Annotated in this window: 50 protein-coding genes and 2 pseudogenes (1 of these 52 only partly in view); 19 read left to right on the top strand and 33 right to left on the bottom strand. The window is 73.2% G+C overall.

What is annotated here, in order from left to right; genetic code table 11:
* The 15 genes from LPA54_RS27275 to LPA54_RS27205 form a co-directional block, all read right to left on the bottom strand.
* A protein-coding gene (locus LPA54_RS27275) for an ATP-binding protein (protein ID WP_228982477.1) crosses the window boundary here: on the bottom strand, positions 1-1,129 show its 5' portion. 347 nt of this gene lie to the left of the window's left edge; the window shows 1,129 of its 1,476 coding nt (coding positions 1-1,129); its start codon is at positions 1,127-1,129; the stop codon falls past the left edge of the window.
* Between the two features lie 3 nt (positions 1,130-1,132).
* Positions 1,133-1,981, bottom strand: coding sequence for a bifunctional DNA primase/polymerase (locus tag LPA54_RS27270; RefSeq protein WP_228982475.1), 849 nt, complete (start codon positions 1,979-1,981; stop codon positions 1,133-1,135).
* Positions 1,978-2,703 carry a DNA methylase gene (locus LPA54_RS27265; RefSeq protein ID WP_228982472.1) on the bottom strand — a complete coding sequence of 242 codons (726 nt, stop codon included), beginning with the start codon at positions 2,701-2,703 and terminating at the stop codon, positions 1,978-1,980. Before LPA54_RS27265 ends, LPA54_RS27270 begins: the two co-directional genes overlap by 4 nt.
* Positions 2,704-2,802: 99 nt before the next feature.
* A complete protein-coding gene (locus LPA54_RS27260; RefSeq protein WP_228982469.1) occupies positions 2,803-2,991 on the bottom strand; it encodes a hypothetical protein in 189 nt (62 codons plus the stop codon).
* 162 nt (positions 2,992-3,153) lie between these two features.
* Complete coding sequence (locus tag LPA54_RS27255) at positions 3,154-3,396, bottom strand: hypothetical protein (RefSeq protein WP_228982468.1); 243 nt, start codon at positions 3,394-3,396, stop codon at positions 3,154-3,156.
* A 150-nt stretch (positions 3,397-3,546) separates the two neighbouring features.
* Entirely contained in the window at positions 3,547-5,640 is a 2,094-nt protein-coding gene (locus LPA54_RS27250) for a cell division protein FtsK (RefSeq protein WP_228982466.1), read from the bottom strand.
* 91 nt (positions 5,641-5,731) lie between these two features.
* Positions 5,732-5,923: a hypothetical protein gene (locus LPA54_RS27245; RefSeq protein ID WP_228982464.1), complete on the bottom strand. Its 192-nt coding sequence runs from the start codon at positions 5,921-5,923 to the stop codon at positions 5,732-5,734.
* A gap of 82 nt (positions 5,924-6,005) precedes the next feature.
* The gene (locus tag LPA54_RS27240; RefSeq protein ID WP_228982463.1) at positions 6,006-6,197 is read right to left on the bottom strand and encodes a hypothetical protein; all 192 of its coding nucleotides are present in this window, start codon (positions 6,195-6,197) and stop codon (positions 6,006-6,008) included.
* A gap of 1 nt (position 6,198) precedes the next feature.
* Positions 6,199-6,537 (bottom strand): DUF6251 family protein, encoded by a 339-nt coding sequence (locus LPA54_RS27235; RefSeq protein ID WP_228982461.1) that lies wholly within the window; start codon positions 6,535-6,537, stop codon positions 6,199-6,201.
* Positions 6,538-6,560: 23 nt separating this feature from the next.
* Positions 6,561-6,770, bottom strand: coding sequence for a hypothetical protein (locus tag LPA54_RS27230; RefSeq protein ID WP_228982459.1), 210 nt, complete (start codon positions 6,768-6,770; stop codon positions 6,561-6,563).
* Positions 6,771-6,774: 4 nt separating this feature from the next.
* The gene (locus LPA54_RS27225) at positions 6,775-7,113 is read right to left on the bottom strand and encodes an RRQRL motif-containing zinc-binding protein (protein WP_228982457.1); all 339 of its coding nucleotides are present in this window, start codon (positions 7,111-7,113) and stop codon (positions 6,775-6,777) included.
* Complete coding sequence (locus tag LPA54_RS27220) at positions 7,110-8,225, bottom strand: conjugal transfer protein (protein ID WP_228982454.1); 1,116 nt, start codon at positions 8,223-8,225, stop codon at positions 7,110-7,112. The genes LPA54_RS27225 and LPA54_RS27220 overlap by 4 nt, the downstream gene beginning before the upstream one ends.
* On the bottom strand, positions 8,222-8,503 hold the full coding sequence (locus LPA54_RS27215) for a DUF6303 family protein (protein ID WP_228982453.1): 282 nt from the start codon (positions 8,501-8,503) through the stop codon (positions 8,222-8,224). The genes LPA54_RS27220 and LPA54_RS27215 overlap by 4 nt, the downstream gene beginning before the upstream one ends.
* Positions 8,500-8,766 (bottom strand): DUF6284 family protein, encoded by a 267-nt coding sequence (locus tag LPA54_RS27210; RefSeq protein WP_228982452.1) that lies wholly within the window; start codon positions 8,764-8,766, stop codon positions 8,500-8,502. The genes LPA54_RS27215 and LPA54_RS27210 overlap by 4 nt, the downstream gene beginning before the upstream one ends.
* Before the next feature lie 107 nt (positions 8,767-8,873).
* Positions 8,874-9,053, bottom strand: a complete 180-nt coding sequence (locus tag LPA54_RS27205; RefSeq protein WP_228982450.1) for a hypothetical protein — start codon at positions 9,051-9,053, stop codon at positions 8,874-8,876.
* 526 nt (positions 9,054-9,579) lie between these two features.
* On the opposite strand from LPA54_RS27205, the gene LPA54_RS27200 reads away from it, so the two are divergent.
* Together LPA54_RS27200 and LPA54_RS27195 are read left to right on the top strand one after the other, a co-directional pair.
* Positions 9,580-10,338, top strand: a complete 759-nt coding sequence (locus LPA54_RS27200; protein ID WP_228982448.1) for an XRE family transcriptional regulator — start codon at positions 9,580-9,582, stop codon at positions 10,336-10,338.
* A gap of 2 nt (positions 10,339-10,340) precedes the next feature.
* Positions 10,341-10,814 (top strand): NUDIX domain-containing protein, encoded by a 474-nt coding sequence (locus LPA54_RS27195; protein WP_228982447.1) that lies wholly within the window; start codon positions 10,341-10,343, stop codon positions 10,812-10,814.
* Here the strand turns inward: LPA54_RS27195 and LPA54_RS27190 are convergent.
* The 6 genes from LPA54_RS27190 to LPA54_RS27165 all read right to left on the bottom strand — a co-directional run bounded on the left by LPA54_RS27190 (position 10,802) and on the right by LPA54_RS27165 (position 17,389).
* Positions 10,802-11,374 (bottom strand): HD domain-containing protein, encoded by a 573-nt coding sequence (locus tag LPA54_RS27190; RefSeq protein ID WP_228982444.1) that lies wholly within the window; start codon positions 11,372-11,374, stop codon positions 10,802-10,804. The genes LPA54_RS27195 and LPA54_RS27190 overlap by 13 nt on opposite strands.
* Before the next feature lies 1 nt (position 11,375).
* Positions 11,376-11,834, bottom strand: a complete 459-nt coding sequence (locus LPA54_RS27185; RefSeq protein ID WP_228982441.1) for a GntR family transcriptional regulator — start codon at positions 11,832-11,834, stop codon at positions 11,376-11,378.
* Between the two features lie 686 nt (positions 11,835-12,520).
* Entirely contained in the window at positions 12,521-13,681 is a 1,161-nt protein-coding gene (locus LPA54_RS27180) for a hypothetical protein (protein WP_228982439.1), read from the bottom strand.
* Complete coding sequence (locus tag LPA54_RS27175; RefSeq protein WP_228982437.1) at positions 13,681-14,208, bottom strand: DUF4365 domain-containing protein; 528 nt, start codon at positions 14,206-14,208, stop codon at positions 13,681-13,683. Before LPA54_RS27175 ends, LPA54_RS27180 begins: the two co-directional genes overlap by 1 nt.
* A gap of 731 nt (positions 14,209-14,939) precedes the next feature.
* The gene (locus LPA54_RS27170; RefSeq protein ID WP_228982432.1) at positions 14,940-15,371 is read right to left on the bottom strand and encodes a VOC family protein; all 432 of its coding nucleotides are present in this window, start codon (positions 15,369-15,371) and stop codon (positions 14,940-14,942) included.
* On the bottom strand, positions 15,368-17,389 hold the full coding sequence (locus LPA54_RS27165; protein WP_228982430.1) for a PIG-L family deacetylase: 2,022 nt from the start codon (positions 17,387-17,389) through the stop codon (positions 15,368-15,370). The genes LPA54_RS27170 and LPA54_RS27165 overlap by 4 nt, the downstream gene beginning before the upstream one ends.
* Before the next feature lie 247 nt (positions 17,390-17,636).
* Between LPA54_RS27165 and LPA54_RS27160 the strand changes: the two genes are divergently transcribed.
* Positions 17,637-20,624 carry a bifunctional [glutamine synthetase] adenylyltransferase/[glutamine synthetase]-adenylyl-L-tyrosine phosphorylase gene (locus LPA54_RS27160; protein WP_228982427.1) on the top strand — a complete coding sequence of 996 codons (2,988 nt, stop codon included), beginning with the start codon at positions 17,637-17,639 and terminating at the stop codon, positions 20,622-20,624.
* On the opposite strand, the gene LPA54_RS27155 is transcribed toward LPA54_RS27160, so the two are convergent.
* The 3 genes from LPA54_RS27155 to LPA54_RS27145 are packed head-to-tail and all read right to left on the bottom strand — an operon-like array spanning position 20,612 to position 24,506.
* Positions 20,612-21,619, bottom strand: a complete 1,008-nt coding sequence (locus LPA54_RS27155; RefSeq protein ID WP_228982425.1) for a phosphatase PAP2 family protein — start codon at positions 21,617-21,619, stop codon at positions 20,612-20,614. The genes LPA54_RS27160 and LPA54_RS27155 overlap by 13 nt on opposite strands.
* A 60-nt stretch (positions 21,620-21,679) precedes the next feature.
* Entirely contained in the window at positions 21,680-22,750 is a 1,071-nt protein-coding gene (locus tag LPA54_RS27150; protein WP_228982423.1) for a LacI family DNA-binding transcriptional regulator, read from the bottom strand.
* A 25-nt stretch (positions 22,751-22,775) separates the two neighbouring features.
* Positions 22,776-24,506 carry a glycoside hydrolase family 13 protein gene (locus LPA54_RS27145; RefSeq protein ID WP_228982421.1) on the bottom strand — a complete coding sequence of 577 codons (1,731 nt, stop codon included), beginning with the start codon at positions 24,504-24,506 and terminating at the stop codon, positions 22,776-22,778.
* A 379-nt stretch (positions 24,507-24,885) separates the two neighbouring features.
* Between LPA54_RS27145 and LPA54_RS27140 the strand changes: the two genes are divergently transcribed.
* The 8 genes from LPA54_RS27140 to LPA54_RS27105 all read left to right on the top strand — a co-directional run bounded on the left by LPA54_RS27140 (position 24,886) and on the right by LPA54_RS27105 (position 39,204).
* On the top strand, positions 24,886-26,163 hold the full coding sequence (locus tag LPA54_RS27140; RefSeq protein ID WP_228982418.1) for an extracellular solute-binding protein: 1,278 nt from the start codon (positions 24,886-24,888) through the stop codon (positions 26,161-26,163).
* A 78-nt stretch (positions 26,164-26,241) separates the two neighbouring features.
* Complete coding sequence (locus tag LPA54_RS27135) at positions 26,242-27,228, top strand: carbohydrate ABC transporter permease (RefSeq protein WP_228982416.1); 987 nt, start codon at positions 26,242-26,244, stop codon at positions 27,226-27,228.
* The gene (locus tag LPA54_RS27130) at positions 27,225-28,166 is read left to right on the top strand and encodes a sugar ABC transporter permease (RefSeq protein ID WP_228982415.1); all 942 of its coding nucleotides are present in this window, start codon (positions 27,225-27,227) and stop codon (positions 28,164-28,166) included. Before LPA54_RS27135 ends, LPA54_RS27130 begins: the two co-directional genes overlap by 4 nt.
* A gap of 111 nt (positions 28,167-28,277) precedes the next feature.
* A complete protein-coding gene (locus tag LPA54_RS27125) occupies positions 28,278-29,930 on the top strand; it encodes a glycoside hydrolase family 13 protein (protein ID WP_228982413.1) in 1,653 nt (550 codons plus the stop codon).
* Entirely contained in the window at positions 29,918-30,988 is a 1,071-nt protein-coding gene (locus tag LPA54_RS27120; RefSeq protein ID WP_228982412.1) for a LacI family DNA-binding transcriptional regulator, read from the top strand. Before LPA54_RS27125 ends, LPA54_RS27120 begins: the two co-directional genes overlap by 13 nt.
* 475 nt (positions 30,989-31,463) lie before the next feature.
* Complete coding sequence (locus LPA54_RS27115; RefSeq protein ID WP_228982410.1) at positions 31,464-33,161, top strand: carbohydrate-binding module family 20 domain-containing protein; 1,698 nt, start codon at positions 31,464-31,466, stop codon at positions 33,159-33,161.
* A 163-nt stretch (positions 33,162-33,324) separates the two neighbouring features.
* Positions 33,325-38,706 (top strand): pullulanase-type alpha-1,6-glucosidase, encoded by a 5,382-nt coding sequence (pulA, locus tag LPA54_RS27110; protein ID WP_228982515.1) that lies wholly within the window; start codon positions 33,325-33,327, stop codon positions 38,704-38,706.
* 147 nt (positions 38,707-38,853) lie between these two features.
* Positions 38,854-39,204: a 5-carboxymethyl-2-hydroxymuconate Delta-isomerase gene (locus tag LPA54_RS27105; RefSeq protein ID WP_228982409.1), complete on the top strand. Its 351-nt coding sequence runs from the start codon at positions 38,854-38,856 to the stop codon at positions 39,202-39,204.
* Here the strand turns inward: LPA54_RS27105 and LPA54_RS27100 are convergent.
* Positions 39,189-40,037: a TetR/AcrR family transcriptional regulator gene (locus LPA54_RS27100; RefSeq protein ID WP_228982406.1), complete on the bottom strand. Its 849-nt coding sequence runs from the start codon at positions 40,035-40,037 to the stop codon at positions 39,189-39,191. The genes LPA54_RS27105 and LPA54_RS27100 overlap by 16 nt on opposite strands.
* A 62-nt stretch (positions 40,038-40,099) precedes the next feature.
* Between LPA54_RS27100 and LPA54_RS27095 the strand changes: the two genes are divergently transcribed.
* Positions 40,100-40,489 (top strand): hypothetical protein, encoded by a 390-nt coding sequence (locus LPA54_RS27095; protein WP_228982404.1) that lies wholly within the window; start codon positions 40,100-40,102, stop codon positions 40,487-40,489.
* Between the two features lie 15 nt (positions 40,490-40,504).
* Here LPA54_RS27095 and LPA54_RS27090 read toward each other — a convergent pair.
* Together LPA54_RS27090 and LPA54_RS27085 are read right to left on the bottom strand one after the other, a co-directional pair.
* Positions 40,505-40,972, bottom strand: a pseudogene (locus LPA54_RS27090) (flavin reductase family protein); the annotation flags it as partial.
* A 99-nt stretch (positions 40,973-41,071) separates the two neighbouring features.
* Positions 41,072-42,985 (bottom strand): hypothetical protein, encoded by a 1,914-nt coding sequence (locus LPA54_RS27085; RefSeq protein WP_228982513.1) that lies wholly within the window; start codon positions 42,983-42,985, stop codon positions 41,072-41,074.
* A gap of 274 nt (positions 42,986-43,259) precedes the next feature.
* Here LPA54_RS27085 and LPA54_RS27080 point away from each other — a divergent pair, with 274 nt between their 5' ends.
* Complete coding sequence (locus LPA54_RS27080) at positions 43,260-43,700, top strand: hypothetical protein (RefSeq protein ID WP_228982401.1); 441 nt, start codon at positions 43,260-43,262, stop codon at positions 43,698-43,700.
* Positions 43,701-43,789: 89 nt separating this feature from the next.
* Here the strand turns inward: LPA54_RS27080 and LPA54_RS27075 are convergent, their stop codons facing one another.
* Both LPA54_RS27075 and LPA54_RS27070 read right to left on the bottom strand, forming a co-directional pair.
* On the bottom strand, positions 43,790-45,313 hold the full coding sequence (locus LPA54_RS27075; protein WP_228982399.1) for a DUF1996 domain-containing protein: 1,524 nt from the start codon (positions 45,311-45,313) through the stop codon (positions 43,790-43,792).
* Between the two features lie 110 nt (positions 45,314-45,423).
* Positions 45,424-46,425, bottom strand: a complete 1,002-nt coding sequence (locus LPA54_RS27070) for an NAD-dependent epimerase/dehydratase family protein (RefSeq protein WP_228982397.1) — start codon at positions 46,423-46,425, stop codon at positions 45,424-45,426.
* A 104-nt stretch (positions 46,426-46,529) separates the two neighbouring features.
* Between LPA54_RS27070 and LPA54_RS27065 the strand changes: the two genes are divergently transcribed.
* Together LPA54_RS27065 and LPA54_RS27060 are read left to right on the top strand one after the other, a co-directional pair.
* A complete protein-coding gene (locus LPA54_RS27065) occupies positions 46,530-47,135 on the top strand; it encodes a hypothetical protein (protein WP_228982396.1) in 606 nt (201 codons plus the stop codon).
* A gap of 62 nt (positions 47,136-47,197) precedes the next feature.
* Positions 47,198-48,718, top strand: a complete 1,521-nt coding sequence (locus LPA54_RS27060; RefSeq protein WP_228982394.1) for a PepSY domain-containing protein — start codon at positions 47,198-47,200, stop codon at positions 48,716-48,718.
* 104 nt (positions 48,719-48,822) lie between these two features.
* Here the strand turns inward: LPA54_RS27060 and glnII are convergent, their stop codons facing one another.
* A complete protein-coding gene (gene glnII, locus LPA54_RS27055) occupies positions 48,823-49,860 on the bottom strand; it encodes a glutamine synthetase (RefSeq protein WP_228982392.1) in 1,038 nt (345 codons plus the stop codon).
* Positions 49,861-50,082: 222 nt separating this feature from the next.
* Here glnII and LPA54_RS27050 point away from each other — a divergent pair, with 222 nt between their 5' ends.
* A complete protein-coding gene (locus tag LPA54_RS27050) occupies positions 50,083-50,997 on the top strand; it encodes a Gfo/Idh/MocA family protein (RefSeq protein ID WP_228982390.1) in 915 nt (304 codons plus the stop codon).
* Here the strand turns inward: LPA54_RS27050 and LPA54_RS27045 are convergent.
* Together LPA54_RS27045 and LPA54_RS27040 are read right to left on the bottom strand one after the other, a co-directional pair.
* Positions 50,994-51,668: a septal ring lytic transglycosylase RlpA family protein gene (locus LPA54_RS27045; RefSeq protein WP_228982388.1), complete on the bottom strand. Its 675-nt coding sequence runs from the start codon at positions 51,666-51,668 to the stop codon at positions 50,994-50,996. The genes LPA54_RS27050 and LPA54_RS27045 overlap by 4 nt on opposite strands.
* Before the next feature lie 198 nt (positions 51,669-51,866).
* Entirely contained in the window at positions 51,867-52,229 is a 363-nt protein-coding gene (locus tag LPA54_RS27040) for an arsenate reductase family protein (RefSeq protein ID WP_228982386.1), read from the bottom strand.
* A 133-nt stretch (positions 52,230-52,362) separates the two neighbouring features.
* Between LPA54_RS27040 and LPA54_RS27035 the strand changes: the two genes are divergently transcribed.
* On the top strand, positions 52,363-52,638 hold the full coding sequence (locus tag LPA54_RS27035; RefSeq protein WP_228982384.1) for a hypothetical protein: 276 nt from the start codon (positions 52,363-52,365) through the stop codon (positions 52,636-52,638).
* 237 nt (positions 52,639-52,875) lie between these two features.
* The gene (locus LPA54_RS27030) at positions 52,876-54,153 is read left to right on the top strand and encodes a winged helix DNA-binding domain-containing protein (protein ID WP_228982381.1); all 1,278 of its coding nucleotides are present in this window, start codon (positions 52,876-52,878) and stop codon (positions 54,151-54,153) included.
* A gap of 140 nt (positions 54,154-54,293) precedes the next feature.
* On the opposite strand, the gene glnA is transcribed toward LPA54_RS27030, so the two are convergent.
* A complete protein-coding gene (gene glnA, locus LPA54_RS27025; protein ID WP_228982379.1) occupies positions 54,294-55,703 on the bottom strand; it encodes a type I glutamate--ammonia ligase in 1,410 nt (469 codons plus the stop codon).
* 233 nt (positions 55,704-55,936) lie between these two features.
* On the opposite strand from glnA, the pseudogene LPA54_RS27020 reads away from it, so the two are divergent.
* A pseudogene (locus LPA54_RS27020) lies at positions 55,937-56,365 on the top strand (RDD family protein); the annotation flags it as partial.
* Positions 56,366-56,481: the final 116 nt, after the last annotated feature.

Raw genomic sequence — 56,481 nt, 5'->3', positions numbered from 1 at the left:
AGGCGCTCAGCGAGCCGAAGCCGGTCGCGGCGTCGAGCCGTGCGCACAGGTGCGCGAAGTCGGCCATCCGCAGATCGGTCGGGATGTCCGCCTCGGCGGCCCGCACCTTCACCGTGAGGTCCAGGAGCGAACCGAGGATGATCGGTAGCACCTGCTCGTACTCCGCCCACAGCTCCTCTTCGGAGCGCCGCACTCGGGGGCGTTCCAGGTGGAGGGGGAGGAGTCGTTCAGCGAGGTCGGGGCGGATGACGCCGACGTCGATGCCAGTGAGCAGCAGGGGTTTGCGGTAGCGGGAGCGGACCACGTCGCCGTCGGTGAACAGGGCCCGCTTGACGGTCTCGGCGCCGGTGACGATGCAGCACATGAGGTCGGAGAGGTCCGGCGCCATGTGGGAGAGGTTGTCCAGGGCGGTGACCCATCCCGCGGCGACGGCCGCGATCAGGTTCTCCTCGTCCTTCGGGGAGCGGCGCAGGTCGCTGCTCATGCCCTCGATGATCCGCAGGAGCATCCGCGCGCCGGTGGACTTTCCCGCCCCCTGCGGGCCGGTGAGGAAGGGGGCGGGGACGGGGACGGATGGGCCGAGGCAGCCGACGAGCCAGGCGAGGGCCAGGCTTTCGGTCTCGGCGTTGGCGAAGTTGGTCAGCCGCAACAGCAGGTCGATGCCCTTGCCGTCGGTGTCCTTGACGGGTAGGGGGAGTTCCCCGGTGAGCTGGGTCCTGCGCCAGCACACCTCCCGCGGGTCCGGTACGAGGATGTCCCACCCGGTGGGGTGGATGCGGACCGACTTGCCGTCGTCGCGCCCGAGGTCGAGCCAGGTGGCGCCGTCGAAGCCGGGCGCGACGCGGATGTGCACCGGCTGCACCTCCTCGGTGAGCGCCAGCGCCTCGATGAGGTCGAGGGCTTCCTTCAGCGCGGTGCCGTTGAACACCCCGATGCCGTCGCGGTAGAGGCCGACCATGAGTTCCTGCCGGTGGCTGCCGGTCGTGCCCTGGGAGCGGATCGGCCGGGCCACCGGGTGGCCGTTCTTCTGCGCGTACACGGTGCCGTCGGCGGTGCGGAAGTACCGGAAGTGCGCCGCCGCGTAGTCGGTGATGATCTCGCGGGCCGGGGTCTTCTCGTCCTCAGCCACGGCTCACATCCCCAAGGCCGTGCGGGCGTTCGTCCACGCGTCCGTGCAGTGCCGCAGGCTCTCGCCCTTGGCCTGTGCAGCGGCGAACAGCCGCCCGACGTGCGCGTCGGTGAGGCAGCCACACCCCCCGTGGGCGGAGAGCACCGCCAGGAACGTCCGGTACACGGTCGCGTGGATCGCGCTGTGGGCCGCGGTGATGCGCTGCTCCGCCATGGCGATGCCCCGCTCCAGGTAGACGGGCGTGCGGTGGCGGCACTCCCCGCCCCCGACCGACACGGGCACGGCGACGGGCCGCGGGGCCGACCGGACCGCGGGGGGCGCCTTCTCGACCAGCGTGCGTACGGCCGCCGGCAGGGCGGTCGTGGTGCCGGTGCCGGGGCCGAGGTAGCGGGCGTAGGACATGGCGGACTTGATGTCGACGCCGGGCCGGACGCCGTTGGCGGAGGGCATCACGCCCCGGTAGATCCAGTGTTCCCCGCGCGTCGTCGGCACGGTCCGGGTGGCGGGCAGGTGCTCACGGGCCCAGGCGATGGCCGCCGGGTCGTCCAGGTCGACCACGGTCACACCGGCGCCGCCGGGGTGGTAGGCGACCGCCACCGCCCGCCGCCACACGGCGCCCCAGGCGGGGGAGGTGAGGATGGCGCGGTCGGCGGTGGCGGCGGCCCAGGCGTGGCACACCCGCGGGCAGGCGCAGGGGCCGGGGCGCTTCATGTTCGGGCGCCCGCCGCAGGCGTTGTCGGCGCAGGTGCGGCAGTTGCCGAACGGGACCTTCCCCGCCCGCAGGGGCAGGACCGGCACGCCGGACGCCGCAAGGCTCACGGCCGTGTGCAGGGGAGAGGACATCGCGCTCATGCCGCCACCGCCGGCGTCCGGGTGGCGAGGAAGGCGGAGCCGATCCACTGGGTGTAGGCCGGGGGGATCGCCTCGGTCAGCTCCTCGCGCACATCGGTCCACGTGATGCCCATCGCACTCTGAAGCTCGCGGACGCTCGGCTTGCCGCCGCCGTTGCCGTACGGGGCGACGTAGGGGCCGTCGTGGTACTCCCCGTGCCGCCACCCGCGCACCCGGCCCCTGTGCTTGGGGTGCGCCGGCTGGGCGGTGGTCCAGCCGCCGAGTTCGAAGTTGCGGTGACGCAGGACGTCGAGGGAGAACATCTCCCCGCACAGCCACACGTCCCGGCGGATCTCCGCCTGGCCGTTGGGCTGCTCGATGACGTAGGGCAGACCGGACGCCTCCAGCAGCACCCGCGTCGGGGCCACGAGGTCGACGTGGGTGCCACCCCAACCGCGGGAGGCGTTGGTGCCCACGGAGAGGTTGCACTTCGCCTGGCACGGCGGGGAGGAGTGGACGAACGCGTACCGCTCGATCTCCCCCGAGCCGATGAGCGCGGCCAGCACGTCCAGGGCGTTGCCCTGAACGAGCCGGAAGGGGTAGTTCGGGCGGGGGGCGATGTCCACGCCGGTGACGTCGAATCCGGCGCGGTGATAGCCCATGGCGGCGCCGCCGGCGCACGCGTACAGGTCTAGCAAACGCGGCCGGTGGCCGTCTCGCCGGACGAGGGTCGGATGGGTCATGCTGGATGTCCTCCACTGTTGAGTTGGTGGATGAGGGCGGCCCCGGACTTTGGCGAGACGGGGGCCGCCCTCCGTGCTTGTCGGTGTGTGGTCCAGGGCCTACAGGTTCGGGAGGGCCTGGACGATGGCGGTGGTGAGCTGGTTGATGGGGCCAGCGGCGCCGGTGGAGGCGAGGAAGAAGCCGAACCCGGCGGCGGTGAACGCCGAGCCGTAGCTCAGGCTGTTGGAGCGCAGGAGGAAGAACAGGGCGAGGCCGAAGAGCGCGACCAGGGAGACGGTCACGACCATGGTGGGAACTCCTTTGACGGCTGGTCGGGGTGGCTGGATAGGCTGCGGGCACCTTGGGTGCTGACAAGCTCGGGGGATGGCCGACGGCTGCGTCCGCCTAGCTCCTGCAAGGAGCGGGGTACGTCTCATGACGGGCGCCGTCGGCCGCCTTGTGCCCGGGGGTCAGCGGGTGCCGGTGCGATGGGTGACGCGGGCGGTGGTGAACAGGCGGCGGCCGGTGCGCAGGCGCTTGCCGTGGCCCTTGCAGCGGCGGCAGCGCTTCCCGCGCTGGGGGCGGCCCTTGCGGTCGGTGTGGGTGGCGAAGCCGAAGCCGCGGCACTTGCGGCACGTGCCGAACGGCGCGGCCGAGCACAACAGTGCGTAACCGGCGAGGATCAACAGGATCGTGAGGCTAGCGAGAGCCACCGGGGCTCACATCCCTTCACAGGGCGAGTTTCGTGGGTTTGCGCAGGTGGGCCGCTAGTCGCTAGTTCGCTGGTCAGCGGCCCTGTGGGGCGCTAGTGGGGCTGCTAGACCTAGCGGGCGCGGGTGCTAGGTCTAGCAGCGTTGCTCGGGTCAGGCGGCGGCCCGATCGGCGTTACGGCGCGTGATGGCGGCGGCCACGTCGGCGCGCTTGATGCCGCGCCGGTTCGCGCCCTCGCCGTCGTCGGTCTGCCCCCACACCTGGCCCGGCTTGATGGCCCAGGGCTTGAGTGCGGCGGTGACGTTCTCGCCCTGCCACCCCGCATACGTCTGGGGGTGTGCGGCGGTGAGGCGGGCGGCGATCCGCTCGCACCACACGGCCTTCTCGCCGTCCGCGATCACATCGAGGACGTCGGCGAGGATGTCCGACCCGTTGGTCTTCTCGGGGCCCTTGCCGATGGCGTGGCCGGTGACGTTGCCGTACTCCTCGCGCACCTGGCGGGCTCGGGCCACGACCTGCTGTGCGGCGAGGGCGTCGACGAACGCGGAGGCGACGATGCGGGGGTCGTCGCCCTCGCCGGCCATCCAGCAGATGCCGCGATCGGAGCGGGAGAACATCGTCGCCCGGTACCCCGACTTGTACATCGACGTGCCCAGCACCATGTCGTTGGCGGGCTGACCCATGACCTTCAGGCAGAACCGCAAAACGGCGTTCGCGCTGATCCCGGTCGGCAGAGACTTGGCGTCGGGGCGCTGGGTGCCGAAGAGCGCGACGATGCCGAGCGCGGGACCGCGCTTGACCAGGTCAGTGCAGATCGCTTCGATCTCCCCGCCGTGCTCGGAGTGCTCGAAGGGCACCTGGCACTCATCGAACCCGACCACGATCGGATGCAACCCCAAGCTCTTGTCACTGGCCAGCTCGGGGGTGACCTTCGACTCCGGGCAGCGGCTTGCCGGCAGTCCCTTGATGACCTTCGCGCGGCGCCGCAACTCCTCCTTCAGCTCCCGCAGCGCGTCCAGCACGTATCCGATGTCGTTGTCTTCTTCCCCGGCGCGGTAGCGGTGGCAGACGGGCTCCAGGGCGCCGAAGTCGCCGGTGCCCTTGAAGTCGAAGGCGTGGATCTCCGCGCGCGGGTCGAGGGCGGCGATGAGCAGCAGCAGACGCATGAGGAAGGTCTTGCCCATGCGGGGGATGGACCCGACGACGACGGAGGCGAACATGAGCGTCACGCTCACGTCGCGCATGCGCTGGTCGTTGCCGAACACGACCGGCTTGAACAGGTCGACCGTGCCCGACTTCAGCAGCGGCCACGCCGGTTTCGTGGTCTCGTTCATCGGCTTGTCCCCCACCCAGAGCACCAACCGTCCCTCGTGCTCGGTGGGGTCGGGGGAGGGCCACACGCAGCCGACCTTGCGGCGCAGACCGGAGGCGAGCGGCTTGCGGGCCTCCATGATGTCCTCCGGCGTCACGCCGTAGGGGAGGTCCAGGTCGGCGCGGTAGCCGGGCCCGTCGCGCACGATCTCCGAGACGAACCGCAGCCCGTTCATGTCGCCGCCCTTCTTGATGGCGGCGGAGACCTTCGCGTTTCCGATCGAGTCCAGGCCGCGCAGCACAATCGACCCGGTGAGCTTCTGGACTTCGGTCTTGAGGACCGCCGGGCCGACCACCGGCGCGTCGGGCTGCTGCCCCGCGAACCCGAGCAGCAGCACCCCTCCCGCGGCGAACGCGTACAGGTAGGCAGGCGCCAGCACATACAGCCACAGGGCGAAGCCGACCCCGAACACGGCCGCGACCAGGGACACCAGGCCGCGCAGGCGGACGCGTCCGGCGCGGAGCTTGGCCAGCCGCATGTACTCCTCCACGTCCTGCCGGACCACCGCGTGCGCCCGCAGCGGGGCCGCTTCGCGGTCCCACACCCAGCGGTGGGTGGAGGCGACGAACCGGCACGCACCGCGCGGCGCCATCACGGACAGCCGTCCGGCGTACACGGGGATGCGGACGCCGTGGTAGAGGGCGGCGTAGCCGATGTTGGCGGCCGTGTGGCGGGCGGTGGCGGTGAAGTCGCGGCGGTTGGTCAGCCACCCGGCCAGCACCGGTTTGCGCTTCTCGCTCACCACGCCGGGCTTGGGCAGGGTGGGGTTGTCGACCGGCGGCGGTCCGGTCGGGGTCTCGTCGGGGTCGGGGGTGTCGGCGGCCGGGGTGGGCACGGGCCGCAGGTGTGTCGGCGGACTGGTGGTGTCCGTCATGCTGGGGGTCTCCTGTCTGCTGAACAGGCGGATGAGGGGGCCCGGGGCGGCCGACGTTCCTTGGCCGGGTGACGGCCGCCCCGGGGCATGGTCAGCGAGTGCGGCGGGCGCGGTCGTAGTCGGCCCGGGTGCACCCGGCGTTCTCGGCGGCGGTCAGTGCGCGGTCGGCGAGCTGGGCGGCCTGTCGGGCGGCGCCCGACTCGATGCCGTGCTCGGTGCCGATGCGGACCATGTCCTTGCTGGCGGCGACGGCGAGGGCGGCGAGGTGTTCCTTGCGGTTCATGCGGGGCCCCTTGTCTGGGCCGGGTCTGTCCCGGCTCCCTCCCGCCGCCCGCCGGGGGTGGACGGGCGGCGAGGGGCAGCCGTCAGGCGGGCCGCAGTTCGTGCGTGTGACACAGGACGGGGGCGATGAGCCAACTGATCCCGTTGACGGTCCACCGGCCGCCCGTGAGGGGGCCGGGCGGGACCTCGTCCACGATCCGGCCCGTCCGGCCGACCGTGCGCGGGTCGTCCTCACAGGCCACGATCCGGACCTTGTCGCCGGCGTTGAACGGCATGTCAGTCCCTCCCCGGGCGGCTGCCGACGGCCTTGACGACCGTGACGACGCCCCAGGCACACACCGCGGCGAGCAGCGCGAGGATGGCCAGGTTGGCGGCGATGGCGGTGAGCACGCCGACCAGCAGCGGGCCGAAGTAGACCCCGGCCGCCACCGCCCCGGCGCCGACACCGGTGCCGAGCGCCAGGCGCTGGATGGTGTGGTCGGGCGGGGCGTGGTGGATGTGCTGCACCACCGGCCCCGGCGCCGCCGTGGGCGTCGGGAGGTCGGCGGGGTGGACGTAGGTGTAGGTGCCGTCGGGGAGCTGTATCACCCGGGCGGGTTCGGGCAGGTTTGCCATGGATGGTCCTCCTGGCCGGGGTTTCAGCGGCGCGGGTAGCCGTGGCCGGTGGGCGGGTAGGTTTCGGCGGCCTTGTCGGTCATCAGGCCCTCCATGACGACCGACTGGAAGTCGGCGTCCAGGCCGGTCGTCGGCTCACACTCGAAGGCGTCGTCAGCCCGGTCCAAAAGCCGACGGGTGCGGGCGTCGTCGGTGGCGGGCGTCTCGCTACTGCTGCGGCGGAACAAACCCATGGGGTCACTCCTCGTACCGCTGGTTGGGGTAGGCGCAGGGCACGCACATGCCGAGTGACGGCGGGATGCAGTACCCGGCATCACGTCGGCAGCTCGGGCAGGTGCGCCGCGCGGCCATGGCGCGCTGGAGCGCGGCGGCCCGGCCCGGCGTCATCGGCCGGACCGGTTTGGCAAGGTCGAGTCGGTAGAGGTAGGCGACCAGCGGGCCGCGTCGGCGGCGCGGGCGTTCGAGTTGCGCGGCGACCGGCTGACCGCCGGGCCGAAGCCCCCGCGAGCGGAGTTGCCGGCGGGTGGCGAGCCCGTCGGGGGCGAGACGCCATCGGTAGACGGGGACGGCGCTCACGCGAGGGCCCTACCGCGTTCGGCGCGCAGGGTCTCGCGCAGCCACCGGCCCTTTTCCGGTGACGTGCGCACCGCGCGGCGAATCCGGTCGGCGGTCAAGTCCTCAACCGCCCACCCCTCGGTAAGCTGCCGTGCCTCAGCCAGCAACTCGTCCCTCGTGCGGCGGGGCTGGGTCGACTTCGCGGCGGCCGGTACTCGACCGGTCGCCCGACGGCGGGGCGGTACTTCGGCGGCCACCGCCCGGGTCACAGCCCGACCGGTCGGCTCCGCCGAGGCGTGCGGGGCGGGCGTCTCTGCCTCGATCGGGTCGGGCAGTACCGGCACCGGCTCCAGGGCCGGTACAGGCAGGTCAGAGGTAGACCGTTTCGCGATACTCTGTTCCGATTCATCCGCATTCTCGGCGGGGACCCCCGTGGTGGATCGGTCTACTTCCAGCTCCACCACCGGGGCGACCGGTTCGGGGTCGATCGGCGGCGTGCCGAACATGGCTGCCAGGGCGGCGTCGGCGCCGTCGGTGACCCGTCGGCGCTGCACATCCAACAGCCGAGCCCCAAGCGCGCCGTCGCCGGTGCCGACCTTCCGGGCGAGCTTCCAAGTCTTCAGCTCCGACTTGGCGCGGACCTCCTCATCCGGGTGGTGGGCGGCCCGCGCCCGGTGGTAGGCCAGCGCCTGGACCACCGCGGCGGCGCGGTGCTCGGCTTCGGCATCCCGCCCGTCGCGGTGGACGACGATCCGCCGCGCGAGGAACGCGGCCCCCTCGGCGGCCGCGGTCATGCCCATGGGGGTCAGGGCGTAGATGATGACCTCGCCCGGTGTCGTGGCGGCGGTGGCGGCCATCACGGAGGCGGCGGCGGGCAGGGCCCACAGGCCGACCCGGATCGCGAGCGGCGAGGACTGGCCCAGCATCGTCAGCCCGAGCAGCAGCAGCGCCAGTACCGCGGTCGCGCCCTCGCCGGCCGCGACCGCACCCACCGCCGTGCCCTGCCCGTAAGCGGCCGTGATGTTGCTGTAGGTGCCGTACCCGCCCGCCACACCCGTGGCGACCATCGGCACGAACGCCGCACCCAACACGATCGTCTGGGCGCGGGTCAGCTCCCTGCCCGTCGCGCTCACGACGCGCCACCGCTCTTGGCGGGGCGGACGGTGAGCGTGCCGAACAGGCGGGCCCACTCGGTGGTGGCGTAGGGCAGCTCGTCCCACTCCCACTCGGCCCCCTTGACCGGCTCGAAGCCGAGCACCGCGAGCGCCTCGATGCGCTCGCCGAGCGTCGGGATCGGGGCGGTGCGGTGGAAGTCATGCGTGGGCCAGGTCTTGGAGTGGGTCCCGTCGGTGACGACGTACAGCTCCCACTCGCCCTGGCAGGTGTTGCTCAGTCGGGCCCGGTGGCTCATGCGGCACCACCCGTCAGCGCGATGCCGGCGCGGTTGGTCAGGTCCCGGCGGGCCGCCAGTACCCGGCGGCGGGCCCGTCGGATGCGCTGGGCGTCCAGCTCCGTCACGAAGCGGTCCAGGGTCATGATGTGCGCGTCGAGCAGGTCGACCTCCGCCAGGATCAGCGGCAGTTCCTCCTCGATCGCGTCCAGCTCAGCGGCGGTCGGCTCCATCCACGGAGCGAACGCGGTAACAGCGTCCTGAACAGTGACGATGTGGTCCATGGGTCGTGGTCTCCCTAGCAGGTGAAACGGCCCGAACAGAGCCCCCGGAGTTGCACCTCCGGGGGCTCGCGCCGTTCATCGGGTGTAGGTGGGGCAGGCAGGTATGCCTACTTCTGGGTGATCGTGATGTTGCCGATCGGCTCGTATCCCCTGCTGCGCAAGCTGCGCTCGACCGCCTTCTTGGCGGCCTGCGGCGAGGATGCGCTCAGCGTGCCGCTCGCGCTCGTGCTCTCCCCAGGGGTCAGGGTGTCGGCGAGTTCGTCGGCGGTGAAGCGGTACTTCGGCACGAGGTTCTCCCCTCGGTTTCGGGTCCGGCCCGTTCCGGCTCCCCTCGGCCCCGCCCGTACGGCACCCCCGCGAAAGGGGCCCGGACGGGCGGGGGAGGCAACCGGCCGCAGCGGCAAACCGCTGCGGAGAGGTTGAGCGCGCGGGCCTATGCCGCGCCGACCGCCTTCTTGCGCTGAGGACAGGCGGTGAATCCTCGGTCCACTGTTCAGTTCTCAAGCACCGGACGCTTCCTTCGAGCTGATCCCGATCGCGGGGGCCCTCCGGGCGACGGGAACAGCCGCATGGGCAACTCCCACCGATCGACGCTGGCCCCGAAGGACCCCGCGTCGAGCGGTACCTCTATTACAGGTACTGCATTGCTCGTCGTCAAGCGCAGCAACGAAAGGTCTTGGTTCTGCGCCAGGAAGTCCCTGGCGCACACTCAGAATCGCCCCAGGCCAGGGGCCTTGTGCACCCCGTTCGTGGACAGCTCCAGAGCATCTGGCTACCTTCAAGAGGTCCCAAGACGTCCCATGGGGGGTGGAGATGTCCAACGAGCGTTTGCGCTCAGCCCTGCTTGCCCGAGGTGCCACAGCTCTGGAACTGGCAGAAGCGATCCAGGTCAACCCGAAGACGGTGGAGCGCTGGATCACGCAGGGCAAGGTGCCGTACCGCCGCCACCAGTACGCCACGGCCGCGTTCCTGAAAGTCGATGTGACGACGCTCTGGGACGACTCACGGGCGGTGGAGACGGCAACCGACCTCAGCAAAGCCGAGATCGTCACCGTCTATCCGCACCGGCACATGGTGCCTGCCGGGCTCTGGCGCGAGATGTACGCGCGGGCGGAGAGGCAGCTCGATGTACTCGTGTACGCGGGCCTGTGGCTCTCCGAAGACCCGGCCTTCCTTGGCATCCTGAGGGCCAAGTCAGAAGCGCGCATCCGAGTTCGCATCCTGCTTGGAGATCCGGACTGCCCGGCCGTGAGGCAGCGCGGAATTGACGAGGGCCACCGCATTATGGACGGGAAGATCCGAAACGCGCTGGTCAACTACCAGCCGCTCTTCAAGAGCCACCCCGACATCGGCTTCAGGCTGCATGACGCGACGCTCTACAACTCCCTCTACCGGTCTGACGACGAGATGCTGGTGAACACCCACGTCTACGGCATCGGCGCCTACATGGCACCCGTCCTTCATCTGCGCAGACTTCCGGGAGGTGGGCTCTTCGACACGTACGCGAATAGCATCGAGCAGACCTGGGGAGGCGCGCGCCAGGTAACAGCGCAGGACATCATCGGAGGCTGAGCATGGGACGCATCGACTACCTGCACGACCTGGACGCCCCGCCGGCCAACTCCGTGGTGCCGTCCGTTGTGGCGTTCGTCCAGGACGAAGAGGGCCGGGTGCTGATGATCCAGCGGTCCGACAACGGCAGGTGGGCTCTGCCCGGCGGCGGCCACGACGTTGGCGAGTCGATCAGCGACACCGTGGTCCGGGAGGTCTGGGAGGAGACCGGCATCAAGGCCGAGGTCATCGACATGTCCGGGATCTACACCGACCCCGGACACGTGATGCTGTACGACGACGGCGAGGCGCGGCAGCAGTTCTCCATCTGCTTCCGGGCCCGGCCCGTCGGCGGTGAGGTGCGGACGAGCAACGAGACGACGCAGGTCCGCTGGGTCACCCCGGCGGACCTGGCCGAACTCGACATCCACCCCACCATGCGGCTCCGGATCGAGCATGCACTGGACCGGACGCGCACGGCGCCCTACATCGGCTGACGCTTCACTGCGGCGACGCGTTCGAGGACGCGTGCGGTGCAGGCGAGGATCTCCGGTTCGGCGCGGCGGATGAATGTCCCGATCAGGCTGTCCGCGCCGTACCGCCCCGCGATCTCGTTGATGCGGTCAACCGGGTTCGTGGGTGTCCCATCCGGCGTGGTGTTCATGTCGCAGAAGCACAGGGCGTCGTCCAGGTGGGGGAGGTCCCTGGGGAACTCGCCCTCCAGCTCCTCCCGCAGCCCGCGCGTTTCGGCCTCCATCCACGCACACGAGTGGTGCGCGACGAGCCGGACGACCCGCTCATCGGCCTTGGCGACATCGCGCAGATGGCGAGCGCCGTCCAGCGGGTGGAACCCGGTCTTGACCAGCTCCGGGGAATACCCGATGTCGTGCAGTACCGCCGCCGCCTCCAGCAGCTCGGCGTCGTCACCGAGAATGGGCGCGATGATCCGCGCCCGCTCAGCCACGCCCTGCGAGTGCGCCCACCGACGCGGGAGCGGCTCGGCAAGAAGCGACTTCGCGAGCGGGTAAGCCCACTCGGTCAACGATGTGGCAGTCATGTCAGGAACGCTCCTCTCGGCCCGGCATGGTCAGTACGGTCCGCTGCTTGCCCTGTCGGCTCTCCGAGAGCAACCCCTCGGCCGCCAGCTTGTCCAAGGCCTTGGCGATGGTCGGCCGGGAGACATCGAACCGGTCCGCCAACGCCGACGTGCTGGGGAACGCGTCCCCCACCTTCAAGCCGTCCGTACGGAAGACGTCCGCCAGGCGCTCGGCCAACGGGCGACGGTCGCGTTGCTCGCCGTCGCGGACGACGCGCCAGCGGCCCCCAGGAACGGGCTCGGCGAGTCCCTCTTGCTGGAGGGCCCGGAAGGCCCGGAGCGCGACGCCCCGCGAGACGCCGTGCACAGCCATCAGTTCCGCGAGCGTGGGCAGCTCAACCCTCTCCATATCGGCGTTGATCTGCTCCTTCACCGCGTCGGCAATCTTCAGGAAGGTCCCCCGAGGGCTCGGCTGCGACACGCGCTCTCCTTCTGCTGATCAGCGGGTTGCCTCCATTGTCTCCGGCCAGTGTGGCAGTGGGTTCGAGCGCGGGTTGCTGGACTGCCGACAGTGCCACATGCAGCGGCTTGTGGGCCATGTGTGGGCCAGGGACCGCCGTGCCGTGGCCCGTGCCGGTCATACCCGCAGGTCAGGTGACCGTCGGCAACCGTTGACGGAGCGTTCTTGAAAACCGTCGCAGCCGAGGACAGCGGAACTTTCCCTACTCCATCAAGGCACCCGCCGCGCAAAGCGCGGCCCGCCGTCGCCCGGGCCTGCGCTCCTGTCTACGCCCCGCTCCCACCCGGCGGCTGGCCGCACGCCTGCGGCTCGGGTTGATGAGAGACGAACCCACGAGGTGGCCGAGGCGGTACGCGAGTGCGGCTCAGGGTGATGCCTCCGGCGGGGGCGCTTCTCCGGGATGGGAGGGGACCGTACGCGGGTGCCGGCTGGTGGGGTGTAGCGGTGGGGGCGCCCATCCCGCCTGCCGTCGATCCGGGCGGAGCCGAGCAGACACGGCACCGGGCGTCGCGTCCAGGTCGTTCGTACAGTGGCGCGCTCCACCTGGACGCCCGGCGCCGTGCCGGCTCCACATTCGTGTGGGTCCGACGGCAGAGGGGATGGGAGCTAGGGCGTTGTATCAGTGCACGGCAATCTGCACCACCCGATTAGTTAATTTCTGGGAGGCTTACATCGTCAAACGAAGCCACCGAGCGGTCTGCGTCAAAAGCGTTTACCTGCATAGTCGCTCGCCTACCAGGGGTCGCATCGAGAATTCCACGTACCACGACAGGTCGACGCTCGCCATGATAGCGAGCCGCACGGCGATATACATCAAGTGGGAGCTCGAAACTCACGATCCTAGGCTTTCCCTCTATCACCGTTTCTAGAGCAACATGCCCAGTCGTGTCGTTTTTCTTGAGCGAGAGCCGTCTAATCACTCCGTACAGGACACGTTCTGCTGGCGCATCAGCTTCTTTCAGTTCGCCTTCGATTCGCTCGATCAGTTCCGCCGTCTCGCCTGGAAACGTGATCTTGCCTAGCAAAGCGCTGGGAGCGGGTGAGCTTGGAGCCCAATTGAAGGTGACGTCAAACACTTCAACGCCACCCTTTCCGATTACGTCTAGAACGGCGCCGCAAAGTTCACTGGAGACGCCCTCGTCCACGGCATCAAGAACATCTAGCTTGCTTGGAATTCTCCCACGGACGGTCAACTCCGAAAGCGTCTCAAGTGCTCGGGAGAGCGTAGTCAACATCCTTCGTTCGAAGTAGGAATCATCCGCCGCGGCTTCAAGCCGTGGTTCCCCGAACTCATCAGAGACCAGTGCGCCAAACCTTGCGCTACTGATTACTGGAACGATGTACGACCCAGGCCGCGTTTGCCCCAGTCGCATCCTCCGGGCGTGCTTGTGGGCGGCCCTGGGCATGGAGTTCCCGTAGTAACCCTGTCGGTGCAACGTGGCGGCAGCCGCAGAGACCATCATGCGGTGCGCAGAATTGAACAGTCCGATGCCAGCCAAAAGCGGGATAGTTCCGTCCGCGATATCGGCATCTTCGGCACGCAAATCTGTTACATCAACGAACTGTCGAGAAATCTCAAGCTCAACGTCCGACTCCGATCGATTCTCAAGGCGAGCGACTTCTCGCGTGAGGATCTTCAGCGCTGTTGAGAAATCTGGAGAGTCTGGAGCTTTGGGCACAAATACAGTGCTCTGCTCGTCATGCTCTGGATGCCAAATTTCAGCAAATGGGCCAGAGAGGGAGCGTCGCCATCCCGAGCCACGAAGGAAAGATTCGATTTCTGCAAAGCCAATGTCGACCACGTTCACTACACCCCCCTCTCTGACGGATTACCAAAAAGGCGGCCAAAGGCATAAGCGAAAATGCTATCTAGACCCGCCGAGTCAAGCCTTTGCTTTTTCGGTAGATGGATCCGGGTGGTGCTTTCCGTGGAGACCGCAGGAAGATTCTGGATCCTCGCGTAGTAGCCAGTGCAGTGCATCATGAGCGATTCCTCGTCATGCACGAGCCAGTCGTCCAGATCCTTCGGAACTACAACGAGCCCCAGGAATCCCGCTGCTGACCGGTTAGGGTGCCGCAGAAGATCGTACGTACGGATATCCAGGTCAAAGGCGTAAGTCTCGCCATCCGCAAGGAGCGTGGGGGAAAATGAGCACTTCATTTGAAATTCGACCTGGATGTGGTCGCGCTTCAGCGTCGCATCTACGCCGTCTTTGTCGACGTTCCATTGGGCCGACGTCGCGCCGGCACGTGTCGCCACGGCAGACAGGTAGGCCAGGCTGATCTGCTCCTGCTGCCAGGTTCCTGGCTCCCCCACATGGCCCCCTACGCTCACGCTACGGCAAGCGTATCTCAACCCATCGCGACGGCTAGGAGGGTGGGTGAGGGCTCCTGCGCGCGGCCTGTTCGAGCTTCGGCGCTCCAGCTGTCGCATCGCTGTCACGCTCCCGATCGATAGTGGTACGGAGGCGGCAACCCGGTGGCAGTGTCGCACACGTGTGCGACAGCGTGCCGCTTCTTATCGGTCAACATGACCCAAATAACACCCTGCCACCGGCCCTACTCTGCCGGAAGCGTCTGACATTCATGGGTCATACCCAGAGAGATGAACGCGAGTTACGTCTGAGGGATGCGGGCGATCCGTGCCGGCAGTAGGTGGACCCCTTGCCCAGTCCCATAATGGGACGTACTCGCCCCGTGGGGGCGGCTGCTTCGAGCGGGGGACTCTAGCGAGACCGCCAGGGCAGCACTTGCGGCTGTGCATGCTGATGCCGCTGGTGTGCGAGGGCGAGCCCTGGTCGGGCCGTCTGTGGGCCGTCCGCGGGCAGCCGAGGACGACCGACAACGGCCAGAGACCACCTTTCCGCCGCTGATCGCAGGCTAGTGGAGCGGGAAGGTCGCAGGCCCGATCGGCGGGTAACCAATTCCTCCGCAACAAGAAGCAGGAGTGGGAGGAGTACCGCAGCGAGGTCACCGCATTCGAACTCCGCAAGAACCTGCCGGTGTTGTGACCGGGCCGGTACGCGCCCCCGTGCGGCGCGGCGCGTACCGGGCGGGCTCCGGCGGCTAGCGGTCGGTGAGTTCCGAGGGGACCTCCTGGACGGCCCAGCCGTTGCCGTCCGGGTCGCGGAAGAACGCCCACGCGTTCCACGTGCCGCCCTTGCCCTCCGCCCAGCCGCCCGGGCCCAGGTGGCGGATCGGGCCGACCTCGACGCCCCGGGAGGCCAGTTCCTCGCGGGCCGCCTCGATGTCGACCACGCACAGCTGCAGGCCGTGCACCGTGCCCGGGGCCGGGTGGTGCTGGTCCGGGGCCGGGGGCATGCCGCTCTGGAGGGCGATCGAGCAGCGCGAGCCCGGCGGGGTCAGCTGGATGACCCGCACCCCCGGCGCGACCTCCGTGTCGACGTCGACGTGGAAGCCGCACCGGTCGGCGTAGAACTCCTTGGCCCGGTCCAGGTCGGACACGGGCAGGTTGACCACTTCCAGAGTCCAGTTCATGGACCGATTCTGGTGGGCCCGCCCGCGGGCGTCCACCGCAGGCGGCCGTCGAGTCCGACGACCGCCACCCCGTCGGCCGCCCCCGCCGGGGCGCCCGCGAAGAGCGGGCCCGCCGTGCTCCACGCCGCCCCGCCCGGGTGGGCGGGGGCGGTGGCAAGGTGGCCCGCGCGGGCGCGGGCGGCGAGCCGTCCGCCCTCGGCGCTGACCGCCCCGTACCCGCCCGAGCCCGGTACGTCCCGGACGGCCGACGGCCGGCCGGAGCCCGCCGCGAAGCGGGCCACGCGCACGTCGCCGGAGTCGGGCCTGCGGAACCACAGCCCCACGCCGTCGCCGTCCGGCGCGGCGCCCAGCGCGACCGTCGTCGCCGGCAGCCCCGTCGCCACCGGACCGGCGGGCGGCCCGCCCGCCGCGCCCCGCGTCCAGGCGAGCACCGAGTCGGCCGTGGCGGCGAAGACGTACCCGCGGCCGGCCGCGTCCGCCGTCGCCACCGGGTCGCCGTGCACCCCGCTCCCGCCGGCGGCCGCCCACCCCGACCAACCGCCGCCCGCCGTACCGGAGGCCACGGTCAGCCGGTGCCGCGCGTCCCGCACGAACACCGACAGGGCGCCGGTACGGTCCACGAGGACCGCCGGGCGGCTGATGTCGGACGTGCCCGCCGCGTCGTCCGGCTCGGGCGTGCCCAGCGACCGCCAGGGCCCGAACGGCCCGCCCGGCGCGGTCTGGACGACGTACCCGACCTCCCGGCCGTACGGGTCGAGGCGGGTGCGCGTGCCGAAGGCGGCGACGCGGCCGTCGGGCAGCGCCACCGACGTCACCGACCCGTCGAGCCCGCCGCCCGGCAGCAGCCGGGGCCCCGTCCAGGCGGCGCCGACGGGCTTGTGCCACACCGCCAGCCGCCCGTCCAGCACGCCGAACGCGTACAGGGTGCCGTCACCGCCGCGCCGCAGCCAGGACGTCGACTCGCCGCGCGTGTAGCGGATCGACTGCGCCCAGTCGTGCCCCGCCGGCCGGGCCGCCACCTTGCGGTCGCCGCACCCGGCCGGGTCACCGCAGTGGTCCTCCAGGTCGAGCCAGGCGTACGTCTCCAGCGTCCGCAGCTTCTCCCGGGCCGTCGCCGGGTCGAGGCTGTGCGGCAGGCCGCCCGTCGCGTACCCCAGGTACGTCTGCACGCCGGTCGCCGGGTGCCCCGGGGTGCGCGCGTACCGCTCCAGCGCGGCCTGCGCGAACCGCGCGCCGTACATGTGGTCCTGGTGGTCGGAGAGCGCGCCGTCCCCGGCGCGGACGCCCGGCGTCGGGTCCAGGGTCCGCACGAACGTCGGCCGGAACCGCTCCAGCAGCCCCGCCACCACCGCGACGACCTCGTCCTTCGTGTAGGCGAAGCCCTCCCGCACCGGCGAGCCGGCCGCGAGCTGCGACCCCAGCTCCGCCACGCGCCCCTCCCACAGGCCGCGCAGGCTGTGCGGGCGGTCGCCCGTGACGCTGCCGGCCTCCCGCAGCTGCACCCACACCAGGCTGACGCCCGGCCGCGCGCGCAGCGTGTCCAGCTCGGCGCGGGCCCCGCCCGCCGTGGTGATCGCGGTGCGGGTCCACGGGCTGGTGCGGTTGCCGGTGGCCATCTCCGCGTAGGCCGCGCGGATGCCGTTCTGCCGGGCCTCCGCGTACGCCGCCTTGTCGGCGGGCGGCTGCGGGTCCTGGCGGCGGGCGTTGCGGCCGTCGGACTCGCCGGCGGTCAGGTACACGGAGGTGAGGCTGCGGCCGGCGGCGATGGTGCGGCCGGTGTCGGGGTTCATGAAGAACAGGTCGTCGTCGGGGTGGGACACGATCTGCATCACCGCGCCGCCGTCCGTCCGGACCGGCTTGACCGCCAGCGCCTCCGGCACGCCCCGGCTCGGGACGTCCGACGCGGTCGAGGCGCCGCCCGCCAGCAGCAGCGCCCCGGAGGCGACCCCGGCCAGGACGGCCAGGGAGCCGGCGGCCAGGGCGGCCCGGCGGGACAGGGGACGGACAGGACGCGACACGCCGGCACCTTTCGGGAGGTCGGGGAGGGAACCGGGGGAGAAGAGGGGGAATGCGGGCAAGTGGTTCGCCCCGGTCGGTGTGCGCTGCCTCACCCCCTCCCGGCGGCCCCCCCGCCGGCCTCCTCCCGCCGGCGCCCTCCCGCCCCGCGGCCGCCGGGCGTGCGGGCGTGCGGGCGTTCGCGTAGCGCGCGTGACATGGGCCGATAGGCTCGACCGGAGCGCGGTACGAGCGGAGGGAGTGGCCGACATGACGACGGCGCCGGGGCGTAGGAGCAGTACCTTCACGCGGCTGCTGCGGCACGGCTTCATCGACGCGTCCGCCGCCGAGCGGCTGCTCGACGTGCCGGCCCTGGCCCCGGTCCGCTCCGACCCGGTCCTCCTGGACGCCCTCGGCGCGACCGCCGACCCCGACCTGGCCCTGCGCGGGCTGGTCCGGCTCGCCGAGGCGCAGCCGGGCGGAGCGCAGGAGCTGCTGTCGACGCTGGTCGCCGCGAAGCCGCTGCGGGACCGGCTGCTCGGGGTGCTCGGCGCCTCCGAGGCGCTCGGGGACCACCTGGCGCGCCACCCCCTGGACTGGCGGGCCCTGGTCACGTACGAGCCGGCCGACCTCCACCCGGGCGTCGCCGAGTTCGAGCGGGACCTCGCGGACGCCGCCGACCCGGTGGCGCTGCGCGTCGCCTACCGGCGCAGCCTGCTGGGCATAGCGGCACGGGACGTGTGCGGCACCACGGACGTCGGCGAGACCGCCGCCGAGCTGGCCGACCTGGCGACGGCGACCCTCCGCGCGGCGCTGGCCATCGCACGGCGGGCGGCGCCCGAGGACGCCGCGCGGTGCCGCCTCGCCGTCATCGCGATGGGCAAGTGCGGCGGCCACGAGCTGAACTACGTCTCCGACGTGGACGTGATCTTCGTGGGGGAGGCCGTCGACGGCGGCGACGAGCAGGAGGCGCTCCAGGCGGCCACGCGCCTCGCCTCCCACCTCATGCGGATCTGCTCGGAGACCACCGTCGAGGGCGCCATCTGGCCCGTCGACGCCAACCTCCGCCCCGAGGGCCGCAACGGCCCCCTCGTGCGGACGCTCTCCAGCCACGTCGCCTACTACCAGCGGTGGGCGAAGACGTGGGAGTTCCAGGCGCTGCTCAAGGCCCGCCCGGTCGCCGGTGACGCGGAGCTGGGCGCCGCCTACCTGGAGGCGCTGTCACCGATGGTGTGGCAGGCCGCCGAGCGGGAGAACTTCGTCGCCGACGTGCAGAAGATGCGCCGCCGCGTGGTGGACAACATCCCGCCGGCCCAGATCGACCGCGAGCTGAAGCTCGGGCCGGGCGGCCTGCGCGACGTCGAGTTCGCCGTGCAGCTCCTCCAACTCGTCCACGGCCGCAGCGACGCCACGCTCCGCAGCGGCAAGACCCTCGACGCGCTCGCGGCGCTCGCCGCCGGCGGGTACGTCGGGCGGGTGGACGCCGCGCAGCTCGACGACGCGTACCGCTTCCTGCGCACCATGGAGCACCGCATCCAGCTGTACCGGCTGCGCCGCACGCACCTGGTGCCGGAGGGCGACGCGGACCTGCGCCGGCTGGGGCGTTCGCTGGGCCTGCGCACCGACCCGATCGCGGAGCTGAACCGCGAGTGGCGCCGGCACGCGTCCGTCGTGCGCCGCCTGCACGAGAAGCTGTTCTACCGGCCGCTGCTGGACGCCGTCGCGCAGCTCGCCCCGGGGGAGATCCGGCTGCGCCCCGAGGCGGCGGGCGAACGCCTGGAGGCGCTCGGGTACGCCGACCCGGCGGCCGCCCTGCGCCACCTGGAGGCCCTGTCGTCCGGCGTGACGCGCAAGGCCGCCATCCAGCGCACGCTGCTGCCCGTCCTCCTCGGCTGGTTCGCCGACTCGGCCGACCCCGACGCGGGGCTCCTCGGCTTCCGCAAGGTGTCGGACGCGCTCGGCAAGACCCCCTGGTACCTGCGGCTGCTGCGGGACGAGGGCGCGGCGGCGGAGAACCTGGCCCGTGTGCTGTCCGCCGGCCGGCTCGCCCCGGACCTGCTGCTGCGCGCCCCGGAGGCGGTGGCGATCCTCGGCGCCCCCGAGGGGCTGCGGCCGCGCGGCCGGGGCCATCTGGAGCCGGAGGTCCTCGCGGCGGTCGGCCGGGCGGACGGCGCCGAGCAGGCCGTCGCGGCCGCGCGCGGGGTGCGCCGCAGGGAGCTGTTCCGTACCGCCGCCGCCGACATCGTCGCCTCGTACGGCACCGAGGAGGTCCCGGCCGACGCGGACGCGGGCGCGCTGGTCGACCGGGTCGGGCAGGCCCTCGCCGACCTCACCGCCGTGACCGTCGCGGGCGCTCTGCGGGCCGTCGTGCGCGCCGAGTGGGGCGAGGAGCTGCCGACCCGCTTCGCGGTGATCGGCATGGGCCGGTTCGGCGGCCACGAGATGAACTACGGCTCCGACGCCGACGTGCTGTTCGTGCACGAGCCGCGCGAGGGCGTCGACGAGCAGGAGGCGGCCCGCGCCGCCAACCGGGTCGTCGCCGAGATGCGCCGGCTGCTGCAGCTGCCCACCGCCGACCCGCCGCTCGTCGTCGACGCGGACCTGCGGCCCGAGGGCCGCAGCGGCCCGCTGGTGCGCACCCTGAAGTCCTACGAGGCGTACTACCGGCGCTGGTCGCTGGGGTGGGAGAGCCAGGCGCTGCTGCGGGCGGAGCCGATGGCCGGCGACCCCGACCTCGGGCGCCGCTTCCTCGCGCTGGTCGACCCGCTGCGCCACCCGGCGAAGGGCCTGGACGAGGCGGCGGTGCGGGAGATCCGCCGGCTGAAGGCGCGGATGGAGAACGAGCGGATGCCCCGCGGCGCCGACCCCACCCTCCACACCAAGCTGGGCCGGGGCGGGCTCTCCGATGTCGAGTGGACGGTCCAGCTGCTCCAGATGCGGCACGCCCACGAGGTCCCCGGCCTGCGGACGACCCGCACGCGCCCCGCGCTCGCCACGGCCCGCGAGGCCGGGCTGATCAGCGAGCGGTACGCGGCGGTGCTGGAGGAGGCGTGGGTGCTGGCGACCCGCGTACGCAACGGCGTGATGCTGGTGCGCGGCCGGGCCGGCGACACCTTCCCCTCGGACGCGCGGGAGCTGGCGGCCGTCGCCCGCTACCTCGGATACGGCCCGGGGCACGCCGGCGAGATGGTCGACGACTACCGGCGCACGACGCGCCGGGCCCGGGCCGTGGTGGAGGAGCTGTTCTACGGGGCGTGACCCGCGCCGACGGCCGGAGCCGGGCCCGCCTCCGCGGCGGCCGGACCGGCGGGCGCCACGGCGGCCTCGGACGCGGCCGCGACGGGGACACCCGCGGCGGGGATGCCCGCGACGGGGTCGGGCAGGCCCACGGCGGCCTCGGACGCGGCCGCGACGGGCGCGCCCACGGCGGGGCCCGGTACGCCGGCGGCCGGGTCGGGTGCGCCGGCGCCGCGCCCGCGGCGGGGAGCGGCGTACCGGGGCAGCCGGTGCGGCAGCGCCCCGTACCAGAGCGAGACCACGGCCAGGCCGAAGCCGACGCACAGCAGGCCGCCGACGGCGTCCAGCCAGAAGTGGTTGGCGGTCGCCACGATCACGACGAGCGTGGCCGTCGGGTACAGCAGGCCCAGGATCCGCGCCCAGGGCGCCTTGGCGAGGGCGAAGACCGCCAGCCCGCACCAGAGCGACCAGCCGATGTGCATCGACGGCATCGCCGCGTACTGGTTCGACATGTGCTTCAGGTCACCCGAGGCCATCGAACCCCAGGTCTGGTGGACGAGCACCGTGTCGATGAAGTTCTCGCCCTCCATCAGCCGCGGCGGCGCGAGCGGGTACAGGTAGTAACCGAGCAGTGCCACGGCGGTGGTGGAGAACAGCACCATGCGGATCGCCGCGTACCGGCCGGGGTGCCGGCGGTAGAGCCAGACCAGCACGCCGACGGTGACGACGAAGTGGAGCGTGGCGTAGTAGTAGTTCATCGACACGATGAGCCAGCCGACCGAGTCCGCCGCGTGGTTGACCGTCTTCTCGAAGGCCAGCCCCAGGCTGTGCTCGGCGCGCCAGATCCAGTCGGCGTTGCGCAGGGCCTGCGCCTTCTGCTCCGGTACCGCGTTGCGAATGAGCGAGTACACGCCGTAACTGACCGCGATGAGCAGGATCTCGAACCAGATGCGAGGGTGCCGCGGGGACCGCAGCCGCTGCCACGCGGCCCGGCGTTCCGCCGAACGGCCTGGCATCGTGGTCAAAGTCCTGTCAGTCATGGGCCATGAGTCTGCCAGAAAGGTCCTTCAGGTCGATCATCCTTCAATCGGATTCTCGCCGCCATCCGTCCGCCTTTCGGAGGACCTCTGACCCTGGGGACCGGAGGCCGTCGATCCGCGGACGACCAGTTCCGGCATGAAGACGAACTCGCTGTGCGGCGCCGGCGTACCGCCGACCTCCTCCAGCAGCGCCCGAACCGCCGCCTGCCCCATCGCCTGCACCGGCTGGCGGATGGTGGTCAGGGGCGGGTCGGTGAAGGCTATGAGGGGGGAGTCGTCGAAGCCGACGACGGAGACGTCCCGGGGGACGTGCAGGCCCTGCCCGCGCGCGGCGCGGATGGCGCCCAGCGCCATCATGTCGCTCGCGCACACGACGGCCGTGCAGCCCCGCTCGATGAGGGCGCCCGCTGCCGCCTGTCCGCCTTCGAGGGTGTACAGCGAGTGCTGGACCAGTTCCTCGGTCTCGTCGGCGGACAGGCCGAGCCGCTCGCGCATCCCGGCGCGGAACCCCTCGATCTTGCGGAGCACGGGCACGAACCGCTTGGGGCCGACGGCGAGGCCGATCCGGGTGTGCCCGAGGGAGACGAGGTGCGTGACGGCCAGCTTCATCGCCGCCCGGTCGTCGGGGGAGACGAACGGCGCCTGGATCTGCGGGGAGAAGCCGTTGATCAGGACGAACGGGACGCCCTTGCCGCGCAGCTGGTCGTAGCGCTGGGTGTCGGCGGTGGTGTCGGCGTGCAGCCCGGAGACGAAGATGACCCCGGCGACGCCCCGCTCGACGAGCATCTCGGTCAGCTCGTCCTCGGTGGAGCCGCCCGGGGTCTGCGTGGCCAGCACGGGGGTGTACCCCTGCCGGGTCAGCGCCTGTCCGATGACCTGGGCCAGCGCCGGGAAGATCGGGTTGTCCAGCTCCGGCGTGATCAGGCCGACCAGCCCCGCGCTGCGCTGGCGCAGCCGCACCGGGCGTTCGTAGCCGAGGACGTCCAGGGCGGCCAGGACGGACTGGCGGGTGGCCGCGGCCACACCGGGCTTGCCGTTGAGCACGCGGCTGACTGTGGCTTCGCTGACCCCCGCCTGGGCTGCGATGTCGGCTAGCCGCGCGGTCATGTGGTGCGACTGTACCGGGCGCACGTCAGATTGCCCACCAGGAACAGGAGTCGGCGGCGACGGCGACGGTCGCCTCCCCGGGGCCGGCCTCGCCGGGCGCCGCGGCCGGGTCGCTGGAGAGCAGCAGCCGGCCCCGCGGCCCGCCGGGGCGGTGGATCTCCACCGCGCGGTCCGTGGTGTTGGCGACGCACACCACGGCGCCGCCGTCCGCCGCGCGGCGCCGGAACGCCAGCAGCCCCGGCGGTACGGGCAGCCAGTCGAACCCGCCACCGCCACTGCCGTCGCCGCCGTCACCGGCCTCGCCCGCGCCGAGCGCCGGGTGCGCGCGACGGGCGGCGAGGGCGGCGCGGTACAGCTCCAGGGTCGACGCCGGGTCGCCGGTCTGCGCCTCGACCGACAGGCCGCCCCACCCCTCGGGCTGCGGCAGCCAGCTCCCGCCGGGGCCGAAGCCGTACGACGGGCCCCGCTCGCTCCACGGGATCGGCACCCGGCAGCCGTCGCGCAGGCCGTCCTGCCCCGCGGTGCGGTGGAACGCCGGGTCCTGGCGCACCTCGTCGGGAAGGTCCGTCACCTCGGGCAGGCCCAGCTCCTCGCCCTGGTACAGGTAGACGGAACCGGGCAGGGCCAGCATGAGCAGCGCCGCCGCGCGGGCCCGGCGCAGGCTGCCGTAGCGGGTGGTGTGGCGGACGACGTCGTGGTTGGAGAGGACCCACGTCGTGGGCGCGCCGACGGACGTGGTCGCCCGCAGTGACTCGTCGATCACGCGGCGCAGCGCCCCGGCGTCCCAGGGAGTCTGAAGGTAGGCGAAGTTGAACGCCTGGTGCAGCTCGTCGGGGCGTACGTACAGGGCGAGCCGCTCCGCCGAGGGGGCCCACGCCTCGGCGACCGCGATGCGCGGGCCGTCGTAGGAGTCGAGGAGCCGCCGCCAGCCGCGGTGGATCTCGTGCACGCCGTCCTGGTCGAAGAACGGCAGCCGCTGCGAGCCGATCAGCCGGGCCTGCTCGCGCCGGCCGATGTCGGGCATCCCGGCGGCCTTCACCATGCCGTGGGCCACGTCGACCCGGAACCCGTCGACGCCGAGGTCGAGCCAGAACCGCAGCACGGAGTCGAACTCGGCGCGCACCGCGTCGTTCTCCCAGTTGAGGTCGGGCTGCTGCGGGGCGAAGAGGTGCAGGTACCACTGGCCGTCGGCCACCCGCGTCCACGCGGGGCCGCCGAAGACGGACTCCCAGTCGTTGGGCGGCAGGGAGCCGTCCGGGCCCCGGCCGGGGCGGAAGTGGTACCGGTCGCGGCCGTCGCCGGCGAGGGCCTGGCGGAACCAGGGGTGCCGGTCGGAGGTGTGGTTGGGCACGATGTCGACGATCACCCGCAGGCCCAGCTCGTGGGCGGCGCGCACGAGGTCGTCCGCGTCCGACAGGTCGCCGAAGAGGGGGTCGACCGTGCGGTAGTCGGCGACGTCGTAGCCGCCGTCGGCCTGCGGTGAGGCGTAGAACGGGGTGAGCCACACGGCGTCCGCGCCGAGCCGGGCCAGGTGCGGCAGCCGCTCCCGCACCCCGGGCAGGTCTCCGACGCCGTCGCCGTCGCTGTCGGCGAAGGAGCGGACGTACACCTCGTAGATGACGGCGTCGCGCCACCAGCCGGGGCGGGCGGGCGGCACGGGCCGCCGCTCCCGGGGCGCGCGGGACGCCGGCGACTCCCGGGGCGCGGAGGGCCGCGGGGCCGGGTGGGCGGTGCTGCGGGCGAGTTCGCTGGCCATGTGCGCGGGCTGCCTCTCGGTCGTGCGGCGCGGGCCGGGTGCGGCCGGCGGTTCCAGGCCGGAATGCAAGGATCCTGCAAGGCGTTACGGCAAGGCTTGCAGGGCCCTGCGGGGCGGCGCAAGCCCCGGTCGGGGGCCTGCGGGAGCGCATCGGGGGCGCCCGGGGCAGGCGTGTCAAGCGATGCGACGGCAACTGTCGGGACACGTGGATGTAACGATCCCTCCCCCTTGCAGAAAATTGCCGCAAGCTCTTTCGGCTCGTTTTCATCCCTGTTACGTTCCTGGCAACCCGGCGCGCCGCGAAGGAGCGGTCGGCAGGTGGCAAGTCTTCGCAAGGTCTTCCGCCTCGGTCTTCCCGGGATCAGTTGAAGGAGTTCACATGCGGCGTGGCATAGCGGCCACCGCGCTGGTCGCGAGCCTGGCCCTCGCGGCGACGGCCTGCGGCGGCGACAGTGGGGACAAGGCGGCCGGCGGTCCGGTCACCATCACCTGGTGGGACACCTCGGACGCCACGAACGAGGCGCCGACCTACAAGAAGCTGATCGAGAAGTTCGAGGCGGCCCACAAGGACATCAAGGTCACGTACCAGAACGTCCCGTTCGCCGAGGCGGAGCAGAAGTACAAGACCGCCGCCCAGGCCGGCAACGCCCCCGACGTGCTGCGCGCGGACGTCGGCTGGACGGCCGGCCTCGCCCGGAACCAGTACCTCGCCCCGCTCGACGGCACCCCGGCCGCCAAGGAGATCGCCTCCTTCAACCAGGGCCTCGTCGAGGGCGCCAAGGTCGACGGCAAGCTCTACGGCGTCCCCCAGGTCACCGACGCCCTCGCGCTCCTCTACAACAAGGAGGTCTTCGCGAAGGCCGGCGTCCAGCCGCCCAAGACGTGGGCCGAGCTGTCCGCCGCCGCGAAGACCATCAAGCAGAAGACCGGCGTCGACGGCATCTACCTCAACCCGGACAGCTACTTCGCCCTGCCGTTCCTGTACGGCGAGGGCGGCGCGATGGTCGACACCGACACCAAGAAGATCACCGTCGACGACGAGCCCGGCAAGAAGGCCGTCCAGACCGTCGTCGACATGATCAAGAGCGGTGTCGCGGTCAAGCCGGACTACACCGACGGCTACAACAACATGCAGGCCGCCTTCAAGGACGGCAAGGTCGCCATGGTGATCAACGGCCCGTGGTCCACGGCCGACGACCTCACCGGCAAGGCGTTCAAGAAGAAGGACAACCTCGGCGTCTCCCCGGTCCCGGCCGGCTCCGCCGGCAAGGCCGGCACGCCCACCGGCGGCCACAACCTCGTCGTCTACAACGGCGCCGACGCCCCGCACAAGGACGCCGCCCAGAAGTTCGTGGCGTTCATGACCTCCGCCCAGTCGCAGGAGTTCGCCGCCACCGAGACGGGCGTGCTGCCGACCCGCGACGACGCGTACACCATCAAGGTCGTCGCCGACCCGATCCGCGCCGCGTTCAAGAACGTGCTCGCCGACTCCACCGCCCGCCCGGCCGTCGCCGGCGTCAGCGACATGTTCGCCGAGTGGACCAAGCAGTACGTCGAGACCCTCAAGGGCAACACCACCGTCGAGAAGGGCCTCGACACCACCGCCGACAAGTGGAAGACCAACATCAACTCCCTCAAGGAGTACTCGGTCGACTGAGCCCCCTCGGCCCGGACCGGCAGCCGACAGGGCGCCGGTCCGGGCCGGACCCGTACGCACTGAGGGAAAAAGACTTCCATGAAGACAGCCACCGCAGATCCCGCCACGGCCGTGCGGCCTGCCAGGGCCGGGCTGCTCACCCGCATGAAGCGCTCCTACGACCGGCACTGGTACGCCTGGGCCATGGTCCTGCCGGTGGTGCTGGTCATCGGCGTGCTCGTCGCCTATCCGCTGGGCCGCGGCGTCTACCTGTCGTTCACCGACGCCAACGAGCTCAACGTGGCCAAGCAGCTCGGCGCGACCGAGATCCCCGCCACGTACCGGTTCGTCGGCCTCGACAACTACTGGCGGGTGCTGTCCGGCGCCGACGGCGAGTTCTACCCCAAGCTCCTGTGGACCGTGGTGTGGACCGCGTCCTGCGTCTTCTTCCACTACACCATCGGCCTCGGCCTCGCCCTGCTCCTCAACCGGAAGGTCAGGGGCCGCTCGCTCTACCGCGTGCTGCTCATCCTGCCGTGGGCGGTGCCGGCGTTCGTCGCCACCTACATCTGGCGCATGATGTACAACTCCGAGTCCGGCGTCTTCAACGCGATCCTCGGACAGCTCGGCTTCGGCCCCGTCGACTGGCTCGGCGACACCTTCATGCAGAAGGTCGCCGTCATCGGCGTCAACGTCTGGCTCGGCGTGCCGTTCATGATGGTCGCCGTCCTCGGCGGCCTGCAGTCCATCTCCGGCGAGCAGTACGAGGCCGCCGAGATGGACGGCGCCACCCCCTGGCAGCGGTTCCGCCACGTCACCCTGCCCGGCCTGCGCCCGGTCAGCGCCACGGTGATCCTGCTCGGCACCATCTGGACGTTCAACATGTTCCCGATCATCTACCTGATGCTCGGCGAGGCGAACTCCCTGCACAGCGAGATCCTCGTGACGTACGCCTACCGCCTGGCCTTCGGCTCGGTGCGCGACTACGCGGGTGCCGCGACCTACGGCATCCTCATCCTCTCCATGCTCCTCGTCTTCGCCGTCTTCTACCGCCGGCTGCTCAACCGCCAGGAGGCCGTCCGATGAGCACGGCGACCCAACCCCGGAAGAACACCGTGACCGCACACGCCCCCGGCCCGGCGGGCAGCACCGGCTCCGGCTCCGGCTCCGCCGGTCGGCCCCGCAGGGTCCGCGGCCGCGAGGAGCGCTCCCCGCTCGCCTCGGCCGGACTGCACGCCGCGCTGGTCGCCGCCAGCCTGGTGGCCGTCTTCCCGCTCGCGTACATGGTCTTCATCTCCCTGCGAGGCCGGTCCGGCTGGACCCGGCCGACCAGCGCCGAGGGCGGCCTGGAGATCAGCAACTACGCCTACGTCCTCACCGAGACCGCGTTCCCGACCTGGTTCGCCAACTCGCTCATCGTGGCCGCCGGCACCACCGTCGTCGGCGTCTTCGTCGCCGCGTCCACCGGCTACGCCATCTCCCGGATGCGCTTCCCCGGCCACCGGTCGCTGATGTGGGTGCTGCTCCTCACGCAGATGTTCCCGGTCGCGGTGCTGATCGTCGCGCTCTACAACATCCTCGGCGGCATGGGCCTGCTCGACTCGCACCTCGGGCTGATCCTCACCTACTGCTCGGTGTCGGTGCCGTTCTGCGCGTGGATGATGAAGGGCTACTTCGACACCATCCCGCACGAGATCGACGAGGCCGGCCGCGTCGACGGGCTCACCCCGTTCGGCACCTTCTACCGGCTGATCCTGCCGCTGGCGAAGCCCGGCCTCGCGGTCACCGCCTTCTACTCCTTCCTCACCGCGTGGGGCGAGGTCGCCTTCGCCCGCGCCTTCCTCTCCAGCGACTCGATGCTCACCCTCTCCGTCGGCCTGCAGAGCTTCATCGGCCAGCACAAGGCCGAGTGGGGCTACCTCACGGCCTGCGCGGTGATCATCACGGTGCCGGCGGGCCTGGTGTTCCTCCTGGTCCAGCGCAACCTCGTCGCCGGTCTCACGGCGGGCGGCACCAAGGGCTGAGCCCGCCCGGACCCGCCCGGTACCACGCGCCCAGACGGCGGTGCCGGTCCGGCCCGACGCCCATGTCGCCGGACCAGGCGCCGCCCCCATCCCACTCCACCCAGGGAAGACATGACCCAGCACCTCGCCGCCCCCGCCGCCCCGACCACCGGCACGGACTCCGGCTGGTGGAGAGAAGCGGTGATCTACCAGGTCTACCCGCGCAGCTTCGCCGACGGCAACGGCGACGGCATGGGCGACCTCCAGGGCATCCGCAGCCGGCTGCCGTACCTGAGGGAGCTCGGCGTCGACGCCGTCTGGCTGAGCCCCTTCTACGCCTCCCCGCAGGCCGACGCCGGGTACGACGTCGCCGACTACCGGGCCATCGACCCCATGTTCGGCACCCTGCTCGACGCCGACGCGCTCGTCCGCGAGGCCCACGAGCTGGGCCTGCGCATCATCGTCGACCTCGTCCCCAACCACTCCTCGGACCAGCACGAGTGGTTCCAGCGCGCCCTGCGCGAGGGCCCCGGCTCCCCGCTGCGCGAGCGCTACCACTTCCGCCCCGGCAAGGGCGCGGACGGCGAACTGCCGCCCAACGACTGGGAGTCCATCTTCGGCGGCCCGGCCTGGACCCGCGTCGAGGACGGCGAGTGGTACCTGCACCTGTTCGCCCCCGAGCAGCCCGACTTCAACTGGGACCACCCGGCCGTCCGCGACGAGTTCCGCTCCATCCTGCGGTTCTGGCTCGACATGGGCGTCGACGGCTTCCGCGTCGACGTCGCCCACGGCCTCGTCAAGGCGCCCGGCCTGCCCGACATCGGCGCCCACGACCAGCTGAAGCTGCTCGGCAACGACGTGATGCCCTTCTTCGACCAGGAGGGCGTCCACGAGATCTACCGCAGCTGGCGCGCGGTCCTGGAGGAGTACGACGGCGAGCGCGTCCTCGTCGCCGAGGCGTGGACGCCCACCGTCGAGCGCACCGCCAACTACGTGCGCCCCGACGAGATGCACCAGGCGTTCAACTTCCAGTACCTGGGCACCCACTGGGACGCCGCCGAGCTCCGTACCGTCATCGACGCCTCGCTCGCCGCGATGCGCCCGGTCGGCGCCCCCACCACCTGGGTGCTCTCCAACCACGACGTCACCCGCCACGCCACCCGCTTCGCCAACCCGCCCGGCCTCGGCACCCAGCTGCGCGAGCCCGGCGACCGGGAACTCGGCCTGCGCCGGGCCCGTGCCGCGACGCTGCTGATGCTGGCGCTGCCCGGCTCGGCCTACGTCTACCAGGGCGAGGAACTCGGCCTTCCGGACGTCACCGACCTGCCCGACGAGGTCCGCCAGGACCCGTCGTTCTTCCGCGCCACCGGCCAGGACGGCTTCCGCGACGGCTGCCGCGTGCCGATCCCGTGGACGGTCGACGGCACCTCGTACGGCTTCGGCTCCGGCGGCAGCTGGCTGCCGCAGCCCCCCACGTGGGGCGCGCTGAGCGTCGAGGCGCAGACCGGCGCGGCCGGCTCCACCCTGGAGCTGTACCGCACCGCCCTGCGGGTCCGGCGCGAACAGCCGGGGCTGGGCGCGGGGGAGGAGCTGGAGTGGCTGGACGCCCCCGAGGGCGTCCTGGCGTTCCGCCGCGAGGGGTTCGTGTGCACCGCGAACACCACCGGCGCGCCGGTCACCGTGGACGTGCCCGGCCGGATGCTCCTCGCCAACGAGCCGGTCCGCACCAGCGTCACCGGCACCGTGGAGCTGCCCGCGGACACCACGGTCTGGTGGGCGGTGTGACCCTCCCGCTGTCGCGGGGCGCCGGCGACCTGACCGCCGGCGCCCCGCGGCTCGCGGACATCGCGGCGCAGGCCGGGGTGAGCGAGGCGACCGTCAGCCGCGTCCTCAACGGCAAGGCGGGGGTGGCCGCGGCGACCCGCCACCGGGTGCTCGCCGCGCTGGACGTCCTCGGCTACGAGCGGCCCGTCCGGCTCCGGCAGCGCAGCGCCGGTCTCGTCGGGCTGCTCGTCCCCGAGCTGACCAACCCGATCTTCCCGGCGTTCGCCCAGGTCATCGAGCAGGTCCTCGCCGGGTACGGGTACACGCCGGTGCTGTGCACGCAACTGCCCGGCGGAGCCACCGAGGACGAGCTGGTCGAGCAGTTGGAGGAGCGCGGCGTCACCGGCATCGTGTTCCTCTCCGGGCTGCACGCCGACACCAGCGCCGACCCCTCGCGCTACGAGCGGCTGGCGGCCCGCGGGGTGCCGTTCGTCCTCATCAACGGCTACAACGAGCGCATCGACGCCCACTTCGTGTCGCCCGACGACCGGGCCGCGGCCCGCATGGCCGTCCGCCACCTGGTGGAGCTGGGCCACGAGCGCGTCGGCCTCGCCATCGGCCCCACCCGCTACGTGCCGGCCCGCCGCAAGGCCGAGGGGTTCGTCTCCGCGCTGCACCGGACGCTCGGCGTGGAGCCCGAGCAGGCCCGCGCGTTCGTCCGGCCGACGCTGTTCGGTGTCGAGGGCGGCCACGCGGCGGCCGACGTCCTGCTGGACCAGGGGTGCACGGGCATCGTGTGCGGCAGCGACCTGATGGCGCTGGGCGCGATCCGCGCCGTGCGCGCCCGCGGGCTGGACGTGCCGTCGGACGTGTCGGTGGTCGGCTTCGACGACTCGCCGCTCATCGCGTTCACGGACCCGCCGCTGACCACGGTCCGCCAGCCGGTGCGGGCGATGGCGACGGCCGCGGTCGACGCGCTGCTGGAGGAGATCGAGGGGAACCCGGTGCAGCGCACGGAGTTCGTCTTCCAGCCGGAACTGGTCGTGCGGGGCTCCACCTCGTCCCCGCCGCGTCCCTGACCTCCGGCGCCGCGCCCGCCCCGCGGGCGGGGGCGGCGGCGCGTACGGCCCCGGGTGTCCCGGGACGCGGTTCCCCGAGGAGGCCCGGGGCTTCGCCCTGTGCGGGGCGGCGGGGTCTTCTTCGAACCCCGGGCCTCCCGGTCGGAACCGGCCCGGCCGGTCGGGCGCGTGGGACCGGCCGGGATCGGCCGCCCCCCGGCCGACCGGACCGGAGTCGTCGTTGAACGTAACACCACTGCAATACCTTGCGAAAGGGTTTGCAGCCCGGGAATCCAGGAGGTTTCCCCGCTGTGACCCGCATGTGAGCGGAGCGTGTCGCAGGGGTTGACCTGATGCCGGGGGGCTCGTACGGTCACGTCCGAAAACTGTTGCTGCCGTCTTGCAGCAAGAAGATTCAACCGGCCTTGCGGGCATGGCGCGTTGCCGTACGAGGCTGCCCCCACAGCATCCGCACCTCCCTTCCCCAGGAGGAGACATGGCCAGAAGAACAGCGGCCGCCGCACTCGCCCTCGTGGCCGGCGTCGCGGCCGGCGTCACGGCGCCGGGCCAGGCCCAGGCCGCCGCACCCGGAGACAAGGACGTCACCGCGGTGATGTTCGAGTGGAAGTTCGCGTCGGTCGCCAAGGCCTGCACGGACACGCTCGGCCCCGCCGGGTACGGCTACGTGCAGGTCTCGCCCCCGCAGGAGCGCATCCAGGGCTCCACGTGGTGGACCGCCTACCAGCCCGTCAGCTACCGCATAGCCGGCCCCCTCGGCGACCGCGCCGCCTTCAAGAGCATGATCGACACCTGCCACGCCGCGGGCGTCAAGGTCGTCGCCGACTCCGTCGTCAACCACATGTCGGCCGGCGGCGGCACCGGCACCGGCGGGTCCCCGTACACCAAGTACGGCTACCCGGGCCTGTACTCCGCCCCCGACTTCGACGACTGCACGGCGGAGATCACCGACTACCGGAACCGCTTCAACGTCCAGCACTGCGAACTGGTGGGCCTCTCCGACCTCGACACCGGCGAGGAGTACGTCCGCGGCCGGATCGCCGCGTACCTCGACGACCTCCTCTCACTCGGCGTCGACGGCTTCCGCATCGACGCGGCCAAGCACATCCCCGCCGCCGACCTCGCCAACATCAAGTCCCGGCTGACCAAGCCGGACGCCTACTGGAAGCAGGAGGCCATCTTCGGCGCCGGCGAGGCCGTCTCCCCGAGCGAGTACCTCGGCACCGGCGACGTCCAGGAGTTCCGCTACGCCCGCGACCTCAAGCGCGTCTTCACCGGCGAGAAGCTCGCCTACCTGAAGACCTTCGGCGAGAGCTGGGGCTACCTGCCCTCCGGCCAGTCCGGCGTCTTCGTCGACAACCACGACACCGAGCGAAACGGCGAGACGCTCACCTACAAGTCCGGCGCCGCCTACACCCTCGCCAGCGTCTTCATGCTCGCCTGGCCCTACGGCTCCCCGGACGTCCACTCCGGCTACGAGTGGTCGGACAAGGACGCCGGCGCCCCGGCCGGCGGCCACGTCGCCGCCTGCCACAGCGGCGGCTGGAAGTGCCAGCACGACTGGCGCGAGATCAAGTCGATGGTCCCCTTCCGGAACGTGGCCCGCGGTCAGGGCGTCACGAACTGGTGGGACAACGGCAACAACGCCATCGCCTTCGGCCGCGGCACCAAGGCGTTCGTCGCGATCAACCGCGAGGCCGGCCCGCTCACGCACACCTTCCAGACGTCCCTGCCCGCCGGCACGTACTGCGACGTCCAGCGGAACGCGCCGGTCACCGTCGACGGCTCCGGCCGGTTCACGGCCACGCTCGGCGCGAACACCGCCCTCGCCCTGCACGCCGGCGCCCGCGTCTGCGGCGGCGACCCCGCCACGGACCCGGTCACGGCCGGCGCCGCGTTCCAGGTGAACGCCACCACGGTGGTGGGCGAGAACATCCACGTCACCGGCGACCACCCCGCCCTCGGCGGCTGGAACCCCGCCGTCGCGCCCAAGCTGGACCCGGCCGCCTACCCGGTGTGGAAGCACACCGTCAGCCTGCCGCCCGGCACCACCTTCTCGTACAAGTACGTCCGCAAGGACGCCGCGGGCAACGTCACCTGGGAGAGCGGCGCCAACCGCGTCGCGACCGTCCCGTCCGGCGGGACCGTGACCCTCTCCGACACCTGGCGGAACTGACCCGCACCCCCGCCCGCACGAACCCCGCCCCGCACCCGCCCCGGGTGCGGGGCCCCTTCTCCGCACACCGCACCGCACCGCTTCGCACGCGCACCGCTCAGCACACCGCACCGCTTCGCACACCGTCTTCTCCGCACACCCTCACCGAGGAGAACCCGCCTTGATACGCCCCCGCCCCCCGGCGCGCCACCGGCGGCGACGCCCGACGCGCGGAACGGTCGCCGCCCTCGTCGCGGCGACGCTCACCGCGCTCGCCGTCCCGGCCGCCGTACCGGCGAACGCCGCTCCCAAGCCGCCCGCGCCCCCCTCCGACCGGCGGCTGGCCGCCGAGCCGGCCCGGCACGACCTGACGCGCGAGCAGTTCTACTTCGTCCTGCCCGACCGCTTCGCCAACGGCGACCGGCGCAACGACCGCGGCGGGCTGACCGGCTCGCGCCTCGCCCACGGCCACGACCCGACCGACAAGGGCTTCTACCAGGGCGGCGACCTCAAGGGCCTCACCGAGCGGCTGGACTACGTCAAGGGGCTGGGCACCACCGCGATCTGGCTCGCCCCGATCTTCAAGAACCAGCCCGTGCAGGGCGAGGGCGAGAACGCCTCCGCCGGCTACCACGGCTACTGGATCACCGACTTCACCCAGGTCGACCCGCACTTCGGCACCAACGAGGACCTGCGCACGCTCATCGACCGCGCCCACGCCAAGGGCATGAAGGTCTTCTTCGACGTCATCACCAACCACACCGCCGACGTCATCGACTACGAGGAGAAGACCTACGGGTACCTCTCCAAGGGCGCCTTCCCCTACCTCACCGCGGACGGCCGGCCCTTCGACGACGCCGCGTACGCCGACGGGACCCGCCGCTTCCCGCGGACCGGCCCCGGCACCTTCCCCCGCACCCCCGTCGTGCCCGCCGCCAAGAAGGACCTGAAGGTCCCGGCCTGGCTCAACGACCCGACGATGTACCACAACCGGGGCGACTCCACCTTCGCCGGCGAGTCCTCCACCCACGGCGACTTCGTCGGCCTGGACGACCTGTGGACCGAGCGCCCCGAGGTCGTCGAGGGCATGGAGAGGATCTACCAGCGCTGGGTGCGCGACTTCGGCATCGACGGCTTCCGCATCGACACGGCCAAGCACGTCAACACCGAGTTCTGGACCCAGTGGGCCACCGCCCTCGACGCGTACGCCGCCGAGCGCGGCCGCCCCGACTTCTTCATGTTCGGCGAGGTGTACTCCGCCGACACCTCCGTCACCTCCCACTACGTCCGCGAGGGCCGGCTCGACGCGACGCTGGACTTCCCCTTCCAGGACGCCGCCCGGCAGTACGCCTCCCAGGGCGGCCCGGCGACGAAGCTCCGCTCCCTCTTCGCGGACGACCACAAGTACACGACCGACAAGGCCAACGCCTACGAGTCGGTCAACTTCCTCGGCAACCACGACATGGGCCGCTTCGGCGCGTTCCTCAAGCAGGACAACGCCGGCGCCGGCGACGCGGAGCTCCTGCGGCGCTACCGCCTCGCCAACGAGCTGATGTTCCTCGGCCGCGGCAACCCCGTCGTCTACTACGGCGACGAGCAGGGCTACACCGGGCCCGGCGGCGACAAGGACGCCCGGCAGACCCTCTTCGCGTCGCAGACCGCCGACTACCTCGACGACGACCAGCTCGGCACCGACCGCACCCACGCCGCCGACGCGTACGACCCGACGCACCCGCTGTACCGGCAGATCGCCGCGCTCGCCGGGCTCCGCAAGGCCCACCCGGCCCTCGCGGACGGCGTGCAGATCGAGCGCCACGCCGACACGGGCGCGGGCGTCTACGCCTTCTCCCGCTTCGACACCGGGGCGCGGGACCGCACCGAGTACGTCGTCGCCGTCAACAACGCGACCACCGCGAGGACCGTCGCGCTGACCACCGAGTCGGCGGGCACCACCTTCCGCACCATCCACGGCGGCACCGCCACGGCGACCAGCGGCACCGACCGGAAGGTCACCGTCACCGTCCCGGCGCTCTCCTCCGTCGTGCTGAAGGCCGACCGGCCCCTCGCCGCCCCGGCCACCGCCCCCACCGTCGACCTCACGGCCCCCGCCGCGGGCGCCTCGGGCACCGTCCAGGTCACCGCCGACGCCGACGGCGGGCAGCTGAACCGGGTCGTCTTCGCCGCCCAGCAGGGCAACGGCCCGTGGCGGGTCCTCGGCTCCGCCGACCACGCGCCGTACACGGTGACCCACAAGATCACCGCCCCGGCCGGCACCCCGGTCCGCTACAAGGCCGTCGCCGTCGACACCAGGGGCCGCACGGCGAGCGACCTGGCCGCCACGACCGCCGGTCAGGCGCCGAAGCCGGACAGGCCCAGCGCCGTCGACCGCGACCACGCCGTCGTCCACTACCAGCGGCCCGACGGCGACTACGACGGCTGGCAGCTGCGGACGGGATCCACCACCGCCCCCTTCACCGGCCGCGACGCGTACGGCGCCTTCGCCTGGGTCAAGGTCGAGGACGGCACGACGACCCTCCCGTACACCGTCGAGAGGAACGGCACCCCCGACGGCCCGCGGCGCACCCTGGACCTCTCCGCCACCGGCGAGGTCTGGATCAAGCAGGGGTCCGACGGACAGGCCGACAAGGCACCCGACGGCGCCTACCCGCCGCAGGACCCGGGCAAGGCCGTCATCCACTACCACCGCCCCGACGGGGACCTCGACGGCTGGGGCCTGCACACCTGGACCGGCGCCGCCACCCCCACCGACTGGTCCAAGCCCCTCCAGCCGGTGCGGAAGGACACCTTCGGCCTCACCTTCGAGGTACCCCTCGCCGCCGGCGCCACGTCCCTGTCCTACATCGTCCACAAGGGGGACGAGAAGGACATCCCCGCCGACCGGTCCCTGGACTTCGGCACGCACGGCAAGGAGGTCTGGCTCCTCACCGGCGAGACCGGCTACCTGCTGCCCACCACGGGCGCCGCGCCCGACCTCGACCTCACCAAGGCCGAGGCCCAGTGGATCGACGCCGACACCGTCGTGTGGAAGGTGAAGGCCGCCCCCGGCACCAGCACCCAGCTCGTGTACGACCGGAACGGCTCCATCACCGCCACCGGCGGCGCCCTCTCCGACGAGGGCCGCTGGCTGCGGCTGGCCCCCGCCGCCCTCACCGACGCCCAGAAGGCGAAGTACCCGCACCTGAAGGACCACCCGGCCTTCACCGTCGACCCGCGCGACCGCGACCGGGTGCGCGAGGCCCTGCGCGGTCAGCTGATCGCCACCCACCGCGCCCCGAACGGCGCCCTGCTCGCCGCCACCGGCGTGCAGATCCCGGGCGTCCTGGACGCCCTGTACGGCGCGAAGGCGCAAGCCGAGGCGCTCGGCCCGGTCTTCCGCAAGGGCACGCCCACCCTCTCCGTCTGGGCGCCCACCGCCCGCACCGTCGCCCTCGAACTCGACGGCAGGCGCGTGGCGATGAAGCGCGACGCGGCCACCGGCGTCTGGTCGGTCACCGGCGCCAGGAGCTGGCGGAACAAGCCGTACCGGTACGAGGTGACGGTCTGGGCGCCCACCGTCGGGAAGGTCGTCACCAACAAGGTCACCGACCCCTACTCCACCGCCCTCACCGCCGACTCCGCCCGCAGCCTGGTCACCGACCTCACCGACCCGAGGCTCGCCCCGGCCGGCTGGACGACGCTGAGGAAGCCCGCCGCCACCCCGCTGCGCGACGCGCAGATCCAGGAGCTGCACGTCCGCGACTTCTCCGTCGCCGACCGCACGTCGAAGCACCCCGGCGGCTACCTCGCCTTCACCGACACCGCCTCCGACGGCATGAAGCACCTGCGCGAGCTGGCGGCGAGCGGCACCTCGTACGTGCACCTGCTGCCCGTCTTCGACATCGGCACGATCCCCGAGAGGAAGTCCGACCAGGCGACCCCCGCCTGCGACCTGGCGGCGTACGCCCCCGACTCCGACCGGCAGCAGCAGTGCGTGTCCGGGGCCGCCGCCAAGGACGCGTTCAACTGGGGCTACGACCCGCTGCACTACACCGTCCCCGAGGGCTCCTACGCCTCCGACCCGGACGGCACCCGCCGCACGGTCGAGTTCCGGCAGATGGTCCAGGGCCTCAACAAGGCCGGGCTGCGCACGGTCATGGACGTGGTCTACAACCACACCGTGGCGAGCGGCCAGTCGGAGAAGTCCGTCCTCGACCGCATCGTCCCCGGCTACTACCAGCGGCTCCTCGACGACGGCTCCGTCGCCACCTCCACGTGCTGCGCCAACACCGCGCCGGAGAACACCATGATGGGCAAGCTCGTCGTGGACTCGGTCGTCACCTGGGCGAAGCAGTACAAGGTCGACGGCTTCCGCTTCGACCTGATGGGCCACCACCCGAAGGCCAACATGCTCCAGGTCCGCAGGGCCCTCGACGCCCTAACCGTCGCGAAGGACGGCGTCGACGGCAAGAAGATCATCCTGTACGGCGAGGGCTGGAACTTCGGCGAGGTCGCCGACGACGCCCGGTTCGTCCAGGCCACCCAGGCGAACATGGCCGGCACCGGCATCGCGACCTTCTCCGACCGGGCCCGCGACGCCGTGCGCGGCGGCGGCCCCTTCGACGCCGACCCCGGCGTCCAGGGCTTCGCCTCCGGCCTGTTCACCGACCCGAACACCTCCAAGGCCAACGGCACCCCGGCCGAGCAGAGGGCCCGCCTCCTGCACTACCAGGACCTGATCAAGGTCGGCCTCTCCGGCAACCTCGCCGACTACGCCTTCACCGACACCTCCGGCAAGCGGGTGAAGGGCTCCCAGGTCGACTACAACGGCGCCCCCGCCGGCTACGCCGCCGCCCCCGGCGACGCCCTCGCCTACGCGGACGCCCACGACAACGAGACCCTGTACGACGCCCTGGCGTTCAAGCTCCCCGCCGGCACGTCCCCGGACGACCGGGCGAGGATGCAGGTCCTCGCCATGGCGACCGCCGCGCTCTCCCAGGGCCCGGCCCTCTCCCAGGCCGGCACGGACCTGCTGCGCTCCAAGTCGCTGGACCGCAACTCCTACGACAGCGGCGACTGGTTCAACGTCCTCAACTGGGACTGCCGGGCCGGGAACGGCTTCGGGCGCGGCCTGCCGCCCGCCGCCGACAACCGGGACAAGTGGGACCACGCCCGGCCACTGCTGGCCTCGCCCTCCCTGAAGGCCGGCTGCCGGCAGATCGAGGGCGCCTCGGCCGCCTACCGGGACCTGCTGGAGCTCCGCACGACGGAGAAGGCGTTCAGCCTGTCCACGGCCGGCGAGGTGCAGGCCGCGCTGTCCTTCCCGCTCTCCGGTGAGGACGAGACCCCCGGTGTGATCACCATGCGCCTCGGTGACCTCGTCGTGGTCTTCAACGCCACGCCGGAGCGGCAGGAGCAGCGGATCGCCGCGCTCGCCGGCCGCGCCCACGCCCTGCACCCGGTGCAGGCGGGCGGCGCGGACGCCGTCGTCAAGGCGTCCCGGTACGACGCGGCGTCGGGCACCTTCACCGTCCCCGCCCGCACGGTCGCGGTCTTCACCGCCCGCTGACCGGCCCGCCCCGCACACGGCGCCCCGCTCCCTCCGGAGCGGGGCGCCGTCGGTCGTACGGGGGCGCCCCCACGGGCCGGGGCGGCCGCGTCCCGGCATCCGGGCGCCGCTTGTGCGCGCGCCCGCCCGGAGGCGAGGGTAGGGGCCATGCCGCAGATCACCGTCGACTACTCCGCCGCCCTCGACGACGCCTTCGACCGCCGGGGCTACGCCCGCGCCCTGCACCCCGTGGTCGTCGAGACCGTCGCCGCCCGCACCGAGGCGTGCAAGACCCGCACCCGCCGCACCGAGGACTTCGCCGTGGGGGAGGGGACGGGCCGCGACGCCGTCGTCCACGTGGAGGTCGCCCTGCTCGCCGGCCGCACCGAGGAGGCGAAGGCGCGCCTGTCGCAGGCCGCGGCCGCGCTCGTGCGGGACTTCCTCAAACCGGTCGACGGGCTGACCGTGCACGTCTCCGCGGAGGTCAGGGACCTCGACGCGTCCTACCGCAAGGGCTGACCGGCCTCCACCGCGCCGGCCTGCACCGAGCCGGCCTGCACCGAGCCGGCCTCCACCGCGCCGGCCGGCGCCGGGACCCCGGCCTGCGTCCCCGCAGTCCCGGCCGCCCTCGCCGTGGTGAGGAGCGCGCCGAGCCGGCCCACCAGGTCGCCGAACGGCCCGTCGGCCGGCTCGTCGGCGAGCATGCGGGAGACGAGGGCGGCCATCTCGGCGTCGTGCGCGGCGCTCACCGCGGCCAGCGCCGCGAAGTCGTGCACCAGCTGCACCTCCAGCTCGGCGCGCGGAACCCGGCGCCCGTCCAGCCAGATCAGCGCCGTCGACTCGGCGAGCGCCACCCAGGACCGCACCACCAGGTCCAGCCGGGCGGGCGGGGTGCCGCGCACACCGAGGTGGTGCAGGACCTGGTCCCGCGCGGCCCGCCGCACCCCGTCGATCACCGCGTACGCGGCGGGCACCGCGCCGTCCGCGCGGGCGCCGCCCGCGAAGCCGGTGGGCCCGCCGCGCATCAGCGCCGAGAAGCCCGGCCCGTGCTCGTCCACGAAGTCGAAGAACCGCGCCATCACGCGCAGCAGCCGCGCGCCCAGCGGCCCGTCGTGCGGTTCGGCGAACCGGCTCGCCAGGTCGTCCGCGGCCCGCCGCAGCGCCGCCTCGTACAGGCTCCGCTTGCCGGGGAAGTAGTGGTACACCAGCGGCCGCGAGATGCCCGCGGCGGCGGCGATCTCGTCGATCGACACCTCGTCGGGGGAGCGTCGGCCGAACAGCTCCAGCGCGACCCCGATCAACTGCTGTCGGCGCTCCTCGACGCCCATCCGCCTGCGCACCCCGGTCGTCATGCGGACAGCGTAACCGCCGGGCTTCGAACAGAGGTCGCCGCACGGTCCGTTACGCTCCCCGCATGACCACATCGGACCAGGACGGGTCGGGTACGCGGGGCGCCCCGGGCACCTCGTCCCCGGACGCCCCGCGCACCCCTTCCATACCGGCGCCCGAGCACGCCGGGGACGACGACGCCCCGCAGGAGGCCCGCGACGGGCTGACCCCGCGCCAGGCGCGCCGCCTGCGGGTGGCCGTGGCGACGGTGGTCCTGGTGACGCTCGCGGCGGTCCTGGTGCTGCGCCTGGCGAGCCGCACGTCGGTCCTGGTCGTCGGCGTCTACGGGCTGGCGATGATCCTGTGCGGTGTGGTGATCGAGCTGAGCCGCCACGGCCGCACCCGGCTGGGCACCTGGCTCCTCGGCGCGGGCCTGCTCACCGCCCTCGCCGCCGACTGGCTCCTGCTGCCGTAGCCCGGCCGCGCCGCCCTACAGGTCGAGCACCAGTCGCGTGCCGCGGCAGCGCGAGAAGCAGATCAGCATCGAGTCGTGCCGCTCCCCGTCCGTCAGCAGCTCGTCGCGGTGGCCGGCCTCGCCCTGAAGGACCCGCTGCCGGCACGTGCCGCAGAAGCCCTGCTCGCACGAGTACGGCACGTGCGGCACCTCGTCGCGCACGGCGGCCAGCACCGACCGGTCCGCCGGGACGCGCACGGTGCGGCCCGAGCGGCGCAGCTCCACCTCGAACGCGCCGCCGCCGCCCGGGGCGGCCGCCGCGAACCGCTCCAGCCGCGGCGCGCGGCCCTCGGGGAGGGCGGCGGTGACGGCCGCCATCAGCCCGTCGGGGCCGCAGCAGTAGACCTCCGTCCCCTCCGGCAGGTCGGCGAGGAACGCCAGGTCCGGCCGGCCCCCGGTGTCCTCGGCGACCACCCGCACCCGGCCGCCACCGGCGTCGAGCCGGGACGTACCGCCCGGCGCCGGGCACGGACCCGGTACGGCTCGGCGTCCGGGCCCGGGCCGGTTACGGCTCGGCGTCCGGGCCCCGTGAGCCGCCGCGGGTCAGCGCAAGGCGTCGATCCGCGTCCCGTCCTCCAGCTTCCCGGAGAGCTCGGCCCGCGCGCCCCGCTCCGCCGCGACGGCCAGCAACCGCCCGTCGGAGCTGCCCTCCACGCCGCCCGACGTCGTGAGCGACGCCACCCGCGAACTGCCCGCCGCGAGCACGTACCACCGGTCGTCGGGGTCCTTCCACACCACGCCGGCCAGCACGTCCGGCCGGCGCGCGCCGCAGGCCGGCGAGTCCTCGGCGCGCGCCGCCACGGCTCCCGCCGTCAACGGCGCCCCCGGCGCGGCCTTCGGCGCGGGCGGCTGGAACTGGGCCAGCACCCGGCTGCCCGACCCGCGCCAGGTCTCCGCGCGCGTGCACAGCCACGCCGCCGTGCCGGTGCCCGAGCCGGGCAGCTCCTGCTCGGCGAAGCGCCAGGAGTTGACCGACCGCACGCCCAGCGCCCGCATCGACGGCAGCAGGCAGGCCGTACGCGCCCACTCCAGGCGGGCCCGGCCGCCCGCCACGTCCACCGGGGACGCCGGCGCGCCGGAGGTGAGCCGGGCGGGGGCCAGTTCGCCCAGGTCGGTCAGGACCCGCGTCGACACCCCGTCCCGCACCTCCAGGACGTCCCACGACCGGCAGTCGCTCGCCGCGGCCGGGCTCTGCATCGGCGCCGTCACGCCGTCCGCGTCCCGCTGGAGCGGCCGGGCCGCGCCGTCCGCCACGAGCAGGTCCCGCACGGCCGTGCCGCGCACCCACGGCGCGGTGAGGTAGCGGACGTTGGCGTGGGTGCGCCCCACCACCAGGGCCGCGGAGGACGCCGTGTCCGCCCCGTCCGTACGGGCGAAGTCGAGCGCCGCCACGTCGGTGCCGTCCTGCGGCTCGGCGTACCGCACCGCCCGCAGCCCGTCGTGGAAGAGCACCACGCGGGCGTTGTCCACCTCGCCCGCGTACAGCAGCTGTGCCGGGCCCATCGGCGGTCCGGGCAGCGTCCCGGGCGTCGCCGACGCCTGCACCTTCGGCCCGGGCCGCGCCCACACCGCCAGCGCCCGCCGCAGCAGCGCCTCGTCGTCGACGAGCCCGCCGCGCGCCGGCCACACCGTGAAGTCCGTGCGCGACGAGCGCTGCCACGCGGCCGGCGCGACCCGCTGCAGCTTCGCCGGGTCCAGCGCGGCCTGGGCGGCCGGGTTGAGCGCGTACGGCGGGGCCGCCGCGCCGTCGGGCCCCCAGCCGTCGCCCGGCAGCGCCAGCAGCGTCCCGCACACCACCGCGGCCGCCAGCGCGGCCAGCGCCGCCCGGGTGTGCTGCCGGCGCCGCATCAGGTCGGTGGGCCGGGCCTGGAGCGAACAGGGGTCGAACTCGGGCGACTCCAGCAGCGTGCCGCCGCCCGCCCCGCCGGGCGCCTCCACGCCGTCCGCCTCCGCCAGCGCCGCCTTCGGGTCGGCGACCCCGGCCGCGGCCAGGACGCGGCGCGCCTCCGCGTCGCCCTGCCGCTCCAGGCCCCGCAGCACGTACGCCGCCCGGCCGGGTGCCGACAGGGCCGCCAGCCGCTGGTCCAGGGCCAGTTCGTCGGCGCCGCCGGACCGGGGGAACAGCCGCAGCCCCCACACCTGCGGCAGCAGCGGCGGCAGTTGCGCCCGCTTGGGCCACCCGCCGCGCCCGAGCGGCCGCCCGGCCTCCAGGGCCTGCCGCAGCACCCGCCCCCGTACGTACGCGTATCCGGGGTCGACGGCGTCCTCCGGGCGCCGCTGCACCGGCATCGCCGACCCGTCGCCCGCCGTGGCGCGGCGCCGGGGCAGCGATCGCTGGACCAGCGCGTGCGCGGTGAGGACGCGGCGGTTGCGGCCGAGGGCGGGCGGCAGCACCAGATAGGCGATGCGGACGAGCCGCGGGTAGTGCTCGACGAGCGCCGCCTCCGCCTGCTCCACGTCGACGGGGGCGTGGGCGGCGGCCGCGGCGCCCGGATCGGCGGCCTTACGGGTCTGCTGGGCTTCCTGGGTGCTCACGTTCAGCAGAACGAGCGACGCTGGGGATGGTCACCTCCCACCCCGCGTGTCGTTGTCGGCCCCGCGGACCCCGGACCGCCGCCCGGAGGCGGACATACACGGTGGTTCGGGCAGGCCGCGGACGTTACCCCGGGTTCGCCCACGGAAGAGGGGTGCGAAAAGGCAGCATGGGCGGATGCGTACGGAGCGAACTCGTATGGCCGTGTCCACCGCGACCCTGGCGGTCCTCGCCGCCCTCGCGTCCTGCACCTCGGGCGGCGGACGGGACGGGGCGGCCGGCCACGGCGGTGGCGGCGGGCACGCCGCGCCGTCGGCGGCGAGCGGCACCCTGGAGCAGCTGGCGGAGCGCGCCGGGTGCGCGCCGGACGTCCAGACGGACGCCGAGGAGCTGCGGCAGGCCAACTGCACGACGAAGTACGGGCGGTACGTCCTCGCGACCTTCTCCACCGACCGCGGCCAGCGCGAGTGGATCAACAGCGCCAAGGACTACGGCGGCAGCTACCTCGTGGGGCGCAAGTGGGTGGCGGTCGCGGAGCCGGCGGTCATCACGGAGCTGCGCGGCCGGCTCGGTGGCGAGGTCGAGACCGCCGTCCCGCACGGGGGCGGGGAGGGGGGCTCGGACCACCACGGGAGCTGACCGCGCAGCGGGGTGTGGGGGGATGTGGGGGGTGGGGGCGGGGCTCGGAGGGTTGGTTCCCCAGGGTGGGGGCCGCCCTCCGGCGCCGGTCAGGCGCAGCGGCGACCGGTGTTGATGCAGCCCACCATCCGCGTCATCAGACGGCTGTCGAAGACGTTGATGAAGTCGCCGTGGTCGGTGACGGGCTTGTGGAGCTGCTCGGGGAACGAGTCCACGGCGAAGACGCTCCCCGCCGGCACGTCGTAGACGACCCGCTGCACGAGCTGGGGGATGGCGCGGAAGCCGTTCGGGCAGCGCCCGTCGTCGTCGGCGAAGGCCACGTGCGTGCGGTGGTTGGCGCTGTCCGTGTTCCGCCCGTCCCAGCAGCTCTGGAACCGGAACGTCCGCACCACGTCGCTGCCCTGGGGGCAGAGCGGGTACTTGTCGGTCAGCTCCCGGTCCTCCAGGCCGGTGCAGCTCCATGAGGCGTTGGCGTTCGCGAGGCCGTTGGTGAGCGCCTTGGCGTCGCCCGTGATGATCCGCAGGAACCTCGGCATGGCGGTGACCTTGGACACCGGGCTGCCGACGAAGTCGAGGGTCACCTCGGTCGGGGTGAGGATCCGTCCGACGTTCTGGTCCTTGCCGCCGCCGTCCTCTCCGGCGTCGGCCTCGTCCCGCCCGTCCTGCACGCGCAGCACGGGCCAGTAGTAGGTGGACCGGTCGCCCTGGTTGCGGCAGCTGGTCCGGCCTTCGGCGAGGGTCCTGTTGTCCGAGAACGCGTCCGTCGCCTGGTTGCCGACGTAGTCGTGCATGTGGTGGGCGCCGTTGCGGACGCCGGGCGCGACGATGACGTTGTCCGGGTTGAACTTCTTGTTCTCGTTGCGGCCGCACGAGGTGGTGAAGGTGCCCGTGGAAGCGCCGCGCCGCTGGTTCGGCGCCCGGACGTTCGGCCGGACGGAGCGGATGTCGGCGAAGTCCGCCGCGACGGGCCCGTTCCCGGCCTGACCGCCCTGGCCCTGGCCTTGGCCCTGCTCACCGCCCTGGCCGCCGTCGCCTTGGTCCTGGCCGTCCTGGTCTTGGTCCCCGTCCTGGCCGTCGCCCCGGCCCTGGTCGCCGTCCTGGTCGTCTCCTTGCCCGCCGCCCTGGTCGTCGTCGCCGCGCAGGGTGCAGGGCGCCAGGCTCTCCATGCCCTGCGGCCGTTCGGCGAACCGGCCGATCGCGACCGCGATGCGCTCGATGCTCGCCGACCGCTCCTGCCGGAGCGGGCCGAGGATGGCGTTCTCCGCGAAGGCGGGGTCCTGCTCGATCCGCTCGCGGGACTGGGCGAGCCGCTGGTACGCGTCGGTGACCCGGTTGTCGATCCGGGCCAGCTCCAGGTCCACCTCCCCGCGCGCCTGGCCGGGCATGTCCTCGGGCAGCCCGTCGGCGACCTCGGGGCAGTCGATGGTCGACACCCGCTGCCCCGCGTTCCTCACCTCCGGTCGTGCCTGCTGCCGGTCGGAGGGGCCCGAACGGCCCTCTCCCGCCGACGCGTAGACGTTCACCGCCAGCAACCCGCCCCCGCCCAGGACCAGGGCGGCCGTGGCGGCGACGGCCCGGTTGGCCACCGTCGAGCGTTTTCGTGTGCGTCCCATGGAACTCCAATCCCGGCAGGGGAACAGCTCCGTTCCATACGGACGCGGCGCCCGCGGCGTTCAACGCCCGCGCCGAAGCGCGGCCCGCGGGCGCGGCACACCCGGCCCCGCTACCGCTCCAGCCCGAGCACCTCCGCCTCCCGCTCGGGGGCCAGGCCCACCGGGGCCCGGTCCGGCCGCAGCGGCGCCTCACCGCCCAGGGCGCGCAGCCACGCCCAGGTGTCGGCGACGGTCTCCTCCACCGGCCGGCAGCGCAGGCCCGCGGCGAGCGCCTTGCTCACGTCGGCCCCGTGCATCGCGTCGTGCAGCTCGCCCGGCGGGGTCCACACCGGCAGCTCGGTCCACGGTTCGACGCCCGCGGCGAGGACCGTGCCCGGGTCCGTCCACCGCAGCTCGGCGTCCGAACCGGTCACCCGCACGCACGCCTCCAGCAGTGCCTCCGTCGTGGTGTGGCCCGGCCGGCTCACCAGGTCGTACGGCCCGGCCGCTCCGCCCGCCGCCGCGTCGAGCAACCAGGCGGCCAGGTCCCGGGCGTCGACGTACTGCAACGGCAGGTCGCGCGGCCCCGGTGCCAGGACCGGCCCGCCGCGCGCCATCCGGTTCAGCCACCACGGCAGCCGGCCGATGTTCTCGCCGGGCCCCAGGATCAGCCCGGCGCGCACGAGCAGCGTCCGCTCGGGGCCGAACGCCCCGATCGCCGCCAGCTCGCCGCCCCGCTTGGCCCGCGGGTAGGGCACGTCGTCACCGTCGTCGGGCGACGCCTCCACGACCGGCTTGTCCTCCCGCAGCTCCGCCACGAGCGGCCACTCGTACACCGAGCAGCTGGACACGTACGCGTACCGCCCCACGCGGTCCGCCAGCAGCCGGGCCGCGTCGCGGACCGCGCGCGGAGCGCCCGACCACGTGTCGACGACCACGTCCCAGGTCCCTTCGCGGAGCGCCGCGAGCCCCGCGCCGTCCGGCGCCGACCGGTCCCCGTGCAGCACCGCCGTCCCCGGGGGAGGGGCGTGCCGCCCCCGGTGGAACACCGTCACGTCCCAGTCGCGGGCGACGGCCGCCTCCGCTACCGCCCGCCCCACGAACTCCGTACCACCCAGAACCAAGAGCCTCATGGGCCCGACTCTGCCCGCCGAAACCCGTGGCACCCAGCGCTTCCGCTACCGGAGGAACAGCCGGAAGCGCGCCTTCCGCCCCGGGATGGGAGCATGTTTCGGCCATGACCCACACCCGCTCGCCGATCCGTGCCCTGCGCGCCGCGCTCTTTGCCGCGGTGTGCGTGGTGCTGTCCGCGACGGGCCACGCCGTCCAGTCCGAGCACCGGGTACCGATCGGGTCGCTCGTGGTGGCCTCCATCCTGACCTGGGCACTCGCCTGGGCGGCGGCCGGGCGCCGACGAGGGGCGCCGTTGATCGGAACGGGGCTCGTCTGCGTACAGCCGGTCATGCACCTGGTGTTCGCCCTGGCCCAACACCGTCAGACCCACGCGGCCCACCATGGCCATTTCGGCCATCACGAAGAGGCGGTCTCGCTGCTGCCTTCAGGGGGCATGCTCACCGCGCACCTCGGTGCGGCGGCCGTCTGCGGCGTCTGGCTGGCCCACGGCGAGAGGGCCTTCTTCCGCCTCGCGCGCACCGCCTTCGTGCCGCTGCGCCCGCCGCTGACCCCGCTACGCCTCCCGTCCGCGCCGCGACCGCCGCGCGTCCGGCCCCGTACCCGCGACCGCCGCCGCGCCGGCGCCGTCCTCGCGCACACCCTGTCCCGGCGCGGCCCGCCCACGGGTCCGGCCTCCCGCACCACGGCCCCCGCGGCGTCGCACGCCTGACCCGGGGGGCCGGTCAGCCCTGCCCCCACACCGCGGTCACCGCGCCGACACCGAGGACACCCATGCGCACACAGACGCCCTCGCAACCCCCCGAACCCCGCGAGCCCGAACCCCGCGAGCCCCAATCCCGCGAGCCCGAATCCCATGAGCGCGAGCCCCGCCCCGCCGCCCCCGCCCGGGGCGGCACCTGGAGCGCCCTGCGCCCCCTGGTCCTGCGCCTCCACTTCCACGCGGGCCTGCTCATAGCCCCCTTCCTGCTGGTCGCCGCGGCCAGCGGGCTGCTCTACGCGCTGTCCTTCCAGGCCGAGAAGGTCGTCTACCGCAACGAGCTGGAAGTCCCCGTGGGCGAGCGCGTGCTGCCCCTCGCCGAGCAGGTCGAGTCCGCCCGCCGCGCCCACCCGGACGCCACTGTGACCGCCGTCTGGCCCGCCCCCGAGGAGGGCGCCACCACCCGGGTGCTCATGAGCGGCCCCGGGGTCGAGGAGGGCAAGTCCCTCGCCGTCTTCGTCGACCCGTACACCGCCCGGGTGCGCGGCGCCCTGCCCAGCTACGGCAGCTCCGGCGCCCTCCCCCTGCGCACCTGGCTGGACGAGCTCCACCGCGACCTGCACCTGGGCGAGCCTGGCCGCCTCTACAGCGAACTGGCCGCCAGCTGGCTGTGGGTCGTCGCCCTCGGCGGGCTGCTGCTGTGGATCGGCCGCAGACGCACCGCCCGCCGCGCCAGGACCCTCCTCCTGCCGGAGGGCGGCCCCCGCTCCCGCCGCCGCACCCTGTCCTGGCACGGCTCCGTCGGCCTCTGGGCCTGCGCCGGCCTGCTCGGCCTGTCGGCCACCGGCCTGACCTGGTCGACGTACGCGGGCGAGAACATCGCCTCCGTACGGGAGCAGTTGGGCGGCGCCACGCCCACCGTCTCCGCCGCCCTGGCCGGCGCCCCGGCTGCCGGCGGCGACGCGCACGAGGGCCACGGCGCCGGCCACGACGCCGCCGCTCCGGCCGTGCACGGCGCCGACGTCGGTGTGGACCGGGCGGTGGAGGCGGCCCGCGCGGTGGGCGTCGACGGCCGGATCGCCGTCACGCTGCCCGCCGACGGCAAGGGGTACGTGGTCAAGGAGACCGACACGCGGTTCCCCGTCCACCTCGACCAGGCCGCGGTCGACCCGGCGACCGGCGAGGTCATCGACACCCTGCGGTTCGCCGACCACCCCCTCCTCGCCAAGCTGACCCGCTTCGGCATCGACGCCCACACCGGCGTCCTCTTCGGCCTCGCCAACCAGTTGGCCCTCGCGGCGCTCGCGCTCGCCCTGGTCCTGCTGGTCCTGTGGGGCTACCGCATGTGGTGGCTGCGCCGCCCGGGCCGCCCGGTGGCGCCCGGCACCTGGCGCCGCGTCCCCGCGCCGCTCCTGCTGCCGATCGCGGCGGGCACGGCCCTGGTCGGCTGGTTCGTGCCGCTGCTCGGCCTGAGCCTGGCGGCCTTCCTCGCGGTCGACGCCACCCGCTCGGCTGTCTCCCGCCGCCGACGGCGCACCAACGGCACCGGCACCGGAGCCGGCAGCGCCACCGGCACCGGCACCGGCACCGCCTGAGCCGGCGGACCGGCGCGAGAACGGCGACGACAGGGGAGCGCCCCCACCGGACGGTTCCGGTGGGGGCGCTCCCCGCGTACGGACGGGCCCCGGGCCGCGCGCCCTCAGACCTGGCCGGCCTTCTCCAGCGCGGAGCAGCAGGTGTCCACCAGGAGGCGGGTCACCGTGTACGGGTCGACGTTGGCGTTCGGGCGGCGGTCCTCGATGTAGCCCTTGCCGTCCTTCTCGACCTGCCACGGGATGCGGACCGAGGCGCCGCGGTCCGAGACGCCGTAGCTGTACTCGTTCCACGGGGCGGTCTCGTGCAGACCGGTCAGGCGGTCGTCGATGCCGGCGCCGTAGTTCTTGACGTGGTCCATCGGCTTGGAGCCCTCGCCCAGCGCCTCGCACGCGGTGAGGATCGCGTCGTAGCCCTCGCGCATCGCCTTGGTGGAGAAGTTGGTGTGCGCGCCGGCGCCGTTCCAGTCGCCCTTGACCGGCTTGGGGTCGAGGGTGGCGGAGACGCCGAAGTCCTCGGCGGTGCGGTAGAGCAGCCAGCGGGCGACCCACAGCTGGTCGGAGACCTCCAGCGGCGCCAGCGGGCCGACCTGGAACTCCCACTGGCCGGGCATGACCTCGGCGTTGATGCCCGAGATGCCCAGGCCCGCCCGGAGGCAGTTCTCCAGGTGCGCCTCGACGACGTCACGGCCGAAGATCTCGTCCGAGCCGACCCCGCAGTAGTAGCCGCCCTGCGCGGCCGGGAAGCCGCCCTCGGGGAAGCCGAGCGGGCGGGCACCCTTGAAGAAGGTGTACTCCTGCTCGATGCCGAAGATCGGCTCCTGCGCGCCGAACCGCTCCTCGACCTCGGCCAGCGCGGCGCGCGTGTTGGACGCGTGCGGCGTCATGTCCGTGTTGAGGACCTCGCACAGGACGAGGATGTCGTCACCGCTGCGGATCGGGTCGGGGCAGGAGAAGACCGGCTTCAGGACGCGGTCGGAGGCGTGGCCCTCGGCCTGGTTGGTGCTGGACCCGTCGAAGCCCCAGACGGGCAGGTCGGCGACGCCGGCGGGGGCGGAGCCGGTCAGTATCCTCGTCTTCGAGCGCAGCTTGGCGGTCGGCTCGGTGCCGTCGATCCAGATGTACTCAGCCTTGATGGTGGTCACGGGGGCCTCATCCTTCGCGGGTGCAGCGGTATGCCGCGCAGCCTGTCAACGGGCGGTTTCCCGACGGTTGCCCGTGTGTGAACCACGTGTTACCCCGCTCTCCGGCCCACCCGGCCCCGCCGTGCGCGCCGCGCCCCGCCCCCGGGCCGGCCCCGCGCCCCGCCCGCCCGGGGACGGGACCCGGTCCGGTGCGGGCCGCCGGGTGCGGGCAGACTGGCGGGTATGGACACGGTACGCATCGGCCTCCTCGGCACCGGCCCCTGGGCCGCCCGCACCCACGCCCCCGCCCTGGCGGCGCACCCCGGCGCGGAGTTCACCGGCGTGTGGGGGCGGCGCCCCGACGCGGCCGCCGAGCTGGCCGCGGCGCACGGCACGCGGGCGTACGACGACGTCGACGCCCTGTTCGCCGCGAGCGACGCCGTGGCGTGCGCGCTGCCGCCCGACGTACAGGCGCCGCTCGCCGCGCGGGCCGCGGCGGCCGGCTGCCACCTCCTGCTCGACAAGCCGGTCGCCACGACCGTCGCGGCCGCCCGGGAGGTCGCGTTGGCCGCGGAGAAGGCCCAGGTCGCGTCCGTGGTGTTCTGCACCCTGCGGTTCGCGGCGGACACCGCCGCGTGGATCGACGAGCAGGCGGCGGCCGGCGGCTGGTTCCTCGCCCGGGGACACTGGCTCGGCGCGCTCTTCTCACCCGGCTCCACCAGCGCGTACGCGGCCTCCCCGTGGCGGCGGGAGAAGGGCGCCCTGTGGGACGTCGGCCCGCACCTGCTGTCGGTGCTGCTGCCGGTCCTCGGCGACGTGACGGACATCGCGGTCGCCACGGGCCCCCACGACACCCGCCACCTCTCCCTTCGCCACGCCTCCGGCGCGGGCAGCGCCCTCACCATGACGCTGAGCGCCCCGGAGGCGGCGGCGGAGGCGGGGCTCACGCTCTTCGGCGAGCGAGGGCGGGCGGCGATGCCCCGCTGGGGCGACGCGGTCGGCTCGTACACGACCGCCGTGGACGCGCTGCTCGCCGCGGCCCGCACCGGGGAGCCCCACGCGTGCGACGCGCGGTTCGGGCTGCGCCTGACGGAGATCCTGGCGGAGGCCGAGGCCCTCGCGTCGGCCTGGACCCCCGCGGCCCCGGACGCCCCCTAGCCGACGCGCTCGACGCGAGCCTCGCGGATGAGGAACTTGCCGGGCTCGCGCACCTGCTCGAAGGCCGCCGCGTTCAGCAGGACGCAGCTGCCGGAGGGCGAGGTGACCTCCACGGTGGTGGACCTGCCGTTGTCGAGGTTGGTGACCTTCAGCCGCGTACCGGCGGGGAAGCGGTCGCTGGACGCGGCGGGGGCGCCGGCCTCGCCGGAGAGCGTGACGGTGGACCCGGCGCACACCACCTCGCCGCCCCGTGCGGGCGGCTGCTGCCCGCCGGAGTCACCCGCGTCCGTGCCGGCACCGGTACCCGCGTCGGCGCCGGTCCCTCCCGACCGCCCCACGGCCACCGGCCCGCCGCTCGCCTCTGCGCCGCCTTCCTGTGTGCCGCCCGCCTGTGCGCCGCCGGTGTCGCACCCGGCGGCCGCCTGCTTGCGCCGGATCTCCTCGACCACCGCGAGCCGGTTGGCGATCCGCGCCTCCGACCGGGCGTCCGGCCGGGCCCGCTGGCCGGCGATGAACTGCTCGTTGTTCCGCAGGGCGGTGGCCAGCCCGTCACAGGCCGCGGACGCCTGGCCGGTACCGGTCAGCACGACCGCCGCACCGCCCGTCAGCACGGCCGTGCCGACGAGGAGGGCCAGCTTCCTGTTGCGGCTGAGGGTCTTCTTGCGTGACACGAGGGGCTCCTGTTCCCCCGGCCGCCCGGGAAGGCGGGGGCCGGATCGGTCGATGGCGCGTCGCCCCTGTGTACGGGTGGCGCCCCGGACCCGCTCAGCCCCCGCCCCAAGAGCACCTCAAGGCCACCCAAGCCCGCCTGAAGCCCGCCTTGCCCCCCGGCCCACGGCCCGGCCCACGGCGCCGCACCGGCGACCGGCCTACGACCGGGACAGGGCGTCCCGGACGGCCTCCTCCGACCGGCCCACGACCGCCGTGCCGTCGTCGGCGGTGATGATCGGCCGTTGGATGAGCTTCGGGTGCGCGACGAGCGCCTCGATCCACCGCTCCCGTGACCCCTCGTCACGCTCCCAGTCCCGCACGCCGAGCTCCTTCGCGGCGGCCTCCCCGGTGCGGGTGATGTCCCACGGCTCCAGCCCGAGCCGGTCCAGCACGGCACGGATCTCGGCGGCGGACGGCACGTCCTCCAGGTACCGGCGGACCGTGTAGTCGGCGCCCTCCTCGTCGAGCAGCCGAAGGGCGCCGCGGCACTTGGAACAGGCGGGGTTGATCCAGATCTCCATACCGCAACGGTACCCGCGCCGGCCCTGCAAAGCCCGTCTGGCCAGGGCCGATTGTCAGTGCCCGCCGGTAGGATGGAGGCAGTCAGTGAGGGTCCGGGGGAGGCCCCTCACACCGCGTACCAGGAGGTCGCCGATGGCCGTCGCCACCGTCACGCCACTGCCCCTCGAACCCTGGAAGCCCCTGCGGAAGCAGCCGCTCCCGGCCGGCCGGCCGCGCGAGTGGTACGTGTCCCACAACCGCCGCCTGAAGGCCATGCGCCTGGCGATCGCCCTGCTCGACTCGGGCGTGTACATCGCCTCGAAGGCCGACGACCGGACCATACGGAACACGGCGCAGCACCTCGGCGTGCACCCGCCGTCGGACGCGACGTGCCGGATGGTCCGCTCGCTGATCCGCTCGGGCCGCTAGACCCGCCCGCGCCCGCCCCCGTCCCGCCCCGTGCCGGCAGCCCGGCGCGGGGCGGGACGGCACGGTACGGCCCGCAGGGCGGTACGGCCCGCACGGCCGTACCGCTCCACAGCCCCGCCCCCGTCCCGCGCGCCCCGACCCCCCACCAGCCCCGGCGGTCGCCACCGCCCGTACCCGCCACACCAGTTCACCCCGCCCCGTCAGCGGGCGGCCCGCCCCGGCGGCTACGGTCGTCCCATGGCCCACGCCCGTCCCCGCATCACCGACGACCAGCGCCGCGCCCGCCTCGCGCTCCGCCACCACCTGGCACCGTCCGCCCGTGCGGCGACGGTCGAGGAGGTCGCGGCGTCCCTGACCGCCCTGCACGGCACCGACCCCGCCACCGTCCACCTGGCGGCCGGCGCCCGGCTCGCCCCCGAGGCCGCCCCGCACGGCCCCGTGCCCGCCATGGAGCGGGCGCTGTACGAGGACCGCACCCTGGTCCGCATGCACGGCATGCGCCACACGGTCTTCGTCGTGCCGGCGTCGCTCGCCCCGGTGGTCCAGTCGTCCACCACGCACGCCGTGGCCGCCCGCGAACGCGCCTCGTTCCTCAAGCAGGTGACCGCGGGCAGCGACCTCACCGCCGACTGGCTGGCGGAGGTGGAGCGGGCCGCCCTCGCCGCGCTGGAGCGGCTCGGCGAGGCGACGGCCACCGAGCTGGCCCGCGAGGAGCCGCGCCTGCGGGAGCGGTTCACGTACGGGCCGGGCACGTCCCACGCCCAGGAGCAGACCGTCTCGTCCCGGCTGCTGCGGGTCCTCGGCACGGAGGGGCGGGTGGTGCGCAGCAGGCCGCTCGGCGGGTGGACGTCCAGCCGGTTCCGCTGGGCCGTCGCCCCACCGCTCCCGGACCTCCCGCCGGCCGAGGCACGGGCGACGCTGACCCGCCGCTGGCTGGCCACGCACGGCCCGGCCACGGAGGCCGACCTGACGTGGTGGACCGGCTGGCGCGTCACCGACGCCCGGAAGGCCCTGGCGGCCGTCGCCGCGCAGGAGGTCACCCTTGACGACGCCACGACCGCCTATGTCCTCCCGGCCGACACGGACGCGGGCGCGGACGCCGACACGGACGCGGTCACGGACGGCGACGTGCGAGCCCCCGACGCCACCACCCCGGACGCCCCCGACGCCCCCGACACCCCGGCCACCGTCGAACCCTGGGCGGCGCTGCTCCCCGCCCTGGACCCGACGGCCATGGGCTGGCGGGGGCGCGACTGGTACCTGGACCCGGACCACCGCCCGGCCCTCTTCGACCGCAGCGGCAACATCGGCCCCACCGTCTGGTGGAACGGCCGCGTCGTCGGCGGCTGGGCGCAGCGCCCGGACGGCGAACCGGTCTGGCGCCTGCTGACCGACCCCGGCGCCGAAGCCCGCGCCGCCGTGGAGGCGGAGGCCGCCCGCCTGCACACGTGGCTGCACGGCACCCGCGTCACCCCCCGCTTCCGCACCCCACTGGAGCGCGAGCTCTCCGCCTGACCGCGACGCGGACAGGCGGTGACGCCACCCGCCCGGGGACGCGGATACGCCGCCGGCCGCGCCCTCCCCTCCAGGGGACGGCGCGGCCGGCGGCACGAGCGCGGGTGGGGTCCGGCCGAAGCAGCCGGTCCCGGGGCGCTCTAGAGGTCGAAGTACAGCTCGAACTCGTGCGGGTGCGGGCGCAGCTGGATCGGGGCGATCTCGTTGGTGCGCTTGTAGTCGATCCACGTCTCGATCAGGTCGGACGTGAAGACGCCGCCCGCCTGGAGGTACTCGTTGTCCGCCTCCAGGGCGTCGAGGACCGCCGGGAGGGACGTCGGGACCTGGGCGACGCCCGCGTGCTCCTCGGGGGCGAGCTCGTACAGGTCCTTGTCGATCGGCTCGGCGGGCTCGATCTTGTTCTTGATGCCGTCGAGGCCGGCGAGGAGCAGCGCCGAGAACGCCAGGTACGGGTTCGAGGACGGGTCCGGGGCGCGGAACTCGACGCGCTTGGCCTTCGGGTTCGAGCCGGTGATCGGGATGCGCATCGCGGCGGAGCGGTTGCGCTGCGAGTACACCAGGTTGACCGGGGCCTCGAAGCCGGGGACGAGGCGGTGGTAGGAGTTCACCGTCGGGTTGGTGAACGCCAGCAGCGACGGGGCGTGCTTGAGGATGCCGCCGATGTAGTAGCGGGCCATGTCCGACAGGCCGGCGTAGCCCTGCTCGTCGTAGAAGAGCGGCTCGCCGCCGGCCCACAGGGACTGGTGGACGTGCATGCCCGAGCCGTTGTCGCCGAAGATCGGCTTCGGCATGAAGGTCGCGGTCTTGCCGTTGCGCCAGGCGACGTTCTTCACGATGTACTTGAAGAGCATCAGGTCGTCGGCGGCGGCGAGGAGCGTGTTGAACTTGTAGTTGATCTCCGCCTGGCCGGCCGTGCCGACCTCGTGGTGCTGGCGCTCGACCTGGAGGCCGACGTTCTCCAGCTCCAGGGAGATCTCGGCGCGCAGGTCGGCGAAGTGGTCGACCGGCGGGGCCGGGAAGTAGCCGCCCTTGTAGCGGACCTTGTAGCCGCGGTTGTCCTCGACCGCACCGGTGTTCCAGGCGCCCGCCTCGGAGTCGATGTGGTAGAAGCCCTCGTTCGCGGAGGTGGCGAAGCGGACGCTGTCGAAGACGTAGAACTCGGCCTCGGGACCGAAGAACGCGGTGTCGGCGATGCCGGTGGAGGCGAGGTACGCCTCGGCCTTCTTCGCGATGTTGCGCGGGTCGCGGCTGTACTGCTCGCCCGTGATCGGGTCGTGGATGAAGAAGTTGATGTTCAGCGTCTTGTCCCGGCGGAACGGGTCGAGACGCGCCGTCGACAGATCCGCGCGCAGCGCCATGTCGGACTCGTGGATGGCCTGGAAGCCGCGGATGGACGAACCGTCGAACGCGAGCTCCTCGGACGGGTCGAACGCCGTCGCCGGGATCGTGAAGTGCTGCATCACTCCCGGGAGGTCACAGAACCGGACGTCGACCATCTTGACGTCGTTGTCCTTGATGAACTTCTTGGCCTCGTCGGCGTTCTGGAACATCCAACTCCTCCTACTCCCACCCGGGGGAGGGCGGGGTTGCAGCTCGGTCGTGCGGCCAGTGCGGTGGCACACGGTGGACCCGACCATAGGGACGCGTGATTTCTCAAGCATGACCCATTTGTTTCGCCCAAGTTAACCGGCGCGGCCCCGGCGGCCCCGCGCGGCGGGGCGCGGCGGCCACCCGCGGCGACCCGGGCCCGGCCGATCGGGGCGGGGCGCAGTACCGTGTACGGGTGGACAACAGGCAAGCAATCGGATCGTGGCTCTCGGGACCGCGTGCGGCGGCCGAGGAGATGGGCGCCGACTTCGGCTACCGGGGCGAGCGGCTCGGGCTGCCGGAGGAGGGGCCCGGCTCCGTGGCCCCCCTCGGGCGCCGGTTCGGGGCGCTCTTCGTCGACTGGTCCCTGTGCATGCTCATCGCATACGGGCTGATCACCGGAGGTGACTGGAACGCGTCGGGCAACTGGGCCCTGGGCGTGCTCTTCGTCCTCGGCGTGCTGACCGTCGGGACCCTGGGCGCCACCCCCGGCAAGCGGCTGCTGGGGCTGCGCGTCATCGCCGAGGACGGCCGGCGGCTCGGCTTCGGGCGCGTCGTCGTCCGTACGGCGCTGCTCTGCCTCGCCGTCCCCGCCCTGGTCTGGGACCGGGACGGCCGCGGCCTCCAGTACGTGCTCCGCCTCGACCCGCGCGCGGGCGCGGCGGCGGTCCTCCAGCACGGACGTCCAGGCGTTGCGCCGGGCGGTGCGCTGGCCTCCGGCCAGGAGGAGCGCCTCGACGG

The sequence above is a fragment of the Streptomyces sp. DH12 genome (genome assembly GCF_020873895.1).
Classification (GTDB): Bacteria; Actinomycetota; Actinomycetes; order Streptomycetales; family Streptomycetaceae; genus Streptomyces.
The sequence above is the reverse complement of the archived record's forward strand: the minus strand, read 5'-3'. Positions and strand labels throughout refer to the sequence as shown.

Bases quoted from the DNA above. Each gene is read 5' to 3' on its own strand.
- LPA54_RS27270 (WP_228982475.1), bottom strand. From the start codon at position 1,981: ATGAGCGCGATGTCCTCTCCCCTGCACACGGCCGTGAGCCTTGCGGCG.
- LPA54_RS27265 (WP_228982472.1), bottom strand. From the start codon at position 2,703: ATGACCCATCCGACCCTCGTCCGGCGAGACGGCCACCGGCCGCGTTTG.
- LPA54_RS27260 (WP_228982469.1), bottom strand. From the start codon at position 2,991: ATGGTCGTGACCGTCTCCCTGGTCGCGCTCTTCGGCCTCGCCCTGTTC.
- LPA54_RS27250 (WP_228982466.1), bottom strand. From the start codon at position 5,640: ATGACGGACACCACCAGTCCGCCGACACACCTGCGGCCCGTGCCCACC.
- LPA54_RS27245 (WP_228982464.1), bottom strand. From the start codon at position 5,923: ATGAACCGCAAGGAACACCTCGCCGCCCTCGCCGTCGCCGCCAGCAAG.
- LPA54_RS27240 (WP_228982463.1), bottom strand. From the start codon at position 6,197: ATGCCGTTCAACGCCGGCGACAAGGTCCGGATCGTGGCCTGTGAGGAC.
- LPA54_RS27235 (WP_228982461.1), bottom strand. From the start codon at position 6,537: ATGGCAAACCTGCCCGAACCCGCCCGGGTGATACAGCTCCCCGACGGC.
- LPA54_RS27230 (WP_228982459.1), bottom strand. From the start codon at position 6,770: ATGGGTTTGTTCCGCCGCAGCAGTAGCGAGACGCCCGCCACCGACGAC.
- LPA54_RS27215 (WP_228982453.1), bottom strand. From the start codon at position 8,503: ATGAGCCACCGGGCCCGACTGAGCAACACCTGCCAGGGCGAGTGGGAG.
- LPA54_RS27210 (WP_228982452.1), bottom strand. From the start codon at position 8,766: ATGGACCACATCGTCACTGTTCAGGACGCTGTTACCGCGTTCGCTCCG.
- LPA54_RS27200 (WP_228982448.1), top strand. From the start codon at position 9,580: ATGTCCAACGAGCGTTTGCGCTCAGCCCTGCTTGCCCGAGGTGCCACA.
- LPA54_RS27195 (WP_228982447.1), top strand. From the start codon at position 10,341: ATGGGACGCATCGACTACCTGCACGACCTGGACGCCCCGCCGGCCAAC.
- LPA54_RS27190 (WP_228982444.1), bottom strand. From the start codon at position 11,374: ATGACTGCCACATCGTTGACCGAGTGGGCTTACCCGCTCGCGAAGTCG.
- LPA54_RS27170 (WP_228982432.1), bottom strand. From the start codon at position 15,371: ATGAACTGGACTCTGGAAGTGGTCAACCTGCCCGTGTCCGACCTGGAC.
- LPA54_RS27160 (WP_228982427.1), top strand. From the start codon at position 17,637: ATGACGACGGCGCCGGGGCGTAGGAGCAGTACCTTCACGCGGCTGCTG.
- LPA54_RS27155 (WP_228982425.1), bottom strand. From the start codon at position 21,619: ATGCCAGGCCGTTCGGCGGAACGCCGGGCCGCGTGGCAGCGGCTGCGG.
- LPA54_RS27150 (WP_228982423.1), bottom strand. From the start codon at position 22,750: ATGACCGCGCGGCTAGCCGACATCGCAGCCCAGGCGGGGGTCAGCGAA.
- LPA54_RS27145 (WP_228982421.1), bottom strand. From the start codon at position 24,506: ATGGCCAGCGAACTCGCCCGCAGCACCGCCCACCCGGCCCCGCGGCCC.
- LPA54_RS27140 (WP_228982418.1), top strand. From the start codon at position 24,886: ATGCGGCGTGGCATAGCGGCCACCGCGCTGGTCGCGAGCCTGGCCCTC.
- LPA54_RS27135 (WP_228982416.1), top strand. From the start codon at position 26,242: ATGAAGACAGCCACCGCAGATCCCGCCACGGCCGTGCGGCCTGCCAGG.
- LPA54_RS27130 (WP_228982415.1), top strand. From the start codon at position 27,225: ATGAGCACGGCGACCCAACCCCGGAAGAACACCGTGACCGCACACGCC.
- LPA54_RS27125 (WP_228982413.1), top strand. From the start codon at position 28,278: ATGACCCAGCACCTCGCCGCCCCCGCCGCCCCGACCACCGGCACGGAC.
- LPA54_RS27115 (WP_228982410.1), top strand. From the start codon at position 31,464: ATGGCCAGAAGAACAGCGGCCGCCGCACTCGCCCTCGTGGCCGGCGTC.
- LPA54_RS27105 (WP_228982409.1), top strand. From the start codon at position 38,854: ATGCCGCAGATCACCGTCGACTACTCCGCCGCCCTCGACGACGCCTTC.
- LPA54_RS27100 (WP_228982406.1), bottom strand. From the start codon at position 40,037: ATGACGACCGGGGTGCGCAGGCGGATGGGCGTCGAGGAGCGCCGACAG.
- LPA54_RS27095 (WP_228982404.1), top strand. From the start codon at position 40,100: ATGACCACATCGGACCAGGACGGGTCGGGTACGCGGGGCGCCCCGGGC.
- LPA54_RS27080 (WP_228982401.1), top strand. From the start codon at position 43,260: ATGGCCGTGTCCACCGCGACCCTGGCGGTCCTCGCCGCCCTCGCGTCC.
- LPA54_RS27075 (WP_228982399.1), bottom strand. From the start codon at position 45,313: ATGGGACGCACACGAAAACGCTCGACGGTGGCCAACCGGGCCGTCGCC.
- LPA54_RS27070 (WP_228982397.1), bottom strand. From the start codon at position 46,425: ATGAGGCTCTTGGTTCTGGGTGGTACGGAGTTCGTGGGGCGGGCGGTA.
- LPA54_RS27065 (WP_228982396.1), top strand. From the start codon at position 46,530: ATGACCCACACCCGCTCGCCGATCCGTGCCCTGCGCGCCGCGCTCTTT.
- LPA54_RS27060 (WP_228982394.1), top strand. From the start codon at position 47,198: ATGCGCACACAGACGCCCTCGCAACCCCCCGAACCCCGCGAGCCCGAA.
- LPA54_RS27050 (WP_228982390.1), top strand. From the start codon at position 50,083: ATGGACACGGTACGCATCGGCCTCCTCGGCACCGGCCCCTGGGCCGCC.
- LPA54_RS27040 (WP_228982386.1), bottom strand. From the start codon at position 52,229: ATGGAGATCTGGATCAACCCCGCCTGTTCCAAGTGCCGCGGCGCCCTT.
- LPA54_RS27035 (WP_228982384.1), top strand. From the start codon at position 52,363: ATGGCCGTCGCCACCGTCACGCCACTGCCCCTCGAACCCTGGAAGCCC.
- LPA54_RS27030 (WP_228982381.1), top strand. From the start codon at position 52,876: ATGGCCCACGCCCGTCCCCGCATCACCGACGACCAGCGCCGCGCCCGC.
- glnA (WP_228982379.1), bottom strand. From the start codon at position 55,703: ATGTTCCAGAACGCCGACGAGGCCAAGAAGTTCATCAAGGACAACGAC.